This is a genomic window from Streptomyces sp. NPDC002870 (assembly GCF_042888505.1).
In the GTDB taxonomy this organism is placed as follows: Bacteria; Actinomycetota; Actinomycetes; order Streptomycetales; family Streptomycetaceae; genus Streptomyces.
Genome location: NZ_JBIAPW010000010.1, coordinates 165,340 through 223,010, shown reverse-complemented (window position 1 = coordinate 223,010; position 57,671 = coordinate 165,340). Strand labels below are relative to the sequence as shown.

The window sequence follows — 57,671 nt, the reverse complement described above, 5'->3', positions numbered from 1 at the left end:
CCAGACAGTATTGAGTGGCCTCGGGGGCGGGTCTTAGTGCGAAAATGACCGCACTATGGCTAAGGAAACAGGGCGCAAGCTGATCGCGCAGAACAAGAAGGCGCGGCACGACTACCAGATCCTCGACACCTATGAGTGCGGTCTCGTGCTGACGGGCACCGAGGTGAAGTCGCTGCGTCAGGGACGGGCCTCGCTGGTGGACGGCTTCGTCCAGATCGACGACCACGAAGCGTGGCTGCACAACGTCCACGTGCCGGAGTACACCCAGGGGACGTGGACCAACCACAGCGCGCGGCGCAAGCGGAAGCTGCTGATGCACCGCGCGGAGATCGACAAGCTCGAGTCGAAGTCGCAGGAGACGGGGCACACGATCGTGCCCCTGGTGCTGTACTTCAAGGACGGCCGGGCGAAGGTCGAGATCGCGCTGGCGAAGGGCAAGAAGGAGTACGACAAGCGACAGACGCTGCGGGAGAAGCAGGACCGGCGGGAGACGGACCGCGTGATCTCGGCGGCGAAGCGGCGGCAGCGGGCCTGAAGCCCGACGCCTGAAGCCCGACGCCTGACACCTGACCCGACGCCTGACACCTGGCCGGACGGAATATGGTGGCACCGTCGTGCGTCGGTCACGTACGATGGCATCTGCACCTCACAGCGGGTGCATGCATTGAAAACTCAACATGGGGATGATCGGTTTCGACAGCGGATGTCGAAGCAGGGGAAGCGAGCCGAGGAAGCGGCAATGATCTCGTTAACCATATGTCGCAACCAATAATCGCCACTTCCAAGAGCGATTCCCGCGCCTTCGCGCTCGCTGCCTAATTAGCAGCTAGCGAAGGCCTTCGGGTGTCAGCCCGGGGCTGTTCCCGACCCGGATCCTGGCATCAGCTAGGGAACTAAACCTCTAAGCCCGGTCACGGGGCATAGAGGGAAACCAAACAGTGACTGAGCCCGTCGGAGACTTGTTCGCGTGATCTCCGGGGCTGAGAAAATCGCAGCGAACTGCGCTCGGAGAAGCCCTGATTCCGCACCGTTGGACGCGGGTTCGATTCCCGCCATCTCCACTCATCCCATGTGAGGCGAAGGCCCGGCTGTCACGACAGCCGGGCCTTTGTCGTGCCTGCCACCGCGAGGGCCACGACCAGGGCCAGCGCCGCCGCCACCACCGGGACGGCGTAGCCGTGCGCCGCGCCCAGGTGCTCCACCGTCCAGCCGGCGGTCGCCGAGCCGGCCGCGATGCCGCCGAGGATCGCGGTGACGGCGAGTGTCATGCCCTCGTTCAGGCTGCTCTGCGGGGTCAGCCGCTGGACCAGGGTCATCCCGGTCACCATCGTCGGTGCGGTCGCCGCGCCCGCCAGCAGCAGGGCGGCGGCGAGGAGGGCCGCCGAGCCCGTGCCGGCGGCGAGCAGCGGCAGGGTCATCAGGGCCGTCATGGCGGCGAGACAGGCGGCCAGCCGGCCGGACAGGCCGCGGGCGGGCCGCATCGCCCCGTACAGCAGGCCCGCTGTGCCCGACCCGGCGGCCTGCAGCGCGAGCAGCAGCCCCGCCCCGGGGCCGGTCAGATACGCGAGCGTTGTGACCTCCAGCGCGCCGAAGACCGCGCCGGTGGCGAGGAAGACGGCGAGCAGCGGCGCCATCCCGGCCGTACGCAGCGGGGAGCGTGTCCCGGCCGGGCGGGGCGTGACCGGCGGCTCGGTGGAGCGCTGGGCTGCGAAGATCAGTACGCCGGTCACCATCAGGACCGCGCCCGTGAGCGTGCCCGCCTCCGGGAAGAGCGCGGCGCACAGGAACGCCGCGAGCACCGGCCCGAGCATGAAGCACAGCTCGTCGGCGGCCTGCTCGAAGGAGTTCGCGGTGTGCAGCGTTGCCTGGTCCCCGCGGTGGATGTGGGCCCAGCGGGCGCGGGACATGCCGCCGGTGTTGGGGGTGGTGGCGGTCGCGGCGTACGCGGCGAAGAGCGTCCAGTCGGGCGCGTCGTAATGCACGCAGAGCAGGAGGGCCAGCGAGCCGAGCGCGGCGAGCGCGGTGGCGGGCACGGCGATACGGGCCTGCCCGTGCCGGTCCACCAGCCGCGCGGTCCATGGCGCGACCAGCGCGGTGACGGCGAGCCCGGTCGCGGTGACGGCTCCGGCGAGGGCATACGAGCCGCGTGATCCGGCGATCATGATGACGGCGCTGACGCTGAACATTCCCATGGGGAGGCGGGCGAGGAGATTGCCCGCGGTGAAGGCGGGGGCGCCGGGGGGCGCGAAGAGTTGCCGGTAGGGGGCGAGGGGTCCGGCCTTGCGGGTCATTCCCCCGCCCCTGGGGCTCCGCCCCAGAACCGGCTCCTCAATCTCCCCCAGGCTTCGCCCGGGGGGACCCCCGGGCTTGATTTCCGCTTCAAGCCTCGCCGGCGATTGAGGCGTGGGGGTCCCCCCACGCCCGCAGGCGTAGGGGGTGGGGGCACCTCCCATGCCCGAAGGGCTATGGGGGAGGTCCGGGGCGGGGCCCCGGTTACGGGATGGGGCGGGGTGGGGAACAGACCCGCCGCAGGCGTCGGCGGGAGGGCTGGCTGAATGCGGCATGGACCAACCCTCGCCACGGGGCCCTCAGGCGGTCCAACACCTGCTCGGACACCATTGACGCACTCGTGTTGTAAGTTCGGCGGCGTGCCCCGAGACATGGACCCCCGGCTCCTCCGCGCCTTCGTCGCCGTCGCCGGCGAGCTGCACTTCACCCGTGCCGCCGCCCGCCTGTACATCGCGCAGCAGGCCCTCAGCCGCGATATCCGGCGCCTCGAGCGCGAGTTGGGCGCCGACCTGTTCGTACGGACCACCCGGCAGGTGACGCTCACGGCCGACGGCGAGCGGCTGCTGCCTTACGCCCGGCGGGTGCTGGCGGCCCAGGACGATCTGCTGGCGGCCGCCGCGGGGGCCTCACGGCCGCTGCTCGTCGATCTCAACAGCGAGGGCATGGCATCGGGCCGGGTACTGGCGCGGGCGCGGGAGCTCGCCCCCGAGTGCGAGCTGATGGCCCGCTTCGAGAGCGGGCTGACCGGCGCCGCCGCCGAGATCGTCGCCGGGCGGCTCGACGTCTCCTTCGGGCGCTTCGCCGGGCTCGAGCCCTCCGTACGGGCGCTCCTGTCCCATCAGCCCGTACGGTACGAGCCGATGGCCGTCCTGCTGCCGCACGACCACCCGCTCGCCGGACGGGCGCGCATCCCGCTGGACGCGCTCGCGGGTGAGAGCGTGTACGCGGGGGCGGGCAATCCGCGGACCCTGGAGTGGACGGATCTGGCGCGTCGGCTCTTCGCCGGGCGGGGGATTCACATCGCGCCGCCCGCGCCGGTGGCCATCGGCGTCGAGGAGTTCCGGCGGGTGATGGCGAAGACCCGCAACCCGGTCCTGGCGGTCGTCGATTTTCCGGCTATGCCCGACACCGTGCTGCGCCCGGTCATCGATCCCGTACCGCTGTCGCCGCTGTCGATGGTGTGGCGCAAGGGGCTCCGTCACCCGGGCGTCGACGCGCTGCGGACGGCCGCCGCGCGACTGGCCGCGGAGGAGGGCTGGCTGGACCGTGATCCCGCCCACTGGCTGCCTGAGGACGACATGGCGCTGATGAGCGACCCCCGCCCGCCGACGGGTGACGCCCGGCCCGTGGCGGGTGACCCCCGGCCCGTGGCGGGTGACCCCCGGCCCCTGGCGGGTGACCCCCGGCTGCTGACGGGTGACGCCCAGCCCCTGACGGGTGACGCCCAGCGGCTCACAGACGCATCGGCCGCCGGGTGAGAGCAAGGTTTCGCGCCGGTCACCTCGGGCCACCGGGGGCGAAACGCGCCGCTCCTAGCGTCACTCCCACGACCCGACACCCGTGGAGGCTTGTGATGGCTGGCCGATGGATCGAACATTGGGACCCTGAGGACGAGGCTTTCTGGGAGGCCCGGGGAGAGCGGATTGCGCGACGCAATCTGGTCTTCTCCATCCTCTCCGAGCACATCGGGTTCTCGATCTGGACCTTGTGGTCCGTCCTGGTCCTGTTCATGGGACCGGAGTACGGGATCGACCCGGCCGGGAAGTTCTTCCTGGTGGCCATGGCGACGCTGGTCGGCGCCTTCATCCGGGTCCCGTACACCTTCGCCGTCGCCCGCTTCGGCGGCCGCAACTGGACGATAGTCGCGGCGTCGATGCTGCTCCTGCCGACGACCGCCGCCTTCGTGGTGATGGAGCCCGGGACCTCGTACACCACCTTCATGCTGGTCGCGATGCTCACCGGCGTGGGCGGCGGCAACTTCGCCTCCTCGATGACCAACATCAACTCCTTCTTCCCGCTGCGTAAGAAGGGCTGGGCGCTCGGACTGAACGCGGGCGGCGGCAACATCGGAGTGCCCGTCGTGCAGCTGGTCGGGCTCGCGGTCATCGGCGCGGCCGGCGGACCGCGCATGCTGCTCGGGATCTACCTCCCCTTCATCGCCGTCTCCGCGATCTGCGCCGCGCTCTTCATGGACAACCTCGCCCCGGTCAAGAACGACACCGGGGCCTCGAAGGACGCCGTGCGCGATCCGCACACCTGGATCATGTCCTTCCTCTACATCGGCACCTTCGGGTCGTTCATCGGCTACAGCTTCGCCTTCGGTCTGGTCCTCCAGACGCAGTTCGGGCGTACGCCGCTGCAGGCCGCGTCCATCACCTTCATCGGCCCGCTGCTCGGCTCGCTGATCCGGCCGGTCGGCGGACGGCTCGCCGACCGCTACGGCGGCGCGCGCATCACCCTGTGGAACTTCCTCGGGATGGGGGCGGCCACCGGGATCGTCGTCATCGCCTCGGTCCAGGAGTCGCTGGCGCTCTTCACCACGGCGTTCATCGTGCTCTTCGTGCTGACCGGGGTCGGCAACGGTTCCACGTACAAGATGATCCCGGGCATCTTCCAGGCGAAAGCGGTCGCAAAGGGCATGACCGGCGATGCGGCGGCCGCGTACGGGCGGCGGCTGTCCGGCGCGTCCATGGGGCTGATCGGCGCAGTGGGCGCGCTCGGCGGACTCGGCATCAACCTCGCCTTCCGCCAGTCCTTCCTGACCGCGGGCACCGGCACCTCCGCCTTCGTCGCCTTCCTCGCCTTCTACGCGGCCTGTTTCACGGTCACTTGGGCGGTATACCTTCGCCGGCCCGCCACCGCGGCAACGCCGGTTGCGGAGGCGAAGCCGCAACTCAGCTACGCAGAGGTGTAACACCGGCGAAATCCAGGCGAACCGAGCCTGTCACGCTTGCTTGACAGGCTCGGTCGTCCCATCCGCATACGTGGGGACGACAGCCATGCACGACCAACAGCTGCCCGGGCCGCTCGCCGGATTCACCGTCGGCGTCACCGCGGCACGGCGCGCCGACGAGCTCGGCGCGCTGCTCGGCCGACGCGGCGCCGCCGTGGTCCACGCTCCCGCACTGCGTATCGTCCCGCTCGCAGACGACGCCGAACTCCTCGCCGCCACCAAGGAGTTGATCGACCACCGGCCCGATGTGGTGGTCGCCACCACCGCGATCGGCTTCCGCGGCTGGGTGGAGGCCGCCGACGGCTGGGGGTACGGCGAGGAGCTGCTGGCCCGGCTGCGCGGCGTGGAGCTGCTGGCCCGCGGGCCGAAGGTGAAGGGCGCGATCCGCGCCGCCGGGCTGACCGAGGAGTGGTCCCCGCCGTCCGAATCGATGGCCGAAGTGCTCGACCGGCTGCTCACCCAGGGTGTCGCGGGCCGCCGGATCGCGCTTCAGCTGCACGGTGAGCCGCTGCCCGGTTTCGTCGAGTCGCTACGGGCCGGCGGGGCCGATGTCGTCGTCGTACCCGTCTACCGGTGGATGCCGCCGCAGGACCTTTCACCGCTCGACCGCATGCTTGACGCGACGGTCGCGCGCGCCCTGGACGCCCTCACCTTCACCAGCGCCCCGGCCGCCGCCTCTCTGCTCTCCCGCGCCGAGACCCGCGGACTCCTCCCCGAGCTGCTGCACGCCCTCGACCACGATGTGCTGGCCGCCTGCGTGGGTCCCGTCACCGCGCTGCCGCTGCAGGCCCACGGCATCTCCACGGTTCAGCCGGAGCGCTTCCGGCTCGGTCCGCTGGTGCAGCTGATCGGCCTTGAGCTGCCGTCCCGTGCCCGTACGCTGCCGATTGCCGGCCGCCGCGTCGAGATCCGCGGCCACGCGGTCCTGGTCGACGACGACCTGCGGCCCGTGCCGCCCGCCGGAATGGCCTTGCTGCGCGCGCTGTCCCGGCGCCCCGGCTGGGTCGTTTCCCGCTCCGACCTGCTGCGGACGCTGCCGGGCGCGGGCCGCGACGAGCACGCCGTCGAGACGGCGATGGCCCGGCTGCGCACGGCACTCGGCGCGCCCAAGCTGATCCAGACGGTCGTCAAGCGGGGCTACCGGCTGGCGCTGGACCCGGCCGCCGACACCAAGTACGCGGACGAGTGACGTATGAGTGCCGTGTGACGTACGAGAACGGCCGCGCAAGCGTCTGTCCAGGCGTCTACGGTACGCAGGATGAGCACTGATCCCGTACGTCTGGAGCCCGACGGGCCGGACGCCGCCGCCAGCCTCGCGGAGGAAGTCGCCCGGGCCCTGGTCCGCAATCGCGACCACATGCGTCCCTGGGATCCCGACCGCCCCGAGGCGTTCTTCACCCCCGAGGGGCAGGCCGCCCGGCTCGCCCCCCATCCGGCCACCAGGCGCTGGCACTTCACCGAAGGCTCGCGCGTCATCGGCGAGATCACTCTCTCCGGAATCGCCCTCGGACCGTTCTGCAGCGGGAATCTCGGCTACTGGATCGACGCCGCGTACACCGGCCGAGGGCTCGCCACGCGTGCGGTCGAGGAGGTCTGCCGGTCCGCCCGCCGGGACTTGGGCCTGCACCGCGTCCAGGCGGGCACCCTGATCGCCAACACCGCCTCCCAACGCGTTCTCGCCAAGTGCTCCTTCGAGCTGATCGGCACGGCCGCGCGCTATCTGCACATCGACGGCGCCTGGCGCGACCACCGCCTCTTCCAGCGGATCCTGCACGACGACCCCCCGACTCCCTGAAGTCCGGCGGAAGTTCACTCCTGGGGGCAAGCAACCTGGCGGGCCCCCTCTGCGGCAAGCAGTGGCCCGCGCCGAGCGCCCGGATGATGCCATTCCCGCATTACGAGGACATCGCGCCGGGCATCGCCCGCGACCAGAGCGCACGGGATGCGGCCGGACCTGGCAGGAGGGGTTCCGGCCGCACGCCCGGACAGGCACTCTGGTGGGGAGACCCGGCAGAGACCCAAGGCGGTGACATGCGCATGGCGGCAGGCGCGACGGGTGCGGCCGCGTACGACTGGAGGTTCGACTCCGGGCGGATCTGCCTCGACCTGGTGGCGACCGCGGAGGCGGCCCCCGGCGGGCCCGAGTCGCTGGACGGGCCAGGGCGGCTCGGCCTGTGGCTGGTCGGCGCAGGTCTGGTGCCCGCGGGTACCGGGCTCGCGGCCGTCGAGAGCCAGTGGGTGGGGCGCTTCGTCGAACTGCGGGACTGCGTGAGCCAGTTGGTGCGGGCTCAGATCGAAGGCCGCGGCGCCGAGTCCGCGCTGGAGCGGGTCAACGCCCTCGCCGCGGGAGCGCCGCCGGGCATCCGGGCCGTACCCGACGCGCAGGGCTCGCTCGTCCGGGCACTGAGCGCCGCGCCCGAGTGCGGGGCGCTGCTCGCCGCCGTCGCCCGCGACGCCGTGGAGCTGCTGACCGACCCGCCGGCCAGGGCGAGGCTGCGGCAGTGCGAGGGGGACAACTGCCGCCGCATCTATCTGGACACCTCCCGCGGACGGAGGCGGCGCTGGTGCTCCAGCGAGGTGTGCGGGAACCGCGAGCGGGTCGCCAGACACCGGCGCAGGGCCGCCGTGGCGAGGGCCTGAGACCGGCGCGGACCCTTCCTCGAAAGATCTTGAAACTTTTTCGGCGGGACGTTGAGTGATGCGTCTGCGGCCCCCGTAGTGATGGGGGAGAAGCAGTCAGCCAAAATCAGGGTCTCGACCGGGAGGTTCAGGTGCGCAAGGATGCCGCCGTGGCCGATGACCGTCCGCAAAGGGCCCGCCATCGAAGCGAGAAGCCACGCAACGACTCCTCAGCACCTGACGAGGAGCTCATGCGCGCGCTGTATCGCGAACATGCGGGACCTTTGCTTGCCTATGTACTCCGCCTCGTCGCCGGCGACCGCCAGCGAGCCGAGGACGTGGTGCAGGAGACGCTCATCCGTGCCTGGAAGAACGCCGGTCAGCTCAACCGAGCCACCGGCTCTGTCCGACCCTGGCTGGTGACGGTTGCACGCCGCATCGTCATCGACGGTCACCGCAGCCGGCAGGCCCGGCCGCAGGAGGTCGACCCGTCGCCGCTGGAGGTCATGCCCGCGGAGGACGAGATCGACAAGGCGTTGTGGCTGATGACGCTCTCAGATGCGCTCGATGATTTGACGCCCGCGCACCGGGAAGTCCTAGTCGAGACGTATTTCAAGGGGCGCACGGTCAATGAGGCGGCCGAGACGCTCGGCATACCCAGTGGGACGGTGCGGTCCCGGGTGTTCTACGCACTCCGTTCCATGAAGCTCGCTCTGGAGGAGAGGGGGGTCACGGCATGACCATGTATGAGCAGGAGTCCGTACACGATGCTGTCGGCGCGTATGTGCTCGGCATTCTGGACGACGCAGACGCCTCCGCCTTCGAGGCGCATCTGGCGGGCTGCGACATTTGCGCCGCCCACCTCGAGGAGTTCTCCGGGATGGAGCCGATGCTGGCCATGCTGGCGGAGGCCCCGATGCCGGCGCAGCAGCCGAATGTGCTGAACATGCCCGGCATGCGGTTCACGCCCGACGTCCCGCCGCCGCGCTCGGTCCCCGTGGTGCCCACCGCGCCCAGCCCGAAGCTGCTGGGCGGACTGCTCGACGAGGTCGCCGTCAAGCGCGCGGCCAAGCGCCGGCGCGGCATGTACATGATCGCGGCCGCCGCGGCCCTGATCATCGGCGGTCCCGCCGTCGCGGTCGTGGTCACGGCGGACGACTCCGGCACCAACGAGGCGATCGCCGATCCGCACCCGACCAGTCCCGCCGAGGACGCCTTCTTCAACCACATGGAGGAGAAGGTGCAGGCCACGGACGCGACCACCAAGGTCAGCGCCACCGTCGGCCTGGAGAAGAAGGGCTGGGGCACCCACACCGTTCTCGAACTGAAGAACGTCAAGGGCCCGCTCAAGTGCAATCTGATCGCCGTCTCCAAGAGCGGCGAGGAAGAGGTCGTGACCTCCTGGGCCGTCCCGAAGTGGGGCTACGGCATCGTGGACGGCCCGACCAAGGCGTCCAAGAACCCGCTCTACGTCCACGGCGGAGCGGCGATGGACCGGAACGATATCGACCACTTCGAGGTCCGCACCTTCGATGGCGACCGACTGGTGGAGGTCGAAGCCTGACAGATTCGCCCCCTTCGCGTACGGTTGACGGCTGCCCAGTGCACGTCAGAAGGGGGCCTCGGTGGCCGCGCAGGATGCCGCTGTCGAAACCGCTGATCCCGGTCTCGATTCCGTACGAGACCGCGAGATCGGTATCGAGCAGGAACATCTGAACCAGGTGTACCGCCGCCTCGAGGAGAAGATCCACGAGGCGGAGTTCCTCATGCACGATGCCGCCAAACGCGGGCAGGTCGGCACGCCGGGCGCCCTCGCCGAGCGGGACGCCCAGGTCTTCCGGGCGGGCGTGCACCTCAACCGGCTGAACAACGAGTTCGAGGACTTCCTGTTCGGGCGGATCGACCTGCTGCACGGCAAGGACGGCAAGAGGGGCCCGGACGGCGCGTACACCTCGGTCGAGCCCGCCGACGGCGCCGTACGGGCGGACAACACGGCCGACATCGGGGAGACCCTGCACATCGGCCGTATCGGAGTCCTCGACGCCGACTACTCGCCCCTGGTCATCGACTGGCGCGCCCCGGCCGCCGCGCCCTTCTACCGCTCGACCCCGGTCGATCCGGGCCGGGTGGTACGCCGCCGGGTGATCCGCTCCAAGGGCCGCAAGGTCCTCGGCGTCGAGGACGACCTGATGCGCCCGGAGCTGGTCGCCACGCTGGACGGGGCCGAGCTCCCGGTCATCGGGGACGGCGCGCTGATGGCGGCGCTCGGGCAGGCCCGCAGCCACACCATGCGGGACATCGTCGCCTCCATCCAGGCGGAGCAGGACCTGGTGATCCGGGCCCCCGCCGCGTCCGTCACCTATGTGGAGGGCGGGCCGGGCACCGGCAAGACCGCGGTGGCCCTGCACCGGGCGGCGTATCTGCTCTACCAGGACCGCCGGCGGTACGCGGGCGGCATCCTGATCGTCTCGCCGACCCCGCTGCTCGTCTCGTACACCGAGGGCGTGCTGCCCTCGCTGGGCGAGGAGGGGCAGGTCGCGATCCGCGCGGTCGGCAATCTGGTGGACGGCGTGGAGGCCACGGCGTACGACGAGCCTGCCGTGGCCCGCGTCAAGGGCTCTTCGCGCATGCTGAAGGTGCTCCGCAAGGTCGCGCGGGGCGCGCTGGAGCTGGGGGACAGCCCGGACCGGCTGCGCGTCGTCGCGTTCGGGCGGCGCATCGAGTTGGAGGCCGACGAGCTCCAGCGCATCCGCCACAACGTTCTCGGCGGCACCGCGCCGGTCAATCTGATGCGCCCGCGCGCCCGCAGGCTGCTGCTCGACGCCCTGTACGCCAAGTCGGGCGCAGGGACCAGGCACACGGACCCGGAGCTCGCCGCCGAGCTGCGGTCCTCCTTCGACGAGGACGTGGCCACCGAGGACGCCTTCATCGGCTTCCTGGACGCCTGGTGGCCCGAGCTCACCCCCCGACGGGTGCTCACCGCGATGGCCGACGAGAGGCAGCTCGGCCGCTGGGCCCGCCGGATCCTCAATCCCGGCGAGGTGCGCCGCCTGGCCCGCTCACTGCGCCGCGAGGCCCTGTCCGTACACGATGTGGCGCTCCTCGACGAACTGCAGACGCTGCTCGGCACCCCGGCCCGCCCCAGGCGCAGACGCGAACTCGATCCGCTGGACCAGCTCACCGGTCTGGAGGAGCTGATGCCGCAGCGCGAGGAGACCCAGCGAGAACGGGCCGAGCGGCTGGCGCAGGAACGTACCGAGTACGCGCATGTCATCGTCGACGAGGCGCAGGACCTGACCCCCATGCAGTGGCGGATGGTCGGCCGCCGCGGCCGGCACGCCACCTGGACGGTCGTCGGCGACCCGGCGCAGTCGTCCTGGTCGTCCCCGGACGAGGCGGCCGAGGCCCGCGACGAGGCACTCGGCTCCCGCCCGCGCCGTCGTTTCCGGCTCACAGTCAACTACCGGAACCCGGCTGAGATCGCCGAGCTCGCGGCCAAGGTGCTGGCGCTCGCCATGCCGGGCATGGAGTCCCCGTCCGCGGTCCGCTCCACGGGCGTGCAGCCGCACTTCGCGGTCGTACGGGACGGGAATCCGGCCCAGACCGTACGAGCTGAGGCCCAGCGCCTGCTTGACCGGGTCGACGGCACGGTCGGCGTGGTCGTCGCGATGAACCGGCGCGAGCAGGCGGCGCGTTGGCTGGCCGGGCTCGGTGATCGCGTGGTCGCGCTCGGCTCGCTCGAGGCGAAGGGCCTGGAGTACGACGCGACGGTCGTCGTCTCGCCCGCGGAGATCGCGGACGAGTCCCCGGCCGGGCTGCGGGTGCTGTACGTGGCGCTGACCCGGGCGACCCAGCAGTTGACGGTGATCTCGGACCGCCGCGACGAGCCGGACACGAAGGGTGTGCCGGACCTGCTGCGGGACTGATGGGGAGTCACCCGCGTTGCGTGAATCACTTACCGGGGTTGGGGGTCCGGGGGCGTCCCAAGGGAAAAGCACAGTGTTAGCCTGGTTGTGGCACCGGCTCGATCCAAGCCCCCGGGCCCAACCTTCGTCGCTACGAGCGACCACTTGCCGCGAGGCGAGCATGGCGGGTCGGTGCCACCTATTCGTCAGAGGCAGGTCCGTGTCACCGCGAGGTGACGCGGACCTGTTTCGTTGGGTGCTTCCGCCGGAACGACCGCCTCTCGTATGGTGGAAAATGCTTTCCGAAAACAAAACGACCACTATTACCTGCTACCCGCAGGTAGGTGCGAACATCGGAGAGCGTCGCCGGGCACCAGCCGCGGCCGCATGGCAATGAAGCTAGCGAAAGCAGAGGAACCCGGTCATGGCAACGGCGCCCAGCGTCTCGTACTCGATGACGGTCCGGCTGGAGGTCCCCGCGAGCGGTACCGCGGTCTCCGAGCTCACCACGGCCGTGGAGTCCTCCGGCGGCTCTGTGATCGGCCTGGACGTGACCGCTTCCGGCCACGAGAAGCTGCGGATCGACGTCACCATCGCAGCGACCTCCACCACCCACGCCGACGAGATCGTCGAGGAACTGCGCAAGATCGAGGGCGTCGTCCTCGGCAAGGTCTCCGACCGTACGTTCCTGATGCACCTCGGCGGCAAGATCGAGATGCAGTCCAAGCACCCCATCCGCAACCGTGACGATCTCTCGATGATCTACACCCCGGGCGTCGCGCGGGTCTGCATGGCCATCGCCGAGAACCCCGAGGACGCCCGCCGCCTCACCATCAAGCGCAACTCCGTCGCGGTGGTGACCGACGGCTCCGCCGTGCTCGGCCTCGGCAACATCGGCCCGATGGCCGCGCTCCCGGTGATGGAGGGCAAGGCGGCCCTCTTCAAGCGGTTCGCCGGCATCGACGCCTGGCCGCTGTGCCTGGACACCCAGGACACCGACGAGATCGTCGCGATCGTCAAGGCGATCGCCCCCGGCTTCGCGGGCATCAACCTCGAGGACATCTCGGCGCCCCGCTGCTTCGAGATCGAGGCGCGGCTGCGCGAGGCGCTGGACATCCCGGTCTTCCACGACGACCAGCACGGCACCGCGATCGTCGTCCTCGCCTCGCTGACCAACGCGCTGCGTGTGGTCGGCAAGGCGATCGGTGACGTACGGGTCGTCATGTCCGGCGCGGGCGCCGCCGGTACCGCCATCCTGAAACTGCTGATCGCAGCGGGTGTCAAGCACGCTGTCGTGGCCGACATCCACGGCGTGGTGCACGCCGTCCGCGCGGACCTGGTGGACGCGGAGCCCGAGTCGCCGCTGCGCTGGATCGCCGACAACACCAACCCCGAGGGCGTCACCGGCACGCTCAGGGAAGCGGTCGTCGGCGCGGATGTATTCATCGGAGTTTCCGCCCCGAACGTGCTGGGGGCGGCGGACGTCGCGGCTATGGCCGACGGCGCAATCGTGTTCGCGCTCGCGAACCCCGACCCGGAGGTCGACCCGGCAATCGCCCGTCAGACGGCGGCAGTTGTGGCTACGGGTCGCTCCGACTTCCCCAACCAGATCAACAATGTGCTGGTCTTCCCGGGCGTCTTCCGCGGCCTGCTGGACGCACAGTCCCGCACGGTCAACACGGAGATGATGCTCGCGGCGGCGGCCGCGCTCGCGGACGTCGTCACCGAGGACGAACTCAACCCGAACTACATCATCCCGTCCGTCTTCAACGACAAGGTCGCCGGAGCGGTCGCGGGAGCTGTCCGCACCGCCGCGAAGGCGGCCGGAGCGGCTGTGACGGGCCACACGTCGGCGTGACGCCCGGCGCGTCGCGAGTCGCGGCTCCGCGACTGCCGCTCTAGGGTGGCGGACCATGAGCCCCGCGGCTCGCGGCTCCAAGGAGTCTCCACCGAGTGGACGGAACGTCACCACGACGAGGCCGTGGCGCTTTTCGTGTGACTCCGGAGGGTGCCGGATTGGCTTTCCCGCCGCTGGTGGGGGCAGGATGCGTATTCGGGCGCGAGGGTCTGACAGCAGACCCGGGTCCGGGGACTGTCCGAGGGCCCTGGCAGCATCGGCTTCGATCTCACGCCTCACAGGCAAGAAGAACACGGGAGTAACAACATGAACCGCAGTGAGCTGGTGGCCGCGCTGGCCGACCGCGCCGAGGTGACCCGCAAGGACGCCGACGCCGTGCTGGCCGCTCTCGCCGAGACCGTCGGCGAGGTCGTCGCCAAGGGCGACGAGAAGGTCACGATCCCCGGCTTCCTGACTTTCGAGCGCACCCACCGTGCCGCTCGCACCGCTCGTAACCCGCAGACCGGCGACCCGATCCAGATCCCGGCCGGCTACAGCGTGAAGGTCTCCGCGGGCTCCAAGCTCAAGGAAGCCGCCAAGGGCAAGTAAGCAGCCCAGGGCAAGCAAGCAGCCCAGGCAAGCCAGAGGGCGGCCATCCCTGCCGGGGTGGCCGCCCTTCGGCGTGTGTGGCCGGGGCCGTGCCCCGGCCGAGTGTGGCCGGGGCTGCGCCCCCGGGGGTCAGACGAGCCTGCCGCCCGGCAGCTCCACCTTCGCGCCCAGCTTCTCGAGCTTCTCCATGAAGTTCTCGTAGCCGCGGTTGATCAGGTCGATGCCGTGCACCCTGGACGTCCCCTGCGCCGCGAGCGCCGCGATCAGGTACGAGAAGCCGCCGCGCAGGTCCGGGATGACCAGATCCGCGCCCTGGAGCTTCGTCGGGCCCGACACGACGGCCGAGTGCAGGAAGTTGCGCTGGCCGAAGCGGCAGTCCGAGCCGCCCAGGCACTCGCGGTACAGCTGGATGTGCGCGCCCATCTGGTTGAGCGCGGACGTGAAGCCGAGCCGCGACTCGTACACCGTCTCGTGGACGATGGACAGGCCGGCCGCCTGGGTCAGGGCCACCACCAGCGGCTGCTGCCAGTCGGTCTGGAAACCGGGGTGCACGTCCGTCTCCAGGGCGATCGCGTTGAGCGAGCCACCCGGGTGCCAGAAGCGGATGCCCTCGTCGTCGATCTCGAACGCGCCACCCACCTTCCGGTAGGTGTTGAGGAACGTCATCATCGAGCGCTGCTGCGCGCCGCGCACATAGATGTTGCCCTCGGTCGCCAGCGCCGCCGACGCCCAGGACGCCGCCTCCAGGCGGTCCGGGATCGCCCGGTGGGTGTAGCCGCCGAGCTTGTCGACACCGGTGATCCGGATCGTCCGGTCGGTGTCCATGGAGATGATCGCGCCCATCTTCTGCAGTACGCAGATGAGGTCCTCGATCTCCGGCTCCACCGCCGCGTTCGACAGCTCGGTGACGCCCTCCGCCAGCACCGCCGTCAGCAGCACCTGCTCGGTCGAGCCGACCGACGGGTACGGCAGCCGGATCTTGCAGCCGCGCAGCCGCTGCGGGGCCTCCAGATACTGGCCGTCGGCCCGCTTCTCGATCGTCGCGCCGAACTGGCGCAGCACCTCGAAGTGGAAGTCGATGGGCCGGCCGCCGATGTCGCAGCCGCCCAGACCCGGAATGAAGGCGTGGCCGAGCCGGTGCAGCAGCGGGCCGCAGAAGAGGATCGGGATGCGCGAAGAGCCAGCGTGCGCATCGATGTCCGCGACGTTCGCGCTCTCGACGTGCGACGGGTCGAGTACCAGCTCACCCGGCTCGTCACCGGGCCGGACCGTCACACCGTGCAGCTGCAGCAATCCGCGTACGACGCGCACATCACGGATGTCGGGCACGTTGCGCAGTCGGCTCGGCTCGCTGCCCAGAAGAGCTGCGACCATCGCTTTTGGCACGAGGTTCTTCGCGCCGCGGACGCGGATCTCGCCCTCCAGCGGGGTTCCGCCGTGGACAAGCAGTACATCGTCTGTGCCGGTCATGAATCTCGCGTTCCGGAGGGTCCCCCCAGCGGAGCGAGGGGGAGGCGGGCAGGGGGCCAGTGCAAAGGGTAAGGGGCGTCCACCCCTGTCCCGTAAGGCCAAGGACCCTCCATGGGCGTAATGAATTGGGCACAACACGCTGGGTTGCCGCGATCTCGCGGAGAGTGACCGCCCCAGGCCTGCGCACCGCCCGCTCCTGTCGCGTCCTGAGCTGCGCTCGCTCACACTCAGCCGCCCGCTCCCCGCAGAGGGCGAAGATGCGAGATCATGTCTCGCATGACCGAGGTGTCCTCGCTCACAGGGCGGCTGCTCGTCGCCTCCCCCGCCCTTGCGGACCCGAACTTCGACCGGGCGGTGGTTCTGCTGCTCGACCACGACGACGAGGGCTCGCTCGGCGTGGTCCTCAACCGGCCCACCCCGGTGGTCGTCGGCGACATCCTGGAGTCCTGGGCCGCGCTGACGGGCGAGCCGGGCGTGGTGTTCCAGGGCGGCCCGGTCTCCCTCGACTCGGCGCTGGGCGTCGCCGTCATACCGGGCGACGAGGGGCCGCTCGGCTGGCGGCGGGTGTACGGCGCGATCGGTCTGGTCGATCTGGAGGCCCCGCCGGAGCTGCTCGGCGCGGCGCTCGGATCGCTGCGGATCTTCGCGGGGTACGCCGGATGGGGCCCAGGTCAGCTGGAGGACGAACTGAACGAGGGCGCGTGGTACGTCGTCGAGTCCGAGCCGGGCGACGTGTCGTCGCCGCGTCCGGAGAGCCTGTGGCGGGCGGTGCTGCGACGGCAGCGCAACGAGCTCGCCATGTTCGCGACGTACCCGGACGACCCTTCGCTGAACTGAGCGGCGCGGCCTTCAGTACCCTTGGCAGTTATGAGCACTCTTGAGCCCGAGCGCGGGACAGGCACGGGGACCCTCGTAGAGCCGACACCACAGACGTCGCACGGCGACGGCGACCACGAGCGCTTCGCCCATTACGTCCAGAAGGACAAGATCATGGCGAGTGCCCTCGACGGCACTCCCGTGGTGGCACTGTGCGGGAAGGTCTGGGTACCGGGGCGCGACCCCAAGAAGTACCCGGTCTGTCCGATGTGCAAGGAGATCTACGAGTCCATGAGCACCGGCGGCGACAAGGACAAGAGCGGCAAGGACAAGAAGTAGTCCTTCCGCGGGGGACGGCCCCCGGGACGCGCATTCACGCGCGCCCCGGGGGCCGTTTGCGTTGCACGGGGTGCGTCTGCCGGTCACAGAGTGGTTGAGACCTCTTGTCCGGATGTTGGCGCGCCCTTAGCCTCCTGCGTGTTGTGCAGAACGAAACGCCCGTTGCGCATGCTGCAACGCCTATTCGTAGGGGAACCACGCATGAAGCTCATCGCCCGAATTGCCGCCCCGTCCGCGGCACTTGTGCTGGCGGGCCTCACCGCCACCGCCTGCGCCCCCCAGACCTCCGACAACAGCGCCAAAGGGGACGACAAGAGCGGCACCCTGCGCGTCTGGCTCTTCCAGGAGGTCAACAACAAGCCCAAGGAGCAGGTCGTCGACGCCGCAGTCGCCGCGTTCCGCAAGGCGAACAAGGGCGCCGAGGTCGAGGTCGAGTACATACCGGTCGAGACCCGCGCACAGCGGATCAAGGCCGCCTTCAACGACCCGAAGAGCGCGCCGGATCTGATCGAGTACGGCAACACCGACACCGCCGGCTACGTCAAGGACGGCGGACTCGCCGACGTCGGTGAGGAGTTCACCGCCTGGGCCGAGGCCAAGGACACCGACCCGACGGCCAGGCAGTCGGTCACGGTCGACGGCAAGATCTACGGCGCCCCGCTCTTCGTCGGCGTACGCGCGCTGTACTACCGCACCGACGTCTTCAAGGAGCTGGGGATCGCGGCCCCCAAGAGCCAGGACGAGCTGATCGCCACCGCCAAGAAGATCCACAAGGCGAAGCCGGAGCTGTACGGGCTCGCGGTCGGCGGCGCGTACACCTACGGCGCGATGCCTTTCATCTGGGCGCAGGGCGGCGAACTGGCGCAGGAGAGCGGCGGTTCGTACAAGGCGGCCATCGACAGCCCGGCCGCGCAGAAGGGCATCACGGCGTACACCTCGCTCTTCGGCGACGACAACTGCCCGGCCGCGAAGTGCGCGTCGATGGGCGGCAACGCGACGGTGACGGCCTTCGCCTCCGGCAAGGCGGCGATGGCGATCGGCGGCGACTTCAGCCACCAGGCGGTGGAGGCGGGCGCGGTGAAGGGCAAGTACGCGGTGGTGCCGCTGCCGGGCAGCAAGGCGGGCTCGATCGCGCCGGCCTTCGCGGGCGGCAACAACATCGGCGTACTGAAGAGCAGTTCGCACCGCACGCTGGCGGTTGACCTGATGAAGCAGTTCACCGGCAAGGAGACACAGCGCAAGCTCTTCGACGCGATGGGGTTCCTACCGACGTACACGGATGTGCGGGCGGAGGTCGCGAAGAAGGAGCCGTTCGTCGAGCCGTTCGTACGGACGCTGGGCGCGGGCGCGAAGTTCGTGCCGGCCTCGCCGGGCTGGGGCCAGATCGACGCGTCGCTGGTGCTGCCGACGATGTTCCAGGAGATCGTCAGCGGCAAGAAGGACGTGGCGGCGGCGTCGGGTGACGCGGCGAAGAAGATGGACACGGCGTTCGCCGCGGCGGGCTGAGCACGATGACGAACGGTACGGAACCGGGGCCGACCGCCCCGGACACCCCAAGCCCGCGCGAACCCGCGGCCCCGCCGCGGGGACCACGGCCAACCGACGGCGCGCCCGCGTCGGCTGGGACCGCGGCGGCTGACACGGCAGGACCGTCGGCCGGGGCCGCTGCGTCTCCCGGTGGTGCGGGATCGGCGGCTGCCCATGACGTGGGCGCGTCCGGCGGGACCGGGCCGGTGGCCGGCGCTTCGGCGGCTGCCCGTGACGTGGGCGCGTCCGGCGGGACCGGACCGGTGGCCGGCGCTTCGGCGGCTGCCCGTGACGTGGGCGCGTCCGGCGGGACCGGACCGGTGGCCGGCGCTTCGGCGGCTGCCCGTGACGCGGGCGCGTCCGGCGGGACGGTCGCGGCCTCCACCGCGCCGGGCGCGTCCCTCGGCGGCTCCTCCGTCGTCGGCACCGTCGGCACCGTCGGCACCGCCGGCACCGTCGGGCGGGCCGAGGGGCGGCCCGGGCGCGTGCCCACCGCCCGGAAGGCGGGCGGGCGTTCGTCCTCCGGCGATGGGGGCGCGCGGCGCGGGCGGCGGCGGACCGGCTCCGGGACCCCGTGGCTGTACCTCGCCCCCGCACTCGTCGTCATCGCCGGGCTCCTCGTCTACCCGATCTACCAACTCGGCCTGATCTCCTTCCTCGAGTACACCCAGGCACAAGTCAGCGGCGGCGAGCCGACCACCTTCCAAGGCCTCGGCAACTACCGCACGCTCCTCGCCGACAGCCAGTTCTGGCAGGTCCTGCTGGCCACCGTCGTCTTCGCCGCCGCCTGCGTGCTCGCCACCCTCACCGCCGGCTGTGCCCTCGCCGTCCTGCTGACGCGCGTACGCGCCCTCCCGCGCCTCGCCCTCATGCTCGCCGCCCTCGGCGCCTGGGCGACCCCCGCCATCACCGGCTCCACCGTCTGGGTCTTCCTCTTCGACCCCGACTACGGACCGGCCAACCGTCTCCTCGGCCTCGGCGACTTCTCCTGGACGTACGGGCGCTACAGCGCCTTCGCGCTCGTACTCCTCGAAGTCGTCTGGTGCTCGTTCCCGTTCGTGATGGTGACGGTGTACGCGGGCATCAAGGCGATCCCCTCGGAAGTCCTGGAGGCGGCCTCGCTGGACGGCGCATCCCAGTGGCGGATCTGGCGCTCCGTCACCGCCCCGATGCTCCGCCCCATTCTCGTCGTCGTCACGATTCAGTCGATCATCTGGGACTTCAAGGTCTTCACCCAGATTTACGTGATGACGAACGGCGGCGGCATCGCCGGCCAGAATCTCGTGCTCAATGTGTACGCCTATCAGAAGGCCTTCGCGTCCTCCCAGTACAGCCTGGGCTCGGCCATCGGCGTCGTGATGCTGCTGATTCTGCTGGCGGTCACCCTCGTGTATCTGCGACTGCTGCGACGCCAGGGAGAAGAACTGTGAGCCTGCCCAGCATTCGCCGCCCCTGGCGGCTCGCCGCCGAGGCGTCGGCGCTCGTCATCGCGGTCGTCGTGGCCTTCCCGCTGTACTGGATGGTGCTCTCGGCGTTCAAGCCGGCGGGCGAGATCCAGTCCACCGAGGCACGCCCCTGGACGCTTTCCCCCTCGCTCGACTCCTTCCGCCGCGTCTTCGAACAGCAGGAATTCGGCCGGTATTTCCTCAACAGCCTGTTCGTGGCCGGCGTGGTGGTGATCGCGTCCGCCATGATCGCCTTCCTGGCGGCGACTGCGGTGACCCGGTTCCGCTTCAAGTTCAGGACGACCCTGCTGATCATGTTCCTGGTCGCTCAGATGGTGCCGATCGAGGCGCTGACCATCCCGCTGTTCTTCCTGATGCGGGACTTCGGCCAGCTGAACACCCTCGGCTCGCTGATCCTGCCGCACATCGCCTTCTCGTTGCCGTTCGCGATCTGGATGCTGCGGGGCTTCGTGAAGGCGGTCCCGGAGGCGCTGGAAGAGGCGGCGTACATCGACGGCGCGAGCCGGACCCGCTTCCTGTGGCAGATCCTTTTCCCGCTGGTCTTCCCGGGGCTCGTGGCGACGAGCGTGTTCTCGTTCATCTCGACGTGGAACGACTTCCTGTTCGCCAAGTCCTTCATCATCAGCGACACCTCACAGTCGACGCTGCCGATGGCGCTGCTGGTCTTCTTCAAGCCGGACGAGAACGACTGGGGCGGGATCATGGCGGCGTCCACCGTGATGACCGTGCCGGTGCTCGTCTTCTTCGTACTCGTACAGCGACGCCTGGTCTCCGGCCTGGGCGGCGCGGTGAAGGACTGACGCAATGAGCCTTACGGATCTGATCCCCGCGCCGCGCGCCGTCGAGGGCCCGTACCGCACCCCCTTCGTGCTCGGTACCGGTACGGCACTCGCGGCGGCGCCCGGCACCGAGGGCGTCGCCCGCTGGCTCCGCAGCACCCTCGGCAGCGCCCTGGGGCGCGAACTCCCCCCGGGGGTGGCGGGAGCCGGCCACACCATCACGCTGCGGATCGATCCGTCCCTGGAGCCCGAGGCGTACCGGCTGTCGGTGGCATCCGGCGTCGAGATCGTGGGCGGCACCGCGGCCGGGGTGTTCTGGGGAGCCCAGACGCTCCGTCAGCTCCTCGGCCCCGACGCCCACCGCCGGGCCTGCGTCGATCCGGAAGCCTGGCGCGGCATTGCGCACCAGGTCATCGAGGACGCACCCCGCTTCCCCTGGCGCGGCCTGATGCTCGACGTATCACGGCACTTCCTGCCCAAGGACGACGTCCTGCGCTATCTGGACCTCCTCGCCGCCCACAAGCTCAACGTCTTCCACTTCCACCTCACCGACGACCAGGGCTGGCGCATCGAGATCAAGCGCTATCCCAGGCTCACGGACGTCGGCGCGTGGCGGACACGCACCAAATACGGTCACCGCGCCTCCGAGCTCTGGGACGAGAGGCCGCACGGCGGCTACTACAGCCAGGACGACATCCGCGAGATCGTCGCGTACGCCGCCGAGCGGCATATCACCGTCGTCCCCGAGATCGACATCCCCGGCCACTCGCAGGCCGCCATCGCCGCGTATCCAGAACTGGGCAACACCGACGTCATCGACACGACAACCCTCTCCGTCTGGGACAACTGGGGCATCAACCCGAACGTACTCGCCCCCACTGACAACACCCTCCGCTTCTACGAGGGCGTCTTCGAGGAGCTCCTCGGCCTCTTCCCCGCCGCCGTTTCGCCCTTCGTCCACGTCGGGGGCGACGAATGCCCCAAGGATCAGTGGAAGGCGTCCCCGGCCGCCCAGGCCCGTATCAGGGAACTCGGCCTGGCCGACGAGGACGAGCTCCAGTCGTGGTTCATCCGCCACTTCGACACCTGGCTCGCCGACCGCGGCCGCCGCCTCATCGGCTGGGACGAGATCCTGGAGGGCGGCCTGGCGCCCGGCGCCGCCGTCTCTTCCTGGCGGGGATACGGCGGTGGCATCGCCGCCGCCGAGGCCGGTCACGACGTCGTCATGTGCCCCGAGCAGCAGGTGTACTTGGACCACCGTCAGCACGGCGGCGCACAGGAGCCGATGCCCATCGGATACGTACGCACCCTCGAGGACGTCTACCGCTTCGAGCCCGTCCCCCCGGCCCTCTCGCCCGAGGCCGCCGCGCACATCCTCGGCACCCAGGCCAATGTCTGGACGGAGGTGATGCAGGACCGTTCCCGCGTCGACTACCAGGTCTTCCCGCGGCTCGCCGCCTTCGCCGAGGTCGCCTGGTCCGCCCTGCCCGCCCCCGCCGAGCGCGACTTCGCGGATTTCGAGCGGCGAATGACCGCCCACTACAAGCGCCTTGACGCGCTCGGGGTCGACTACCGGCCCCCCGGTGGCCCGTTGCCGTGGCAGAAGCGACCGGGGGTGATCGGACGCCCGATCGAGGGTGCGCCCCCAAACGTGTGAGCCCGGCTCAAAGACGCATCTCCCGCGCCCGGGATCCTGGGAGCGTGGAAAGCCGTAAGGAATAAGTCGCACGAGGGTCGACGAAGAGTGGCAATCCGCACGTGGCGGCGAGGATGTTGCAAACCGGACCATCGGCGCGAGCCGGTACATCCGGTACGGATCTGCCCTTCGCGGACCCTCTCGCCGGTCGGCGCGGAAGATGTGCCAGAGTTGCCACGTCCGGGCTGTGAGCACGTACGGTACGGCAACACAGGCGGGACAGCCGGGACACCGGGAAGGGGCAGCTGGGTGACCACGCACGCACCGCAGACGGGGCAGTCGGTGACGCTGCCGGCTTCGCTCGACGAGGCCGTGGCGGCGCTGACCGCCATGCCCGCCGCCGTGCCTGTCGCGGGCGGCACGGACCTCATGGCCGCAGTCAACAAGGGCCAGCTCCGTCCGGCCGGCCTCGTCGGCCTCGGCCGCATCAGCGAAATCCGCGGCTGGCGCTACCAGGACGGACACGCGCTGCTCGGCGCCGGACTGACCCACGCCCGGATGGGACGGCCCGACTTCGCGGCCCTCATCCCCGCGCTGGCCGCGTCCGCGCGCGCCGCGGGTCCGCCCCAGATCCGTAATGCGGGCACGCTCGGCGGCAATATCGCCACGGCCGCCCCGACGGGCGACACGCTGCCCGTGCTGGCCGCCCTGGACGCCGACCTGGTGATCGCGGGGCCCGGCGGCGCACGCCGCGAGATCCCCGTCTCCCATCTGCTGGCGGGCCGGGAGATGCTCGCCCCCGCCGAACTCATCGGCTTCGTACGCATCCCCCTCCTGCACGCCCCGCAGGTCTTCCTGAAGGCCACCGGCCGCACCGGCCCCGGCCGTGCCACCGCATCCGTCGCCGTCGTCCTCGACCCGGCGCGGCGCGGCGTGCGCTGCGCGGTGGGCGCGATCGCGCCGATGCCGCTGCGGCCGCTGGAGGCGGAGCGGTGGATCGCGTCACTGATCGACTGGGACGGCGAGCGCGGCCTCGCGAGCGAGGCGCTGGCGGCCTTCGGTGAGTACGTCGCGGCGGCGTGCATCCCGGATCCGGCCCCGGCCGCGCAGGGCGAGGAGCAGCCCGTGCTGCCGCCCGCCGTACTGCATGTGCGGCGCACTGTCGCCGCGCTGGCCCGACGTGCACTGGGGAGGGCGCTGTCGTGAGCAATGAGGAGAACCCGCAGGGACGCCCGCCGGAGCAGGGACGCCCGCCGGAGCAGGGAGGCTGGGAGCCCACGCCTCAAGGCGGCGAGTACGACGCCGAGGCCACCGCCTTTCTGCAGCTGCCGCCCGAGAGCGCGCTGGACGCGGCGCCGCTCGAAGCGCCCGGACACGGCTACGTACCGCCGATGATCATGCCCCTGACCCCGCTCTCCGCGGCCGATCCGGCGGCGACGGACGGCTGGGCCGGGCAGCAGGCGACGGGGGAGCCGGCGGTGCAGTGGCCGGAGCCCGCGGGCGCCGAGCAGCATGTGGACCCGCACGCCACGGGCCAGTGGACCTTCACGGGCGCCGAGCCGGCCGGTCAGCCGGTCGAGCCCGCGTCCGCCTCCGAGTTGACCGGTCAGTGGACGATTCCGGTGGCGGACGGCGATCTGCCCGATGAGTCCGGCGAGTTCACGACGTCTTCGCTGGCGTCCCACTGGGGTACGACGAGCCCGCCCGCGACTCTGCCGGGCGGGGCGGCGGCCCCGTGGGCGACCGGACAGGAGCCCCCGGCGACGCTGCCGGGCGGAGCGGCCGCGCCCTGGGCGACGGCTCCGGAGCCGGAGCCCGCCGCGGTGGCCGAGCAGCCGGAGCCCGTACAGGAGCCGGAAGCGGTCGAGGCCGAGGCCGAGGCCGAGGCGCCGACGAGCCCCGACGAGGCCGCAGAACCTCCAGAGGCGCCCGCCCCCACCTCCTCCACGGGCAGCGACGAACACCCGCCGACCTCCTTCGTCCTGCGGGTCAACGGCACCGACCGCCCCGTCACCGACGCCTGGATCGGCGAATCCCTCCTCTACGTACTGCGCGAGCGCCTCGGCCTCGCCGGCGCCAAGGACGGCTGCTCACAGGGCGAGTGCGGCGCGTGCAACGTCCAGGTCGACGGCCGTCTCGTCGCCTCCTGCCTGGTCCCGGCGGCGACCGCCGCCGGCTCCGAGGTCCGTACGGTCGAGGGCCTCGCCAGCGACGGCGAACCCTCCGACGTCCAGCGAGCCCTGGCGGGCTGCGGCGCGGTCCAGTGCGGCTTCTGCATCCCCGGCATGGCCATGACCATCCACGACCTGCTCGAGGGCAACCACGCCCCCACCGAGCTCGAGACCCGCCAGGCCCTCTGCGGCAACCTCTGCCGCTGCTCCGGCTACCGGGGCGTCCTCGACGCCGTACGCGAAGTGGCCGCCGAGCGCGCGGCGAGTGCCGCGACCGCCGCAGAGGCGAGTGAGGAAGCCCGCATTCCGCACCAGGCGCCCCCTGGCGCAGGTAGTGTGCAGCCCCACCCGCACGACGGAGGCATGGCGTGAGCAACGACGCGGCCACCACCACGACGACGACGCCCCGGACGGTCGACGGCCCCCAGACGGAGCCTCCCGCCCACGGCCTCGGCGCGTCCCTGCCGCCGGCCGACGCCCGCGCCAAGACCGAGGGCACGTTTCCGTACGCCGCCGACCTGTGGGCCGAGGGCCTGCTGTGGGCGGCGATCCTGCGCTCCCCGCACCCGCACGCGCGTATCGGCTCGATCGACACCTCGGCGGCGCTGGAGATGCCGGGCGTGCGGGCGGTGGTGACGCACGAGGACATTCCGGGTGATACGGCGTACGGAAGACGTATCGCCGACCGTCCCGTCTTCGCCTCCGAACTCGTACGTCACCACGGCGAGGCGATCGCGGCGGTCGCCGCGGACCACCCCGACACGGCCCGCCTCGCGGCGGCGGCGATCGCCGTCGAGTACGAGGTGCTCGACCCGGTCACCGACCCCGAGAAGGCCTTCGCCGCAGAGCCCCTGCACCCCGACGGCAATCTGATCCGCCACATCCCCCTCCGCTACGGCGACCCCGATGTGACGGGCGAGGTGATCGTCGAGGGCCTCTACCGCATCGGCCGCCAGGACCCGGCCCCGATCGGCGCCGAGGCCGGCCTGGCCGTCCCGCGCCCCGACGGCGGCGTGGAGCTGTACGTCGCCTCGACCGACCCGCACACCGACCGCGATCTGGCGGCCGCGTGCTTCGGCCTGGAGCCGGACAGGGTGAAGGTCGTGGTCACGGGCGTCCCGGGCGCGACCGGCGACCGCGAAGACCCCGGCTTCCAACTCCCGCTCGGCCTGCTGGCGTTGAAGACCGGCTGCCCGGTCAAACTGACGGCGACCCGCGAGGAGTCCTTCCTCGGCCACGCCCACCGCCATCCGACGCTGCTGCGCTACCGCCACCACGCGGACGCCGAGGGCCACCTGGTCAAGGTCGAGGCCCAACTGCTGCTCGACGCGGGCGCGTACGCCGACGCGTCCTCCGAGTCGCTCGCGGCCGCGGTCGCGTTCGCCTGCGGTCCGTACGTCGTCCCGCACGCCTTCATCGAGGGCTGGGCGGTCCGTACGAACAACCCTCCCTCGGGCCATGTGCGTGGCGAGGGAGCGATGCAGGTGTGCGCGGCGTACGAAGCCCAAATGGACAAACTCGCCGGGAAATTGGGCGTCGACCCCACCGAACTGCGGCTGCGCAACGCGCTCGCGACCGGTGACATCCTCCCCACGGGCCAGACAGTCACCTGCCCTGCGCCCGTCGCGGAACTCCTCAGCTCGGTCCGGGACTTCCCGCTCCCCTCCCTCCCCAAGGACAGCCCCGAGAACGACTGGCTGCTCCCCGGCGGCCCGGAGGGCGCGGGCGAACCCGGCGCCATCCGCCGCGGAGTCGGCTACGCGCTGGGCATGGTCCACATGCTGGGTGCGGAAGGCGCCGACGAAGTCTCCACGGCAACGGTCAAGGTCCACGACGGCATCGCGACGGTGATCTGCGCGGCGGTGGAGACCGGCCAGGGCTTCTCCACCCTCGCCCGCCAGATCGTCCAGGAGACGCTGGGCATCGAGGAGGTCCACGTGGCCTCGGTCGACACGGACCAGCCCCCGGCGGGCCCGGCGGCCCACGGCCGCCACACCTGGGTCTCGGGCGGCGCGGTCGAACGCGCCGCGAAGATGGTACGTACGCAACTGCTCCAGCCCCTGGCCCACAAGTTCGGCATGTCCACCGAACTCCTCCAGATCACCGACGGCAAGATCACGTCGTACGACGGCGTGCTGTCGACGACGGTGACGGAGGCGATGGACGGCAAGGAACTCTGGGCAACGGCCCAGTGCCGCCCCCACCCGACGGAGCCCCTCGACGAGTCGGGCCAGGGCGACGCTTTCGTGGGCCTCGCCTTCTGCGCGATCCGCGCGGTGGTGGACGTGGACATCGAGTTGGGCTCGATCCGCGTGGTCGAGATGGCGGTGGCCCAGGACGTCGGCCGTGTCCTGAACCCGGCCCAACTGACCGCCCGCATCGAGGCCGGCGTCACCCAGGGCGTGGGAACGGCCCTCACAGAAAACCTCCGCACGGCCCGCGGCCTGGTCCGCCACCCGGACCTGACGGGCTACGCACTCCCGACATCCTTGGACGCCCCGGACATTCGCATCGTCAAACTGGTCGAGGAACGCGACGTGGTGGCCCCCTTCGGAGCAAAGCCGGCAAGCGCGGCCCCGGTGGTGACGTCCCCGGCGGCGGTCGCCTCCGCGGTACGGGCGGCAACGGGCCGCCCGATCAACCGCCTCCCGATCAGGCCTCAGGCGGCGGTGGCGGTCCCCAACTCGTAGCGGTGTGACGCGCATTGCATGTGCGGGTGCAATGTGTAGATGCGTCGTGTCACTGGTGCTCGCTACAGTGGTCACTGAAGCTTTGGGTTAAACGGGGAGGATGCTTTGCTGCCGAGCGAGGGTGGGTCAGGGGGCACGTCGTCTGGGTTCTTCAACCCATTTGAGGTCGTTCAGGACGCCGTGAGCGACATGGTCACTGAACTTTCGTCAACGCCGCCGCGCGCAAATGTCGCCGCCGATCTGTGCTGCCAGAACGTCCGCTTGGTCGACGGGGTGCCCAAGCTTGCACCCTGAGCCAGCTCAGAACACCGCTAGGGCTACCGCCTCGTGGGTGGGGCCTCGTGGAGCCGAACCGCGCGGGGCCGCCCAGCAGGTGCTGAGACCTCGGTCGGTGGGGGGGCATTTTCTGCACCGGCCGGGCTCTGGAGCGCGGAAGGCGCGGTCGCAGAGGTCGCAGTTCTGGAGGGGGTCCGGGCGCTCATGTTGCGGCGTTGCTGCGAGCGGCGGTGGCAGAAGTTCGGTGAGGCGGTGGGTGAGCAGCGCCGCCGGGTGGTGTATCGGGCCTGGGTAGCGAGGCGGCGTAGACCGAGTCCTCGTCGGTGGCGAGGCCTCGGCCCGCCGCTTCAGAAGACCGGGAGCGCGGAGAGCGAGTTGCCGTCCAGGAGGAAGACGCGATTAGCGTCGGCCACGAGCCAATAGGCGTCGGTGTTCTTGATGATGGGGAACACCCAGGAGGAGAGGTGGAGTTCGTTGGTCTGGTCGAGGACGTTTATTCCCCCTCCTGTTTTATTGACGGCAACTGACCAGAACCCATTGCCTTGAACGACAAGTGGGCTGGGGGGGTCGCATTCAAACAGGCCTTCATACACCCAGCCACCCCGGCTCCCGTCGCGGATGCCGAAGCGCAGAGGAAGTCCGAGCATGGCTGCGTACAGGTACGAGCCATGGATGGTCGGAGGGCCCCAGGAGACCGGGACGCCGCCCGGTGGACGTGGGTTCTTGGCGGCCCAGCGTTCCTTTCCATCAGTGATGTCGAGAGCGTAGAGGCGCTTTCCGGTCACGAAGAGGGAGCGCCCTGAGGTGGCAACGCCTACTCGGTGGTCGGATTGTTTGCGTAGGTCCCATACCTTGCGACCGCTGCTGGTGTCGACGGTGACGATGTCTCCGTCCGCCGTGGTGATGACCAGGCGGCCATGTGCCGTGATGCCGCGTGACGTGGCCTTCGTGCCGAGATCAGCCTCGATCCGGACTGTCCAGCGGATCTTGGCATCGGACCGGCCGATGCTGCGCAGACGACTGTCCTTGGTGACTACATACACCGCTTCGTCGTCCGCGGCGAGGATGGAGGAGGCGTCCGCGGGAGCCGTCCACTTGGGCTCGCCCGTCGACGCGACGAAGGTCAGTAGGGTGCCGCTCTGATCGATGGCTGCTACCAGTTCATCGGAGAGTGACAGGTATCGGTGAGCGGCCACAGCCTCGGGCGCAGACCACCGGAGTTTGCCATCGACGACGCTGTGCGCTGCGATGCCGCCTTTTGGGGCCCCGACGATGATGACGTCGCGCACGGGCAGGGGCGCAGGCGAGTCATCGCCGAGAGCTGATGTGAGGCTCCAGAGTGGATCGGGAGTCTCGCCCAGGACGTAGTCACCTTTCTTCGCGGACAGGACGTGGGCTTTCGGGGTCTTCACGGCCGGAGGGATGTCGAAGGGATCCCTCCGGGTACCGCCCGCCTTCCAGCTCCACCATGCGGCTGTGCCGCCGCCGGCGGCGCCGAGCGCGAGGGTCGTCAACAGACGGCGTCGTGACACGGAACGCGGTGCACTTGACCCCGGCGGCGTGGTCATCCGGTGGAGGCTGCGCTCGCGCGTCGTGATGTCCTGTGCGAGTGGGCCCCGCAGCCAGGCACGTTCGGAGCCTCGGGGCGGGGCGAAGAACCGGGCAATCTGGTCCGGGGTCGGCCGCAACGAGGGGTCTTTGGCGAGGCACGGACCGATCAACGGTTGAAGAGTGGGCGGTACGCGGTCCAGGCGCGGCTCACTGTGGACGACCTCGTACTGCACGGCAGCGACGTGTGAACCCTCATACGCACGTTGTCCACTCGCCGCATAAACCAGTACAGCACCCAAGGAGAAGACATCGGCGGGCGGTCCTACGCGTTGGCCGAGCACCTGCTCGGGGGCTCCGTAGCCGGGCGTCACCGGGACCTGGCCGGTGGTGGTGAGCGTGAGACCGTGCTCGGGGCGGGCGATGCCGAAGTCGATGATGCGGGGACCTGCCGCAGTGAGCACGATGTTGGCGGGCTTCAGGTCGCGGTGGACGAGGCCGGCGGTGTGGATGTCCTGGAGTGCGTGGGCCAGCGCCGCCGCGAGCTCTCGTACCAACGGCTCGTCGAGCGGCCCGTGCGAGCGGACGGCATCGTCGAGGGTCGGGCCCGCCAGGAACTCGGTGGCGATCCAAGGGCGCCCGCTCTCGGTCTGAACTTCAAGGACGCGGGCCACGCCCTCGCTGGTGACAGCCTGGGCCATCTGGGCTTCGCGAACGAATCGTTGCCCGAGGTTCTGGTCGTGCATCAGGTGGGAATGCAGGACTTTCACAGCGGCAGGGCGCCCCTCGCCGTCCTGCCCGACGTAGACCTTGCCCATACCTCCCTCGCCCAGTATGCCGAGGAGGCGGTACGGGCCGAGTCGGATCGGGTCTCCGGTTTGCAGGGGCTTCATGGCCGCGGTGCTTTCTGTGTGTTCACTGGAGGGGGTAACCGGCGGCGTATTCGTCGCCCAGAGCGATGAGTCGCTTGGTGGATTCATGCGTGAAGTACCGGGCACCGGCAGCTTTGAAAGGACGGGATGCGACGCCGCTGCGGATATCTGCGGCCATGAGTCCCGAGGAAGACTTGCTGTACACGTACTTGATTCCCACGACGGGAGGAGCGTCGAGCTTCGTCGTCGTGTCCTTGCGGTCCTTCTCGGCCCAGCGCAACTTCCCGGTGTCGGCACGGACCGAGATGACGCCCCGGACTTGCTCAACTGCGTACACAACGCCGTCCTTGACGCTCGGCGGGCTGTAGGCGGCTCCGGAGCGTCCCTCTTCGAAACGCCACGCCACCTTGCCGTCACGCAGGTTGAGAGCGATGAGTTCACCCGCGGCCGGGTACACGTGATTCTCGTCCACCGCCAGACTCGCTCGACTGAAAGCCGGCCCCTTGCCGTCAAGCGCCCTGTTCCACAGGGACTTGCCGGTGCGGGCGTTGCGGACGACAAGGCGAAGCCTGCCGTCCGCGGACTGCTGGACGAGTACAAGATGCTCCCCCTGGACCTGGGCGGACAGGAAGTGCAGGCGTTCGGACTTGTCCGGTCTTGCGGGGAGCGGCTGAGTCCAGAGCTCCTTGCCCGTGCGGCTGTCGAGGGAGAGCAGGAACCAGGACTGGTCGCCCCGGAATCCGTCGGTCGATACGCGTCCTCGGCCTCCCACCACGTAGACAGCGCTGTCCGTGGCGCAGAGCAACTGATTCTCGAAGAGGCGTCCCCTCAGGTCCTTCAGCCGGATGAAGGGTTCCTTGAGCTCTCCGGTGGCCAGATCGACCGTGCCGATGGCGAGCGGATCGGTTTCTTCGAAGGGGTACTCGATGGCATAGATCTGCCGGCCGTCCGTGGCGACTTGATGGAAGCGGTACACATCCGGGTCCGACCACTTCGTCTTGCCTGTCTTGGGATCCAGGGCCTGCAGGGAGCTGGCGCTCTCCGCCACAGCGACCACGTTGTCCAGGAGGAGCGGAGCAGACGGAATTCGAGGGCTGATTCCATAGTCGGTCTTCATCTGCCAGATCAAGTCCCACTTGGGGCTGCTCGGAGCGGTGGGTGCTGCCTTTGGATCGGTGCTGTCCTGCCTGAGCCATGACCAGGTTCCTGCTCCGACTGCGGCCAGGCCGAGTACGGAACTGCCGCCCACGGCCAGGAGTTTGCGGCGCGACATGGCGCGTGGGCTGCCGTTCTGGATGCCCTCGGCGAGGGCGTGGTCCGGCGGAGTCGGGAGGCGGTACGGGTGGTACTGCCAGACCTCTGCCGCGCGGCGGGCGATCTCTGCGAGGAGGGTGTCGGGCAGATGGTCGGCGAATTGGCCCTGACCGTCGTGGAGTTGGATGGCCAGTTCGCTTGTGGTGGGCCGCTGGCCGGGGTCCTTGGAGAGGCAGCGCGTCAGGATGGGGAGCAGCGACTCTGGTACGCCGGTGAGGTCGGGGTCTGCGTAGCGCACCCGGTACAGCAGGTCCGCGGGGGCGCCCGAGCCGAAGGGGCCGTGGCCTGTCAGGGCGAAGACCAGTACGCCCGCCAGAGCGAAGACGTCTCCCGCCGGGGTGTGCTCCTGGCCCGTGGCCTGCTCGGGCGACATGAAGGCGGGGGTGCCCGCTGCCGCTCCCGTACGAGTGAGGCGGTCGTCTCCTGCCGCCCGTGCGATGCCGAAGTCGATGATCTTGGGGCCGTATGCCGTGATCATGACATTGGAGGGCTTGAGGTCGCGGTGGACCACGTCGGAGCCGTGGAGCTGGGCGAGTGCTCCGGCCAGGGCTGCGCCCAGCGCCCGGACTGACGCCTCGGGGAGTGGGCCGGAGAGCGAGACCGCGTCGTCGAGTGGCGGGCCCAGGACGTACTCCGTTGCCAGCCAGGGGGTTTCGGCCAGCGGATCCGCGTCGACGACCGTCGCTCCGTGGTGGCCGCCGATGATGCGGGCCGCGTCCGTCTCCAGGCGGAAGCGCGTACGGAAGTCGGCGTCGGCGGCGATGCCCGCGTGCATCGTCTTCAGCGCGACGGTACGGCCGCCGTCGGAGCGCGCCAGGTACACCGTGCCCATGCCGCCGCTGCCCAGGCGGGCGATCAGGCGGTACCCACCGAGCTGGGCAGGATCGTTGTGGGTGAGAGGGGACAGCATCGCGTCAGTTCCTGGGGGAGATGCGGAGTTCGGCAGCGAGCACATGGGAGGACTGGCGGGCGATCGCCGCGACGATACGGCCCGGCAGCCAGCCCGCGGTCAGCATGGAGCCCGCCGAGCTCACGACTGTGGCGTGCGGGGGCGCGGGCGCCAGTTCGGCGAGGAGCGCGCCGGCAGAGGGGCGGTCCGCGGGGTCCCTGGTCAGGCAGGCCGAAATCAACCCCCGCAGCGATTCCGGGAGTTCGGAACGCTCCGGGACCGTGTGGCCCGTCGCCGCGTACGCCAGGACGGCGCCCAGCGCATAGACGTCGCCCGGCGGGCGCGGGCGGCCGCCCGAGGCCTGTTCCGGGGCCAGGCTGCCAGGTTCCAGTCCCGGGACGCCGGTGCGCTGTTCGCCGTCCGGGGCTGCCGCGCGTACCGCGCCGAAGCCCGTCAGGCGCGGGCCGTCGCCGGCCAGGAGTACCGCCGCGGGGGACAGACCCGCGTGTGTGATGCCCGTGGCGTGTGCGCCCGCAAGCGTCTCGGCCAGAGCCGCGCCCAGTGCCCGTACCGTCCGCTCGGGCAGCGGCCCGCCGTGGACGGTCAGGGCCACGGGAAGCGGCAGCGCGGGGAGGTAGGGGCAGGCGTACCAGGGGGCGGCGGACGGGGGCGAGACCTCGGAGACGGGGGAGACCCAAGGGCCGAACAGACGGCGGGCCGCGTCCGCTTCGACGAGGAAGCGTCCCGGGTCGGTGCCTTCGAGGGGGACGCTCACGAGCACCGTACGGTCGCCGTCCGCGCTGCGCGCGATGAAGCGGCGCGTGGGTACGGGCGGGAAGCCGGGGCCGGTCGGATCGAGACGGGTGATCAGGTGGTACGGGCCGATCTGGCGCGGAGCGTCAAGGCGCGCTCGTTCCATGTGTGAATCCCCCGGGCTGGTCTCGAATAGCAGGAGCCTACTCAAGTGGCGGATCCCGTCCGGCGGGTGGTCGGCCGATCGTCGCGATGCTGAAGGTCAGGTCGGGCGCGGGGGAGTGCTCATGCCGGGACGCGGCGGGAGCAGTTCCCCGCGCCGGGATGCAGCGGGAGCCGTGCTCATGCCGGGACGGACAGCACAGTCAGCGCCTCGTGGGCGAGGATGAACAGGCGGTTGCCTTCCGCTGCCATGGAGTCAATTGGCCAGTCCTGCGGGTGGAACCATGCCCGCTCGCCGCTGTCCTTGCGGACTGCTGCGACCCCCAGGGCGGGGTCCTCGAGGGCACGCGCATAGACGTATCGGCCGTGGAGCAGCGGACTTGCCTCGGACGATGTGCGGAACTTCAGCTCGTGCGTCCAGACCTTCGCGCCGTCGCTCACGCGCCGGCAGTGGAGGACGTTGCCGTCGATCGCGTAGACAAAGGCTCCGGAAACGGTCGCCGGGCTCCAGCGGTTTTTGTTGAGAAGTCCCTGCATGGAGATGGACCACACCTCCTTGCCGTCGCTCAGCCTCACCGTCTTCAAGGTGTCGTTGCCCAGCAGGACCAGGTCCTTGTGGATCGCCGGTTTCGTGGGCAGGAGAGCCAGGTCGTTGCGGGCCCATATCTTCTTGCCCGTACGGGTGTCGAGCACGGCCGCGTCACCCTCCGCGCTGCAGAGGGCCAGCCGGTTCCCGGCAACGGCGCCCTGGGCTTTGGCGTCGATGTTGGCGCGGATCGGTGAGGGGACGATCCACCGCTGTTCGCGTGTTGCCAGGTTGTAGCAGCGGATCTCTTCGCCGTAGTGGACGTACAGGGATTCATCGTCCATCGCGAGCAGCGTGTCCCACCCCGCGTAATCCGACCATCTCTCCGTTCCAGTGGACGGGTCGAGACCGATTGCTTCGCCGTTGCTGCTCGCAAGGACCAGCCCGCCGGGCAGAGCGAGGAAGCCCGCATCCGCGTCGAAGTCGGGCTTCGCCCAGCTCTGCTTCCCGGTACCGGCGTCGTACGCAGCGATGCCCTCGTCTGGCATGCCGACGACCACGACTCCGCCCACCGGCAACGGCGCCGGGCTCAACACGTCCGCTGCCGCGAGTGGTCCCCACAGCACCACCGGTGCCGAACCGGTCTTCAGGGCGTTCTTGTCCGCACCGTCCTTGCCGTCCTCCTTGCCGCTTCCTATCAGCCAGGCGGTCGTTCCGCCGGCTGCCAGCACTGCCGCCCCCGTCGCCAGGCCTGCCAGCAGCCGCCGACGGCTCGGCGCGGCCGTTACGACCGTCCCGGGGAGGGTGGCCTGTGCTTTGGCGTCCGCCTCGCGGTGCTGGATGTCGGCGGCCATGGGCCCCTGCCGCCAGATCCGTTCGGCGCCTCGCGGTGGTGCGAAGGCCGTACGGATCTGCGGAGGGAGGGGACGGTGGGCCGGATCCTTCGCAAGGCACGGTCCGATCAGTACGCGCAAGTGCTCCGGGATGTGGCCGAGGTACGGCTGCCCGTGCACGACTTCGTACTGCACCGCGGCCACATGCGCGCCTTCGTACGCCTGGCGCCCGCTCGCCGCGTACACCAGCACGGCTCCCAGCGAGAAGACGTCCGCCGCCGTTCCGACGCGCTGTCCCAGCACTTGCTCGGGAGCACCGTAGCCAGGTGTCACCGGGGTCTGGCCCGTGGTGGTCAGAGTGAGTCCGTGCTCGGGCCGAGCGATGCCGAAGTCGATGATGCGAGGGCCCCGCGAGGTCAGCACGATGTTCGACGGCTTGAGGTCGCGGTGGATCAGCCCGGTGGCGTGGATGTCCTGGAGCGTGCCGGCGAGCGAGGCGGCGAGCGCGCGGAGAGCCGGTTCGGCGAAGGGGCCGTACGCCTGCACGGCCTGGTCCAGGGTCGGTCCCGCCAGGAACTCCGATGCGATCCAGGGACGCCCGCCCTCGGTCTGTGCCGCGAGGACTCGCGCCACCCCCTTGCCCGTCACCGCTCTGGCGGCTTCTGCCTCGCGCAGGAAGCGCTGCACCAGATGCTGGTCATGGGCGAGTTGAGGCAGCAGGACCTTGATGGCCGCAGGCCTGCCCTGGCTGTCGTGGCCGAAGTACACCTGGCCCATGCCGCCTGCGCCGAGTACGCCGACGAGACGGTACGGGCCGAGGCGAAGGGGGTCGCCGGGGCCGAGGGGGATCATCGTGGTTGCCTTTCCGGATCGGTCAGTCCTGGTTTGTCAGTCCCGGTTGGTCAGTCCTGGTCGGTCAGTCCTGGTCCAGGCGGACGGCCACGACCAGATCGTCGCCCGCCCCGACGAGCCGCGCGGCGCGTTCGTGGAGGACGAAGGACGAGGGACTGGGGCTGAAGGTCCAGTCCTTCTTGTACGAAGCGAGATTGACGGCGCCCAGCTGCGTGCCGTCCGAGCTGAAGACGTGGGCGCCGCGGATGACGGGCGGGATGCGGAGCGCGGGGAACTGATTCCGCGGCTGCTCCTCCCAGCGCAGATTCCCGTCCGACGCGTCAAGGCCCACGAGCCCGCCCTGGTACTCCGCCACGTACACCACGCCGTCCTTCACCGCCGGTGTGCCGTACGAACGGGCTTCCGCGGCGGCGACGCTGTCGCGCCCCTCGCCGAACCGCCAGGCGACGGAGCCGTCGGTGAGACGCAGAGCCAGGGCCTCGGTGGTCCCGAAGTAGACGTGCCGGGCGTCCACCGCGAGCTCGCCCGGCAGGAGAACACTCGTGTCGGTCTCGCCCCTGACCACGTTCGCCTTCCACAGCTCCGCACCCGTACGGACATCCCTGGCGCCGACTTCAAGGGCGTTACCGGTGGCGGCCTTCCGGCACAGTACGAGCCGGCTGCCGCTGCGGGCGGAGACGATGGTCTCCTCGAGCACGCCGATCCGGTACGAACGCAGGGGCGTACTCCACAGCTCCTTGCCCGTACTCAGGCTCACGGCCATCACGTGCCAGCTCTTCTCCTGCGCCGGGCCGGGGTCGTCGGGGCTGCCCTTCCTGGCGGCGAGGTAGAGCGTGCCGTTGGCGACGTCCAGCAGGTGCGCCTGCTGGACGGGCTTGTCGAACTTCCCGAACGCGGTGAGCGGCGTGGTGCGGCCATTGGTGAGGTTCACGTTGTACGGCGACAGCTGGTGGCCGTGCGAACCGCCGGGGAGCAGCGCGTAGATCCGGGCTCCGTCCGAGTGCAGCTGCCAGGGCTGCTTGAGGTCCTTGTTGAGCCAGCGCTGCTTTCCGCTCGTGGCGTCCAGGCTCAGGAGCCCCTCGTCGGTAGGCAGTACGACGCTGTCGCCCACTGCCATCGGCGGGACCCTCGTCACCTCGCTCTTGATCGTCCGGCGCCAGGCCTCGCGTGGGTTGATTGCCTGCGGAGGCGGCGTGTTGGACGGGGTGTCCGAGGCTGTGGGGCTAGTGTCCGGGGCGTTGCTGTTGAGCCAGGCCCAGGCGCCGAAGGCTGCGGTGGCTGTGCCGAGGACCGACCCGCCGCCGACACTGAGGAGTTTGCGGCGGGAGAGGGGGCGGTGGGCCGGGGTGAGGGCGTGGTCGGCGGGGGCGGGGAGGCGGGAGGGCTGGTGCACCCAGACTTCCGCTGCGCGGCGGGCGATCTCCGCGAGGAAGGTGTCGGGGAGGTGGTCGGCGAATTGGCCCTGACCGTCGTGGAGTTGGGCGGAGAGTTCCAGCGTGGTGGGGCGTTGCGCGGGGTCTTTGGTGAGGCAGCGCGTGAGGGTGGGGAGCAGGGGCTCTGGTACGCCCGTGAGGTCGGGGTCGGCGTAGCGGACGCGGTAGAGGAGGTCGGCGGGCTGGCCCGAGCCGAAGGGGCCGTGGCCTGTAGCTGCGAAGACCAGGACTCCTGCCAGTGCGAAGACGTCGCCCGCCGGTGTGTGTTCCTGGCCGGTCGCCTGTTCCGGGGACATGAAAGCCGGGGTGCCCGCCGCCGCTCCCGTACGAGTAAGGCGGTCGTCGCCCGCCGCCCGCGCGATCCCGAAGTCGATGATCTTCGGGCCGTACGCCGTGACCATGACGTTGGAGGGCTTGAGATCGCGGTGGACGACGTCGCAGGAGTGGAGCTGGGCGAGGGCTCCGGCGAGGGCTGCGCCGAGTGCGCGGACCGAGGCCTCCGGGAGTGGTCCGGTGAGCGTTACAGCGTCGTCGAGGGGTGGGCCCAGGACGTATTCCGTTGCGAGCCAGGGTGTTTCGGCGAGCGGGTCCGCGTCGACGACCGTCGCTCCGTGGTGGCCGCCGATGATGCGGGCAGCGTCGGTTTCGAGTCGGAAGCGGGTACGCGAGGCCGGATCCGATGCGATGCCTGCGTGCATGGTCTTGAGCGCGACGGTACGACCGCCGGCGGAACGCGCCAGATAGACGGTTCCCATGCCGCCACTGCCCAGACGGGCGATCAGACGGTACGTGGCGATCGCGACGGGGTCATCGTGCGTCAGCGGGGAGAGCACCGGTCAGACTCCGGGGTGGCCGGCGTGCGCGGCAGCACATTGTGGCAGGGCTGTGCGCAGTCGTCCCATGTGTGAATCCCCCTCGGTGTCCCCAGCAGCATCAGGAGCTTACTCAGCGGCTCGAAAGACGTTTGACCGGGTTGCCTGCCTCTCGGAAGGAGTTGAGGTTCACATTTTCCGCCCGGGCGGGCTCGGCACTGAGGGCAGATGTACTCAATTGCGTACGGAAACACGGGCGTTGGATGGATGGTGGCTGGGTGGCGCTGCCGAGGAGCTGAATAAGTGCGGGTGCTCAGTGCAGGTAGTGATCCATACTCATCCGGGCCCGTGCCGGAACCGGCAGGGTTCCTAGGAGATCCCCCCACGTGCGGGTGGCAGGCCCGCGGAACGAGGTGCACACCGATGACTCAGCCGCCGTATCAGGGTCCTCAGGACTGGCCGGGGCAGTACGGTCAGCCAGGTCCGCAGGATGCGCGCCCTGGGATGCCATCGGTTCCGCCGCCGCCGCCCTCTCATCCGCCCTCTCATCCGCCGGCTCATCCGCCCTCTCAGCCGCCGCTGTATCCGCCGAACCAGCCTGCGCAGTACGGCGCGCCCTACGGTTCGTACGGTCAGCAGCCCTCGCCGTACGGGACCTATCCGCCTCCTCCGCCTCCGCCCCCCGGCGGCCGCAAGACCCCTTTGATCATCGCCGCGACAGTCGCGGCGGTCGCCGTCATCGGTGGTGCCGTGTGGTTTGCCATGTCGGGCGGCGATGACGACGACAAGCCTTCGGCCAACGGGAGTTCACAGGTCGGCGTGAGCCCGTCCGTAAGCGTGCCCGAGAGCGAGCAGCCGACGGCCGAGGCCAGCGCGACTCCGAGCGAGGAGGAGTCCGGCGGCATCGGTGCAGAGCCCACCGGGACCGGCATGGCGGGTATGTGGAGGTCGGACTCCGGCGGCGGGGTTCTCGGGCTGAAGGAGAGCGCGGACACCGAAGAACCGACCAAGATCTCGGTCATCCTCGTCTCCGGCGGACTCGAGTGCCGGGGGATCCGGAAGGTCGAAGAGCCCAACAGGAAGTACAGGATCGCGCTGATCTGTGAGCGGGGCGGCAAGCCGGTCAAGGAAGAGGACCGTGGCGGGGACCTCACGTACGGCGGCGGGGACACTGTCACCGTCAAGTGGTACAAGGGCAAGACCGGTTCGGAGACGTTCACTCGCTACGGCGACTGGCCGGAGAGCTCGGGCTGAGGAGCGAGTGCCGGAACGGGCGTACGGACTCCCAGGGCCCGTGCCGCTCAGACCGCAGTGCGCTCCGGGGCCCGCGGCCTAGCAGGGGCTGAACGGCGTACGCAAGAGCATCCGCGCGCGGAAGGTTGAGTGGGAGCCCTCTCGCCCCGGGAGTCCCCGGCTCCGTAGCGTCACGGCCATGATGGCGATGCTCGGACGCAAGACGCTGGCACTGGCCGGGGCACTTCTGGGCGTCTGGGCGCTCAGTGGTTGCCAGGTGATGGGGGACGGAGGAGGCTCCGACCCGGATCCCGTCGCCTATCTCGCGGAGGCACGGCAGCGGCTCGATGCGCGTTCGCAGAGCGTGTACGACGGACTCGGCCTGGCGGGCGTGGTCCAGGCCAATGACATCCAGTCCACCGGCTGTTACACCACGACCTTGAGTCTCAAGGAGGAGCTGAACGGCCTCGGCATGGAGCACTGGTGGCAGATCAAGGACGTCGCCGAGGCTGACGCCAGGTCCGCGGACCGGCGGATGCGGGAGCGGATGCGCGCGGACGGCTGGGAGGTCGTCCACGACAGATCCAGCAGCAAGGACGGGGTCGCAGGGGTGAACGTGCGGTTCAAGGATCCGGAGACCAAGGACTCGTTCGATCTCACCTGGTGGCCCACGGCCAAGAGCCTCTCCGTGACGCAGTACGTGAGCTGCACCCCGGTCGACGGCGACACAGCGGGTGCGCAGGATCTCGTCACCACGTGGGACACGGACTTCCAGGGGGTACGCGCCTGACCGGCGTCCTGAGCCTGCCGCGTGGGCGGACGAGAAGTGCGAGGACCGGACAGGGCAGCGGCCGCCCCCGCAGCATGGGGGCGGCCGCCGCCGTACGTATGCAGAGGCCGTAACCGGAATCGAACCGGCGTGACTCGCTGTGCAGGTTTGCTCGGGCTGGTCAGGGTGTGATCCAAGGGCGTTCACAGGCGTTCAACGAGAGCGGCGGTGGCCGCAGGCGCCTCAGGCCGTCCGGTGGTTCCTCGCGATCCCTGTGCCGCTTGCGTGGAGCCCGTGCGCCACCAGAGAACGGCCTACACCCGACCGTGACCAACATCCAGCAAACGGCACGTCGGGCGCGGTGAGTGGGCAGACTTGGATGATGTCGCTACCCGTCATCGCGATCATCGTCTCCTGCGCGAGCGCGCTCTTCACCGCCAGCAACATGACGGTTTCCTACTTGACCTACAGGCGTGTCAGGCCTCTTGTTGCCATCGAGATTCTGAGTGTTGGACGGCGCTACGACGGCGAGCGGTGCTCGGGAGTCGACGTTGGCGTGCGCCTTGTCAACCGAAGCCCTAGTTCAGCAACCGTCGAGCGTCTCGTCATGAAGGGGAAGATCAAGTCCGTGAGACGGCAAAGGCTGCGCAGGCTCCGCACCATAGGGGTACACCGACTCGGGGGTCCCCTCACGCTTGAACCCATGGCCGGCGTCAAGCACGACCTGAAGTTCAACGTGCACGAGATGAGGCTCGGCCATGCCGACGCTGGGCAGGTTCGTGTGTACGCAGAGCTCAGCACCGGTCGAGTGGCGCGCAGTCCTCGGATGCTGTCCTTCCTGCTTGAAGCGCTCAATGATGTGCGGAGGGAGAACGCCCTCGGCAAAGCACAGGAGTAGGGCGACGGGGCTGACGCACTGGATCGAGAACGTCACGCCCCGGACGGCACCATGCCGATTTTGGCGGACAAGGGCTATATCGGTGCGGGTATCGGTATCCGGGTCCCCGTCCGCCGTCGCTGACCGGCCCGTTCTTCCCAGGGCTCGGCGGACGAGCCGGCTAACGCGCCACGCGGTAGCGGAGGTAGACGACTCTCGAGCTGTAGGTGCGGGTCTCGACGAGTTCGAGATCCACCCGGCGCTCGCGTTGGGGAAAGAACGGAATGCCACCGCCAACCAGCACCGGGTAGACCATGGCCCGGTACTCGTCGATCAGGCCCAATGCGGCCGCCTCGGCGGCGAGGGTCGCGCCGCCGATCGCGATGTCGCCCTCCCCCGGCTCGGCTCGCAATCGCTCGATCTCCTCCGCCAGGCCGCCGGAGGCCAGGCGGGCATTGCCCTGCACCGCCGACAGCGTGGTGGAGAACACCACCTTGGGGAGCGGCTTCCAGAGCGCGGTCCACTCGAGCTGTGAGTCGTCGAGCGATGGATCCTGGTCGGCGGTCTCCCAGTACAGCATCGTCTCGTACAGCCGTCGTCCCAACAGGTGGACGCCGACCTGTCGAATCTCGTCGATCCAGAAGCGAAAGACCTCCTCGTCGGGCCCCGTCCAGTCGAAGTCGCCGTCCGGCCCGACGATGTAGCCGTCAAGTGAGACGTTCATCGAATAGGTCACGCTGCGCATCAGAAGTCCTCCTCGGTAACGGGTTCGACAGTACGACCGCCGGACGCCGCAGGACTCATCGCGGCTCGCGGGATCGCTGGGCCGAGTCACCTCACGAGATCATTTCGTTGAGAAAACCTCAGTCACCTACGTAGCAATGTCGGACTGTTGGCGCCCACGGCAAGCTGTCTTCGACGCGGAAGGGGGTCGCCCTCCCAACAGGGCGACCCCCTCGTACTTCGCGCATCGCCCAAGCGACAAAGAACAGCTCGAGGTATTCATCGTGTCAGAGCGTTCCAACTTTGAGGAGCCGGCCTTTCTGATGATTGGCAAGCGCACGTCGCGGTGGGCGCGCTCGCGCTTCAACTGAGACGGCAACTGAGACGGCAACTGAGACGGACGACCAAAAGGGCGGCACCCCGAGGGGTGCCGCCCTTACTTTTTGCCTGGTCAAGAAGTGGAGGCCGTGACCGGAATCGAACCGGCGTAACTCGCTTTGCAGGCGAGTCCCTCAACCACTCGGGCACACGGCCGTGTGACTCCAATACGTCGACCGTAGGCGGGGCCAAGTCGCCGCTCAAGGCTTCGGCCCGGGACGCAATGCGACTGCCATACGGCGTTCACGGTTCGCGGTCGTACGACCAAGGGACCAGTGGGCGCCCGTCCAGCGACAGGCCCCATCCCGGGCCATGCCTCTTACGCTGAGGCCCATGACCGCCCTTGAACCCCGTGACGCCGAGGTCACGCCGCCGACCGATCACAGAGACGCGGTGCCCGACGGCCAGGGCGGTGTCCTCGGCAAGGCGCATCGCGCGCTCAGTGTCGGCATCGTCTCCGTCGTCGTGCTGATCGCCTTCGAGGCGACCGCCGTAGGCACCGCGATGCCGGTCGCGGCGCGCGAGCTGCACGGCATTGAGCTGTACGCCTTCGCCTTCTCCGCGTATTTCACCACCAGCCTCTTCGCGATGGTGCTCTCCGGGCAGTGGGCCGACCGGGACGGGCCGCTCCGGCCGCTCGCCACCGGGATCTCGGCCTTCGGCGCGGGGCTGCTGATGTCCGGGACCGCGGGCACGATGTGGCTGTTCATCCTCGGGCGGGCCGTCCAGGGACTCGGCGGCGGGCTCGTGATCGTGGCGCTGTACGTGGTCGTCAGCCGTGCGTACTCGGAGCGGCTGCGGCCCGCGATCATGGCGGCCTTCGCCGCGAGCTGGGTGATTCCGTCGGTCGTGGGGCCGCTCGCCGCGGGCACGGTCACCGAACATCTCGGCTGGCGCTGGGTGTTCATCGGCATACCGGCGCTGGTCGTCTTCCCGCTGGCGCTCGCGCTGCCGGCGATCCGGCGGATGGCGTCCGGGCCCGCGGATCCCGGCGCGCCGCCGCGGCCGTTCGACGGGCGCCGGATCCGGCTGGCGCTGGGCATCTCGCTGGGCGCGGGTCTGCTGCAGTATGCGGGCCAGGACCTGAACTGGTTCTCGCTGGTTCCGGCGGCGGCGGGCGCGGCACTGCTGGTGCCGGCCGTGCTCGGGCTGCTGCCGCGGGGGACGTACCGGGCGGTGCGGGGGCTGCCGTCCGTCGTACTGCTGCGGGGCATCGCGGCCGGGTCCTTCATCGCCGCGGAGTCGTTCGTACCGCTGATGCTGGTGACCCAGCGCGGGCTTTCGCCGACGCTGGCCGGGCTTTCGCTGGCGGTGGGCGGGGCGACGTGGACGCTGGGCTCGTACGTACAGTCCCGGCCGCGCGTCGAGCCGTACCGGGAACGGCTGATGGCGCTGGGGATGGTGCTGGTCGCGGCCTCGATCGCGACGGCGCCGAGCGTGCTGATCGCATGGGTTCCAGTGTGGATCGTCGGAGTCGCGTGGGGCGTGGGCTGCTTCGGCATGGGGATGGTGATCGCGTCGACGAGCGTCCTGCTGCTGAAGCTGTCGGCGGCGGGGGAGGCAGGCGCGAATTCGGCGGCGCTGCAGATCTCGGACGGGCTGTCGAATGTGCTGCTGCTCACCTCGGGCGGCGCGGCGTTCGCTGCTCTGGGCGGGGGAGCGGTGGGGGCCGCGCACGTCGCGTCGGGGGCGTCGGGCTCGCACCCGGCGGCGTTCGCTGCGGTGTTTCTGCCGATGGCGGGGGTGGCGCTGGTGGGGGCGTGGGTGGGGACGAGGCTGCGGACGCGGTGAGGCCGCCCAAGGCCCCCGCCCTGTGAGGCGGGTCTCAACGGGGCCCGCCTCGCCTCGTCTGCCGCGGGGTGCGACAGTCCCACCGGTAGGGTGGCCCGGTTGTCGTACCGACCGACGTGTACCCGAGCCCGTGAACCGGAGACCGTGACTACTACAGCCTCCCACCACCTCTCACCCGCCTTCCCCGGGCGTGCCCCCTGGGGTACCGCCAACAAGCTGCGTGCCTGGCAGCAAGGCGCCATGGAGCGGTATCTCCAGGAGCAGCCACGCGACTTCCTCGCCGTCGCCACCCCCGGCGCCGGCAAGACCACCTTCGCGCTCACCCTCGCCTCCTGGCTGCTGCACCATCACGTCATCCAGCAGGTCACCGTCGTCGCGCCCACCGAGCACCTCAAGAAGCAGTGGGCCGCCGCGGCCGCGCGGATCGGGATCAAGCTCGATCCGGAGTACAGCGCCGGGCCGCTGAGCAAGGAGTACCAGGGCGTCGCCGTCACCTACGCGGGCGTCGGCGTACGGCCCATGCTGCACCGCAATCGCTGCGAGCAGCGCAAGACCCTCGTCATCCTCGACGAGATCCACCACGCCGGTGACTCCAAGTCCTGGGGCGAGGCCTGCCTGGAAGCCTTCGACCCGGCGACCCGTCGACTCGCGCTCACCGGTACGCCCTTTCGTTCCGACACCAACCCGATCCCCTTCGTCCAGTACGAAGAGGGCAACGACGGGATCCGGCGGTCCGCCGCCGACTACACGTACGGATACGGGAATGCGCTGGGCGACGGGGTCGTCCGCCCGGTGATTTTCCTCAGCTACAGCGGCAACATGCGCTGGCGCACCAAGGCCGGGGACGAGATCGCCGCCCGACTCGGCGAGCCGATGACCAAGGACGCCGTCTCGCAGGCCTGGCGCACCGCGCTCGACCCGAGCGGCGACTGGATGCCGAACGTGCTGCGCGCCGCCGACAAGCGGCTGACCGAGGTCAGGAAGGGCATCCCGGACGCCGGCGGGCTCGTCATCGCGTCCGACCAGGACTCCGCCCGTGCGTACGCCAAGCTCATCCGCGAGATCACCGGCACCAAGGCGACCGTCGTGCTCTCCGACGAGACCGCCTCCTCCAAGCGGATCGAGGAGTTCAGCGAGAACGAGGACCGCTGGATGGTCGCGGTCCGCATGGTGTCGGAGGGCGTCGACGTGCCGCGCCTCGCCGTGGGTGTGTACGCCACCACCATCTCGACGCCCCTCTTCTTCGCGCAGGCGGTGGGCCGTTTCGTACGGTCCCGGCGCCGTGGCGAGACCGCGTCCGTGTTCCTCCCCACCATCCCCAACCTCCTCGGTTTCGCAGGCGAGATGGAGGTCGAGCGCGACCACGTGCTCGATAAGCCGAAGAAGGACGGGGACGAAGACCCGTACGCCGAGTCCGAGAAGGAGCTCGCGGAGGCGGAGAAGCAGCAGGACGAGGACACGGGCGAGCAGGACATGCTGCCCTTCGAGGCCCTCGAGTCCGACGCGGTCTTCGACCGGGTGCTGTACGACGGCGCCGAGTTCGGCATGCAGGCGCACCCCGGCAGCGAGGAGGAGCAGGACTACCTCGGCATCCCAGGGCTCCTCGAACCCGACCAGGTGCAACTGCTCCTGCAGAAGCGGCAGGCACGACAGATCGCGCACAGCCGCAAGAAACCGGACGACGAGGCGGATCTGCTGGAGCTGCCCGCCGAGCGGCGGCCGGTCGTCTCCCACAAGGATCTGCTGGAGCTGCGCAAGCAGCTGAACACGATGGTCGGGGCGTACGTCCACCAGAGTGGCAAGCCGCACGGGGTGATCCACACCGAACTTCGGCGGGTGTGCGGCGGGCCGCCGAGCGCGGAGGCGACGGCCGGGCAGATCCGGGAGCGGATCAAGAAGGTTCAGGAGTGGGCGACCCGGATGCGGTGAGCTGGAGGGGTGTTGAGCGGGGCCCGGGTGCGACTGCGCGCCCGGGCCCCGCTCGTACCGAGGACCCGCCCCCTCGGGCGCCGTCGCGAATGATTGCGGATGTATCGGGCAGTTGGGGAGCTTTTGATATCTGAAGTCCGCTTTCATCCGGACTTACGTCTCCGCCGCGCCCGGATTCTGGACGAGGTCTTCCGCTGAGCGAACCAGGTCGCTACTGTCCCCGCATTGCACACGCCCCGTGGCAGCGCCGCCGCGGAGCGCAGCCGGTGCGCCATGGCCTGCCGGCGGCCTCTCGGTGCGTCGCCGACGGGACCGGTGTCGCCACTCCGGTGAGAGGACCGTCGTCACTCACTCCGAAGGAGAGGGCGTCGTGACCGCGGAGACCTCCCAGACGCTCGACCGGGGACTACGTGTTCTCAAACTGCTCGCCGACACGGACCACGGGCTGACCGTGACCGAGTTGTCCAACAAGCTCGGTGTCAACCGCACCGTCGTCTACCGTCTGCTCGCCACCCTGGAGCAGCACGCCCTCGTCCGCCGCGACCTCGGCGGCCGCGCCAGGGTGGGCCTTGGCGTACTCCGCCTCGGCCGACAGGTGCACCCGCTGGTGCGGGAGGCCGCGATGCCGGCCTTGCGCTCGCTCGCGGAGGACATAGGGGCTACGGCCCATCTCACCCTGGTCGACGGCGCGGAGGCCCTCGCGGTCGCTGTCGTCGAGCCGACCTGGACGGACTACCACGTCGCGTACCGGGCGGGCTTCCGTCACCCGCTTGACCGGGGCGCGGCCGGCAAGGCGATCCTCGCGGCCCGCCAGAGCAAGTCGAACGAGCCCGGGTACACGCTCACCCACGGCGAACTCGAGGCGGGCGCGAGCGGCGCGGCCGCGGCGCTGGTCGGGGTGACGGGGATAGAGGGGAGCGTGGGCGTGGTGATGCTCGCAGACTCGGTCCCGGAGAGGGTGGGGCCGAGGGTGGTCGACGCGGCCCGCGAGGTGTCGGACGCGCTGCGCTGACGCGGCGCGGGGTTCTGTCCGGGGGCGTGGTGTCTGTCCGGGGCGTCGGGTCCGCGGGGTCCGGGTCTGTCCGGAGTGGGCGGTGTCCGCGGGCAGCGGTGTCTGTCCGGGGCGCGGGGCGTCCGGTGTCCCCGTAGGGCGCGCCCCCGCGCCCGCTAGATTGACACCGTGCTCTCCAGTCTCACGCGCCCCCGCGCCATCTCCCTCTGCGCCCTCCCCGTCGTCGCGCTCCTCGCCGTCGCCGGGCTTGCGCCGCTGCCTTACGCCGTGGCGCAGCCCGGCTCGACCGCGAACGTCCTGGGCGACGTCAAGGGCACTCCCGTCATCACCATCACCGGCGCGCCCACCCGTACGACCAACGGCGAGCTGCTGATGACGACGATCATCGCGACCGGGCCGTCCGCCGATGTCGACCTCGGAGATGTGGCCGACGCGTGGTTCAGGGCCGACCGCGCGGTCCTCCCGCGCGACTCGGTCTATCCGGCGGGCAAGTCCGACAAGGAAGTCGCAGAGCACAACCTCAAGGACATGCGGAAGTCACAGGACGTGGCGACCCGCGCCGCGCTCTCCTACCTCGGCGAGGACCCGGCGAAGGTGAAGGTAACCCTGCGCCTCGCCGACGTCGGCGGGCCCAGCGCCGGGCTGCTCTTCTCGCTCGGCATCGTCGACAAGCTCGACGGGGACGGTGCGGGCGGGGATCTCACCGGTGGCCGCAGTGTCGCCGGTACGGGAACGATCAACGCCGACGGCAAGGTCGGCGCGGTCGGCGGAGTGTCCCTGAAGACTCAGGCCGCGAAGCGAGATGGCGCGAGCGTCTTCCTCGTGCCCAAGGACGAGTGCTCCGACGCGCAGGCCGAACTCCCCGACGGGTTGAGGCTGATCCCGGTCACGGCCCTGAAGGACGCGGTGGACTCCCTTCGGGCGCTGGAGAAGGGCGGCAAGGTCCCGAGCTGCTGACCCCCGTCACTCATGCGATGCGCGCCGCCCCGGCTGCTGCTGCACCAGTCGCAGACGTAGATTCGCAAAGAGCGTTGCAAGAGGTTCTTTGCAACCAGTTCTTTGTAACTAGCCGTTCTTGATGAAGCCCTGCTCGATCAGCCAGTCCTTCGCCACCGTGTGCGGGTCCTCCCCCTCCACGTCCACCTTCGCGTTCAGGTCCTGCGCGATCTGCGTCGTCAGCCGCGCGCTCAGCGGGTTCAGCAGGCCCGCGATCGCCGGCCACTTCAGAATCGTCGCGCTGTGGATCTCCGGCGCCGCGTTGTAGTTGGGGAAGAAGTGCTTGTCGTCCGCGAGCGTGTCCAGATCCATCGCCTTGATCCGGCCGTCGGTGGTGTACGCCTCGCCCAGCAGGCACGAATCGGACTTCAACACCTGCGTGTAGATGATCCCGGCGTCCATCTTCTTGATGTTCCCGGCCGGGATCTTCATCCCGTACGCCTTCTCCAGGCCCGGCAGCCCGTCCTCGCGCGAGGCGAACTCGTTCTCCACGCAGAGCGTCACCGCCGACGGGTCCTTCTGCGACAGGGCCGCCAGGTCCGACATGGTCTTGAGCTTGTACTTCGCGTTGTTCCGCTTGCTGATAGCCAGCGTGTACGTGTTGTCCAGCGTGGACTGCGGCAGCCACGTCACGCCGTTCTTCAGATCCGCGTTGTGCACCGCCTGCCACTGCTCCTGCGGGTTGACGATCGGTTTCTGGTTCCCCTGGTAGGTGATCCAGGCGGTTCCCGTGTAGTCGTACATGGCGTCGGCGTCGCCGCCCACGATCGCCTGGCGCGCGCTGATCGAGCCGGGCAGGTTCGTACGGTCGAGCACCTCCGCGCCCGCCGCTTTGAAGATCAGGCCGATCATGTGGCCCAGGATGATGTTCTCGCTGAAGTTCTTCGAAGCGACCGTCAGCGACGCGCCCTTGAGCGGCTCGCCCCTGCCGACCGAGCCCGGCGCCACATCGTCCACCATCGGCGAGCCGCTCTTGAGCCCGCAGCCGGTCAGGCCCGTCAGGCCCGTCAGCGTCAGTGTGAGGACGACCGCCCCGCTCAGCGCCGTACGCACGTACCGCATCACGCCTCCAGTCCGCGCGGCGTCAGTGCCAGCTCTGCCAGCGAGGCCAGCCAGTCCACCAGCAGCGCCAGCACCACCGTCAGCACCGAGCCGAGCACCAGGACCGGCATTCGCTGGGTCTGGATGCCGGAGGTGATCAGGTCGCCCAGGCCCCCGCCGCCGCCGAAGGTGGCCAGCGTCGACGTGCCGACGTTCAGCACCAGCGCGGTCCGCACGCCCGCGAGGATCAGCGGTACGGCGAGCGGCAGTTCGACCTTCCTCAGGATGCCCATCGCGGACATGCCGATCCCGCGCGAGGCCTCCAGCAGCTGCGGGTCGATCGCCTTCAGACCGGCCACCGTGTTGGCGAGCACCGGCAGCACCGCGTAGATCACCATGCCGATGATCGCGGTGGACGGGCCGATGCCCAGCCAGATCACCAGCAGCGCCAGCAGGCCGATCGCCGGGGTCGCCTGGCCGACGTTGGCGGTCGCGGTGACCAGGGGGGCCGCGCGGCTGAGCCCCGGCCGGGTGAGGGCGATGCCCAGCGGGATCGCGATGATCAGCACCCAGAACGTGGAGATCGCGGTGAGTTGGATGCTCTGCCACAGCCGCAGCTGCACGTTGCCGCCCGACAGGGAGTTCTCCGCGATCGCGTCGAGGTCCGCGTTCGAGATCCACAGGAAGGTCACCAGCAGCACGACGGCGAGCACGGCGGGCATCACCACCAGCTTCTGCCAGGTGAACCGTGGCGGGGGCGGTGGTGGCGGCGCCGCCTCCCGTTCCTCATCGGCCAGCAGGTCCACCTCGGCCGAAGATGGCTCGCTCGTCCGCGCCTGAGACGGCTCGCTCATCCGCCCGCACCGCCCTCCAGCTCCACCTCGGTCCGGTGGTGGCGCAGCTCCTCCAGATCGTGCTGGTGCTCCATCGCGGCGAGCCGGTCGGCCTCCAGCATCTCCTGCACGGAGTTCATCAGCGTCTCCATGTCGACGACGCCGATGAACTCGCCGCGCCGCCCGGTCACCGCGACCCGGCCGCTGGAGTCGATGAGCACCGCCTCCAGCGCGTCGTGGAGCGTCGCGTCCCGGGTCACTGTGTCCTGCACCAGCTGCCCGGCCCGGGCAAGCGACCCCTTGGCGCGGATCAGATCGCCGCGCCGCAGCCATTTGTACGGGCGGTTCCTGCGGTCCAGCATCAGCAGCTCGTTGTACGGGCCCTCACGTAGCTTGTCGAAGATCGACTGGATCGGGTCGTCCACGGTCACCGTCGGGAACTCGGCGATCTCCACGTCTCGTACGCGCGTGAGGTTCAGCCGCTTCAGGGCCGCGCCCGCGCCCACGAATCCGGAGACGAAGTCGTCCGTCGGATTGGTGAGGATCGCCTCCGGGGTGTCGAACTGCGCGATGTGCGAACGCTCCCGCAGCACCGCGATCCGGTCCCCGAGCTTGATCGCCTCGTCGAAGTCGTGGGTGACGAAGACGATCGTCTTGTGCAACTCGTGCTGGAGCCGGATCAGTTCGTCCTGCAGATGATCGCGGGTGATCGGGTCGACCGCCCCGAACGGCTCGTCCATCAGCAGTACGGGAGGGTCCGCCGCCAGCGCCCGCGCGACGCCCACCCGCTGCTGCTGGCCGCCCGACAGCTGCCGTGGATAGCGCCCGTGGAACTCCCGCGGGTCGAGCCCCACCAGATCGAGCATCTCCTCGACCCGGTCCTTCACTCTCGACTTCGACCAGCCGACCATCTTCGGTACGAGGGAGATGTTCTCCGCGACCGTCATGTGCGGGAAGAGCCCGGACGACTGGATCGCGTATCCGATCTTCCGGCGCAGCTTCACCGGGTCGATGCCGGTGACGTCCTCGTCGCCGATCCTGATCCGTCCGGACGTCGGCTCGATCAGCCGGTTGATCATCCTCAGCGTGGTCGACTTCCCGCAGCCGGAGGGACCCACGAGGATCACCGTCTCGCCGGGCTTGATCTCCAGCGAGACGTTGTCCACGGCCGGGCTCGGACTGCCCGGATAGCGCTTGGTGAGGTTCTCCAGCTGGATGCGGGCGCCGGAGGCGGCGGAAGCGTCAGCGCTCCCGGTCTCCGTTCCCGTCCGGCTCTCGGTCTCAGTCACGGATCCCCTTGGAAATGGTCAGCCGTCCGAGCAGGACGTACGCGGCGTCGAAGAGCAGGGCGAGGATGACGATGCCGACCGTGCCGGCGAGGACCTGGTTGATCGCGTTGGCGCTGCCCAGCGAGGCGATGCCGCGGAAGATCTCATTGCCGAGCCCGGGCCCGGAGGCGTACGCGGCGATCGCGGCGATGCCCATCAGCATCTGGGTGGCGACCCGGATGCCGGTGAGGATCGGCGGCCAGGCGAGCGGCAGCTCCACCCGGAACAGCCGGGCGGTCCGGGACATCCCGATGCCCATGGCGGCATCCACCAGGGAGGGGTCCACGCCGCGCAGTCCCACGATGGCGTTACGGACGATGGGTAGCAGCCCGTACAGCGTCAGCGCGATCACCGTGGGCGGCACGCCCAGGCCCACCAGCGGGATCAGCAGACCGATCAGGGCGAGGGAGGGAATGGTGAGGATGGTGGCCGTGGAGGTGATGGCCAGATTCCCGCCCCAGGTGCTGCGATAGGTGAGCAGAGCGATCGCGATGCCCAGCACAGTGGCGATGACCATGCACTGGAAGACGGCGCTGGCCTGCTGGAAGGCGTCGGTGAGCAGCTGCTGGTGATGGCCCGCGAGATAGTCCCAGAAGCTCAACCCGTGTCACCTCAGACCTCTTCGTCCTCCGCAGCCTGCTCCACCAGCGGAATGATCCGCAAGGGGACCGGATTCTCCATGACGATCGCCGTGGACGCCCGCACGATGCCATCAAAACCGACAACCCGGTCGATCACACGTTGGAGATCGGCGTTGGAACGGGCGACGAGTCGGCAGAGCATGTCGCCGTGACCTGTGGTGGTGTGCAGCTCCAGCACCTCGGGGACGCCGTCCAAATGGGCGCGTACGTCCGCACCTTGTCCCTGCTTGATCTCCAGGGTCGCGAAGGCGGTGACGGGGTAGCCGAGCGCGGCCGGATCGACCTCCGGGCCGAAACCGCGGATGACGCCATTTGACTGAAGGCGGTCCAGGCGGGCCTGCACGGTGCCGCGGGCCACACCGAGGCGGCGGGACGCCTCGAGCACCCCTATCCGCGGCTCGCGCGCGAGGAGGACGATGAGCCAGCCGTCCAGATGATCGATCGCCATGGTGTCTCCCGAATGGTCATCCTGTACAGATAGCCCTCCCATAGTGCTCGCGAGCTATGCAGATTGCCCAGTGGAAACTCAAACTATTGCGCACCTTGTGGATCGGAGGGAGTCTGCCGTCATGACTGAGACCACCCATCGCACCCCGGACACCGCGCGCAAGGCAGACCCCTTCCCGGTGAAGGGAATGGACGCGGTCGTCTTCGCCGTCGGCAACGCCAAGCAGGCTGCGCACTACTACTCCACCGCCTTCGGCATGAAGCTGGTCGCCTATGCCGGACCGGAGAACGGCAGCCGCGAGACCGCGAGTTACGTGCTGACCAACGGCGCCGCGCGCTTCGTCTTCGCCTCCGTCATCAAGCAGTCCACCGACTGGGGCCGTTTCCTCGCCGAGCATGTCGCCGAGCACGGCGACGGCGTCGTCGACCTGGCCATCGAGGTGCCGGACGCACGGGCCGCGTACGCGTACGCCACCGAGCACGGCGCCCGCGGCATCACCGAGCCGTACGAGATCAAGGACGAGCACGGCACGGTGGTGCTGGCCGCGATCGCGACGTACGGCAAGACCCGGCACACGCTGGTCGACCGCTCCGGCTACGACGGTCCCTACCTGCCGGGCTTCGTTGCCGCCGCCCCGATCGTCGAGCCGCCCGCCAAGCGCACCTTCCAGGCCATCGACCACTGCGTCGGCAATGTCGAGCTCGGCAGGATGAACGACTGGGTGGCCTTCTACAACAAGGTCATGGGCTTCACCAACATGAAGGAGTTCGTGGGCGACGACATCGCCACCGAGTACTCCGCCCTGATGTCGAAGGTCGTCGCCGACGGCACGCTGAAGGTGAAGTTCCCGATCAACGAGCCGGCGATCGCGAAGAAGAAGTCGCAGATCGACGAGTACCTCGAGTTCTACGGCGGCGCCGGCGTCCAGCACATCGCGCTCGCCACGAACGACATCGTCGCGACGGTCCGGAGCATGCGCGCGGGGGGAGTTCAGTTCCTGGACACGCCCGACTCGTACTACGACACGCTCGGCGAGTGGGCCGGCGAGACGCGGGTGCCGGTCGAGACGCTGCGCGAGCTGAAGATCCTGGTCGACCGCGACGAGGACGGCTATCTGCTGCAGATCTTCACCAAGCCGGTGCAGGACCGGCCGACGGTCTTCTTCGAAATGATCGAGCGGCACGGTTCGATGGGCTTCGGAAAGGGCAACTTCAAGGCGCTCTTCGAGGCGATCGAGCGCGAGCAGGAGAAGCGCGGAAACCTGTAGCGCCCAGTCCCTGAGTTCGGCGGCCCCACGGATCCTGACCCGTGGGGCCGCCGAACTGCCCGCGATCGGCGGCTGGACCTCGGCGCGGAGACTGTCGCCGCGCAGCGGCTGGGTCCGTGGCCGGGGCCCTCACTCGCTCCGCTGCGACGGCGTCGGGCTCGCCGAAGGCTCTGCCGCCTCCGCGCTCTGCTCCGGCGACGGCTGCGTCTCCTGGGCGGCGTCCGAGCTGCTCCGGTCCGACGAGGGCGAAGCCTCCTCGTTCTCCGAAGCCGCGTCCGACGGCCTGCCTTCCGAGGGCGGCGACGCCTCCTCGTCCGCCGGGGTCGCACTTTCACCCGATGCCGATGCCGAGTCCGAAGCCGAGTCCGAAGCGGAGTCCGACCCCGAACCCGAGTCCGGCTCGGCCTCTGCCTCCGCCTCCATCTCTTCGGGGTCGTAGCCCAGCACGTCGTTCGGCCCGCCCGGCGGCGGCTCCCCCAGCTCCTCCAGCGCCTCCTCCGCCGCCGGGGCCAGCAGGGGCGAGAAGTACGGGTTGATCCGCAGCGCCTCGCCGAGGTGGCGCCGGGCCGGGCCGGACAGGCCAAGCGCGCGTTCGATCTCGCCGCGGTGGTACGCGAAGAGCGGGCTCCGCAGCCCCTGTTCCGTCGCCGACTTCGCGTAGGTCAGCGCCTCCGTCGCCCTGCCGGCGCGGTACAGCGCCCAGCCCAGCGCGTCCTCCACGTACATGCTCCGGTGCCCTCGGTCCCACTCGGCCTGCATGCGTTGCACCGCCGACTGTGGATCGCCGTGGTCCGCCTCGAAGAGGCCGAGCACGAGCTCCTCGTTCACCCCGTCGATCCCCGCCCGCTCCGACCTCTTGCGCAGCTTCTCGTACTGGGAGGCCGCATCCCCGTTCAGCTCCAGCGACGAGTACAACTCGCCCGCCTCCAGGGCGTATTCGGGCAGCTCGGCATGGTCGAGCGCCGACTGGTAGTCGTGGAAGGCCTCATCCGTACGGCCCAGCGCCGCCAGCGCACGCCCTCGTGACGCCAGTGACGGATGGTGGTCCGGCGCCAGCTTCAGCGCCCTGTCGTACTCCTCGATCGCCTCCTCGGGCTCGCCCCGATCCCACGCCAGGTCGCCCAGACGGTGCAGCGCGGCCGCCTTCTCCGCGGGCGCCTCGGCGCTGCCCACAGCGTCGTACGCCTTCGCCGCCGCGTCCTCGCGCCAGCCGCGGTCGCGGTAGACCTGGGCCATCCGGCCGAGCGTCTGCCCGCCCGGGTGCAGTTTCGTGAGCTTGTCCATCGCCTTGCCCACGGCCTTGTAGTCGCCGAGCCCGCTGTAGGCGTCGATCAGCACCTGATACGCCGTCCACCGCTTCGGCTTCTGCTCCACCGCGCGCTCGCCCAGTCTGCGCGCCTTGGTGAAGTCGTGCCGGGCGTTGGCCAGTGCCGCGAGCCCCACCAGCGCGTCGGCGTTGCCCTCATCGCCCGGCAGCACGTCCAGCGAGCGCTGCAGCGCTTCCTCCGCCTTCGGGTAGTACGCCGTGTCCGCCACCCGGGAGCCCCGCTCCACGTACGCCGACCCCAGCACCGCCCACGACTCCTCGTCCCGCGGGTGGGCCCGTACCCACCGCTCGCGGTCCTCGATGAGCGCCTTCAGATCCAGCAGACTGGCAGGCGCCCCCGCCCCCACCGCCGCCATCGCGCGCCCGGCCGCACCCGGCGTGGGCCGCGGCCCCTCGTTGCCCCACCCGGGCGCGAGCGTGATCACCCCGACAACCAGCGTCGCCCCGACCAGCGTGCTGATCGCGGCGTTCTTCACGTGTTCGCTCTTCATGGCGCTCACTGTGCGCCAGCGCACAGTCAATACGAAGAACACACCCCGCCCCGCGAGGCTGAAGGCGGACGGGTTCACACCGATGGCCCCCCGGTGCGAGGCTTGCACCATGGACGATCTTCTCGCGCGGCTGCGCGCCGGGCTGCCTGCCGAAGCCCTGATCACCGACCGGGACGTCACGGTCTCGTACGCCAACGACATGGCGAGCTTCTGCGCTGCGGGCACCCCGGCAGTCGTCGTCCTGCCACGCACCGTCGAGCAGGTCCAGCACGTCATGCGCACCGCGACCGCGCTGCGCGTCCCGGTCGTGCCGCAGGGCGCCCGCACCGGCCTGTCCGGCGGCGCCAACGCCTCCGAGGGCTGCATCGTGCTGTCCCTGACCAAGATGGACCGGATCCTGGAGATCAGCCCGGTCGACCGGATCGCCGTCGTCGAGCCGGGTGTGGTCAACGCCGTGCTGTCCCGCGCGGTCAACGAACACGGCCTGTACTACCCGCCGGACCCCTCCAGCTGGGAGACGTGCACCATCGGGGGCAACATCGGCACCGCGTCCGGCGGCCTGTGCTGCGTCAAGTACGGAGTGACCGCGGAGTACGTGCTGGGACTGGACGTCGTCCTCGCCGACGGCCGCCTGATGACCACCGGCCGCCGCACCGCCAAGGGCGTCGCCGGCTACGACCTCACCCGCCTCTTCGTCGGCTCAGAAGGCAGCCTCGGCATCGTTGTCAAGGCCGTCCTCGCGCTCCGCCCGCAGCCCCCCGCCCAGCTCGTGCTCGCGGCCGAGTTCGACTCCGCTGCCGCCGCCTGCGAGGCCGTCTGCGCGATCATGGAGCGCGGCCACACCCCCTCGCTGCTCGAGCTCATGGACCGGACGACCGTGCACGCCGTCAACGCCATGGCGAACATGGGCCTGCCCGACTCCACGGAGGCACTCCTCCTCGCCGCCTTCGACACCCCGGACCCCGCCGCCGATCTGGCCGCCGTCGGCGCGTTGTGCGGCGCGGCGGGCGCCACCGAGGTCGTCCCGGCCGACACCGTCGCCGAGTCCGAACTCCTCCTTCAGGCACGGAGGTTGTCCCTCACCGCCCTGGAGACCGTCAAATCGGCCACGATGATCGACGATGTCTGCGTGCCGCGCTCGAAGCTCGGCGCGATGATCGAGGGCACGGCCGTCATCGCCGAGAAGTACGACCTCACCATCGGCGTCTGCGCGCACGCGGGCGACGGCAACACCCACCCCGTCGTCTGCTTCGACCACACCGACGCGGACGAATCCCGGCGCGCCCGCGAGTCCTTCGACGAGATCATGGCTCTCGGCCTGGAGCTCGGCGGCACCATCACGGGCGAACACGGCGTCGGTGTACTGAAGAAGGAGTGGCTGGCGCGCGAACTCGGCCCGGTAGGCGTGGAGATGCAGCGCGGCATCAAGCAGACCTTCGACCCGCTCGGCATCCTCAATCCGGGCAAGCTCTTCTGAGTCCGCAGCCCTACGACCCATGCCCGATGGTCCGGACGCCGCTCTCCGCATAGCGTGAAGAGAGAGGTCAAACCGCCTCACACCACAGAGGAGGAGCCGTGCCCGCACGCCTTGACCACACCATCGTCCACAGCCGCGACCGGTTCGCCGGCGCCCGCTTTCTCGCCGAGCTGATCGCGGAGCCGGAGCCCAAGCCTTTCGGCCCGTTCGCCAGCCTGCCGCTGGAGGGCGGCGTCACTCTCGACTATCTCGATGAACGAGGCCCCATAACCTCCCAGCATCTGGCCTTTCTGGTCTCGGAGGACGAGTTCGACGAGATCTTCGGCCGGATCACCGAGCGTGAACTGCCGTACTGGGCCGACCCCGGACACGACAAGCCGCAGCAGATCAACTACCTCTTCGGCGGCCGCGGGGTGTACATCGACGACCCCGACGGCCACTCCATCGAATTCATCACGCATACGTACGTCACCGACTGACCGCGACTAGCCGTCGCTCTGCGACGACTCGTCCGAAGGCCAGGCGTTGCGCAGCCACAGATCGTCGGCCGCGGTGGGGGCGAGCAGCTTGGCGAGGCCGTCGTCGATGTCGATGTGCTCGGACTCGGAGCCCTGGGGAACCGCCCGCAGGGTCCTCTCCAGCCAGCCGGAGACCACGGCGGGGGGTGCTTCGAGCAGTGCGTCGCCGTCGGGGGAGCTCAGGGCGATGAGCACCACGCTGTCGGCGTCGGCGTCGGCGTCGTCCCGGTCCTCGACCTTGGCCGGCCGGATCCGGACGTCTCCGTAGCCGGACGGCCTGAAGACCCCCTCGACCAGCAACTCGCGGGCGAAGGCCCACTTGACGGGGTTGTCGGAGCCGATGTGAAAGGTGATGTGCACGGCGTACGGGTCGTCCGTGCGGTAGGTCAGCCGGGCCGGGACGGGGATGCCGAGATCGGGCGACAGCACCAGTTGGAGATCCAGCTCGCGTTCCACCACGGTGTGCATGACGGTGCCCTTCCTTCCGCTACGAGGCCTTGTGAGCGTGCCTTGCAGGGAGGGAGCGCGCTCCTGCGCGGCTATGACGCGCCTTTCTGCAACAACTTTCTGTGATGTCGCGGTGACTGGAAAGTGGTCGTTAGGGCAGGACCGGCCCGGGGATGCGCGAGCGTCTGATAGATGTGGTGCCTTGAATTGAGGCTCTCAAGGAGATACAGGACCACGGTGATGAGCGCCCCCACCCCGGCCACCGGCGACGGCAGCCCCACGCCCGGCTACTACCCGGATCCATCCATTCCTGGATATGTCAGGTACTGGAACGGTGCGGCCTGGGTGCCCGGCACAAGCCGGCCCGCGCCCGGGACGGACGAGGCGATGCCTGCCGCGCCCGGCCCGGCGGCAGCCGGGGCCGACGTGCCTGCGGCCCAACGCCAGGCCCCGGCCGCGATGGAGGAGACCGGTCCGGTCTTCTTCGACGAGGAGCCGAACGACGAACCGTCACGCCCGGAGCCGGCCACCGCCTGGCAGGCCGACGCCGCGCGCCAGAGCGGATTCGGCGGCGAACGCGACAACCGCGTCGCGTGGGGCGGCGGCCAGGACCCGCGCACGCCTGACCGGGCCGGCGCGTCCGCCGACCCGCGTCTGCCCGCCTCGTCGGGCGCGCCCGCGGACCCGACGGGCGGCGCCCTGCCGGGCGTACGTTCGCTGGGCCCGGCCGCCGGGGGCGAGCCCACCACGGACGGCACGGTCTCGATCC

General features: G+C 69.9%; 46 protein-coding genes, 1 tRNA gene, 1 other RNA gene and 1 pseudogene (2 of these 49 only partly in view). 33 read left to right on the top strand and 16 right to left on the bottom strand.

All coding sequences use genetic code 11. The features are described from left to right. From ACFYWY_RS15755 to ssrA, 3 genes are all read left to right on the top strand, one after another. On the top strand, positions 1 to 37 hold the 3' portion of the coding sequence (locus ACFYWY_RS15755) for a S41 family peptidase (protein ID WP_389185692.1). The gene continues 1,115 nt to the left of window position 1, outside the view; only the last 37 of its 1,152 coding nucleotides appear in the window; its start codon lies beyond the left edge, outside the window; the stop codon is at positions 35 to 37. Positions 38 to 55: 18 nt separating this feature from the next. Beyond that, a complete protein-coding gene (gene smpB / locus ACFYWY_RS15750) occupies positions 56 to 535 on the top strand; it encodes an SsrA-binding protein SmpB (protein ID WP_389185690.1) in 480 nt (159 codons plus the stop codon). A 144-nt stretch (positions 536 to 679) separates the two neighbouring features. Then, positions 680 to 1,064: a transfer-messenger RNA gene (gene ssrA, locus ACFYWY_RS15745) on the top strand. A 27-nt stretch (positions 1,065 to 1,091) separates the two neighbouring features. Here the strand turns inward: ssrA and ACFYWY_RS15740 are convergent. Continuing rightward, complete coding sequence (locus ACFYWY_RS15740; RefSeq protein ID WP_389185687.1) at positions 1,092 to 2,291, bottom strand: MFS transporter; 1,200 nt, start codon at positions 2,289 to 2,291, stop codon at positions 1,092 to 1,094. 369 nt (positions 2,292 to 2,660) lie between these two features. Here ACFYWY_RS15740 and ACFYWY_RS15735 point away from each other — a divergent pair. The 10 genes and pseudogenes from ACFYWY_RS15735 to ACFYWY_RS15690 form a co-directional block, all read left to right on the top strand. Further along, positions 2,661 to 3,599: pseudogene (locus tag ACFYWY_RS15735) on the top strand (LysR family transcriptional regulator); the annotation flags it as partial. A 263-nt stretch (positions 3,600 to 3,862) separates the two neighbouring features. Then, positions 3,863 to 5,203 carry a nitrate/nitrite transporter gene (locus tag ACFYWY_RS15730; protein WP_389185683.1) on the top strand — a complete coding sequence of 447 codons (1,341 nt, stop codon included), beginning with the start codon at positions 3,863 to 3,865 and terminating at the stop codon, positions 5,201 to 5,203. 85 nt (positions 5,204 to 5,288) lie between these two features. Beyond that, entirely contained in the window at positions 5,289 to 6,431 is a 1,143-nt protein-coding gene (locus tag ACFYWY_RS15725; protein WP_389185681.1) for a uroporphyrinogen-III synthase, read from the top strand. Positions 6,432 to 6,500: 69 nt separating this feature from the next. Then, on the top strand, positions 6,501 to 7,037 hold the full coding sequence (locus ACFYWY_RS15720) for a GNAT family N-acetyltransferase (RefSeq protein WP_389185678.1): 537 nt from the start codon (positions 6,501 to 6,503) through the stop codon (positions 7,035 to 7,037). Between the two features lie 236 nt (positions 7,038 to 7,273). Continuing rightward, positions 7,274 to 7,882 carry a CGNR zinc finger domain-containing protein gene (locus tag ACFYWY_RS15715; protein ID WP_389185676.1) on the top strand — a complete coding sequence of 203 codons (609 nt, stop codon included), beginning with the start codon at positions 7,274 to 7,276 and terminating at the stop codon, positions 7,880 to 7,882. 131 nt (positions 7,883 to 8,013) lie between these two features. Continuing rightward, the gene (locus tag ACFYWY_RS15710; RefSeq protein ID WP_142217417.1) at positions 8,014 to 8,601 is read left to right on the top strand and encodes a sigma-70 family RNA polymerase sigma factor; all 588 of its coding nucleotides are present in this window, start codon (positions 8,014 to 8,016) and stop codon (positions 8,599 to 8,601) included. Then, entirely contained in the window at positions 8,598 to 9,425 is an 828-nt protein-coding gene (locus ACFYWY_RS15705; RefSeq protein ID WP_389185673.1) for an anti-sigma factor family protein, read from the top strand. The genes ACFYWY_RS15710 and ACFYWY_RS15705 overlap by 4 nt, the downstream gene beginning before the upstream one ends. A 61-nt stretch (positions 9,426 to 9,486) precedes the next feature. After that, positions 9,487 to 11,787, top strand: a complete 2,301-nt coding sequence (locus tag ACFYWY_RS15700) for a HelD family protein (protein WP_389185670.1) — start codon at positions 9,487 to 9,489, stop codon at positions 11,785 to 11,787. 403 nt (positions 11,788 to 12,190) lie between these two features. After that, positions 12,191 to 13,624: an NAD-dependent malic enzyme gene (locus ACFYWY_RS15695; RefSeq protein ID WP_389185667.1), complete on the top strand. Its 1,434-nt coding sequence runs from the start codon at positions 12,191 to 12,193 to the stop codon at positions 13,622 to 13,624. A 306-nt stretch (positions 13,625 to 13,930) separates the two neighbouring features. Next, a complete protein-coding gene (locus tag ACFYWY_RS15690; protein ID WP_004571953.1) occupies positions 13,931 to 14,212 on the top strand; it encodes an HU family DNA-binding protein in 282 nt (93 codons plus the stop codon). Between the two features lie 129 nt (positions 14,213 to 14,341). On the opposite strand, the gene murA is transcribed toward ACFYWY_RS15690, so the two are convergent. Further along, entirely contained in the window at positions 14,342 to 15,682 is a 1,341-nt protein-coding gene (gene murA, locus ACFYWY_RS15685) for a UDP-N-acetylglucosamine 1-carboxyvinyltransferase (protein ID WP_389185664.1), read from the bottom strand. Between the two features lie 276 nt (positions 15,683 to 15,958). On the opposite strand from murA, the gene ACFYWY_RS15680 reads away from it, so the two are divergent. The 9 genes from ACFYWY_RS15680 (at position 15,959) to ACFYWY_RS15640 (ending at position 27,106) form a co-directional block, all read left to right on the top strand. Then, positions 15,959 to 16,519, top strand: coding sequence for a YqgE/AlgH family protein (locus tag ACFYWY_RS15680; RefSeq protein ID WP_389185661.1), 561 nt, complete (start codon positions 15,959 to 15,961; stop codon positions 16,517 to 16,519). Positions 16,520 to 16,549: 30 nt separating this feature from the next. After that, the gene (locus tag ACFYWY_RS15675; protein WP_215092098.1) at positions 16,550 to 16,837 is read left to right on the top strand and encodes a DUF3039 domain-containing protein; all 288 of its coding nucleotides are present in this window, start codon (positions 16,550 to 16,552) and stop codon (positions 16,835 to 16,837) included. A gap of 201 nt (positions 16,838 to 17,038) precedes the next feature. Next, the gene (locus ACFYWY_RS15670) at positions 17,039 to 18,343 is read left to right on the top strand and encodes an extracellular solute-binding protein (RefSeq protein WP_389185658.1); all 1,305 of its coding nucleotides are present in this window, start codon (positions 17,039 to 17,041) and stop codon (positions 18,341 to 18,343) included. Positions 18,344 to 18,849: 506 nt separating this feature from the next. Beyond that, the gene (locus ACFYWY_RS15665) at positions 18,850 to 19,794 is read left to right on the top strand and encodes a carbohydrate ABC transporter permease (RefSeq protein ID WP_389185781.1); all 945 of its coding nucleotides are present in this window, start codon (positions 18,850 to 18,852) and stop codon (positions 19,792 to 19,794) included. Beyond that, positions 19,791 to 20,630 (top strand): carbohydrate ABC transporter permease, encoded by an 840-nt coding sequence (locus tag ACFYWY_RS15660; RefSeq protein ID WP_389185654.1) that lies wholly within the window; start codon positions 19,791 to 19,793, stop codon positions 20,628 to 20,630. Before ACFYWY_RS15665 ends, ACFYWY_RS15660 begins: the two co-directional genes overlap by 4 nt. Before the next feature lie 4 nt (positions 20,631 to 20,634). Next, the gene (locus tag ACFYWY_RS15655) at positions 20,635 to 22,266 is read left to right on the top strand and encodes a beta-N-acetylhexosaminidase (protein WP_389185651.1); all 1,632 of its coding nucleotides are present in this window, start codon (positions 20,635 to 20,637) and stop codon (positions 22,264 to 22,266) included. A gap of 288 nt (positions 22,267 to 22,554) precedes the next feature. Beyond that, positions 22,555 to 23,451, top strand: a complete 897-nt coding sequence (locus tag ACFYWY_RS15650; protein ID WP_389185648.1) for an FAD binding domain-containing protein — start codon at positions 22,555 to 22,557, stop codon at positions 23,449 to 23,451. After that, positions 23,448 to 24,788, top strand: coding sequence for a 2Fe-2S iron-sulfur cluster-binding protein (locus ACFYWY_RS15645; protein WP_389185645.1), 1,341 nt, complete (start codon positions 23,448 to 23,450; stop codon positions 24,786 to 24,788). Before ACFYWY_RS15650 ends, ACFYWY_RS15645 begins: the two co-directional genes overlap by 4 nt. Continuing rightward, on the top strand, positions 24,785 to 27,106 hold the full coding sequence (locus ACFYWY_RS15640) for a xanthine dehydrogenase family protein molybdopterin-binding subunit (protein WP_389185642.1): 2,322 nt from the start codon (positions 24,785 to 24,787) through the stop codon (positions 27,104 to 27,106). The genes ACFYWY_RS15645 and ACFYWY_RS15640 overlap by 4 nt, the downstream gene beginning before the upstream one ends. A 623-nt stretch (positions 27,107 to 27,729) precedes the next feature. Here the strand turns inward: ACFYWY_RS15640 and ACFYWY_RS15635 are convergent. From ACFYWY_RS15635 to ACFYWY_RS15615, 5 genes are all read right to left on the bottom strand, one after another. After that, positions 27,730 to 29,823, bottom strand: a complete 2,094-nt coding sequence (locus ACFYWY_RS15635; protein WP_389185639.1) for a protein kinase — start codon at positions 29,821 to 29,823, stop codon at positions 27,730 to 27,732. 22 nt (positions 29,824 to 29,845) lie between these two features. Beyond that, positions 29,846 to 32,026, bottom strand: a complete 2,181-nt coding sequence (locus ACFYWY_RS15630; RefSeq protein ID WP_389185636.1) for a PQQ-binding-like beta-propeller repeat protein — start codon at positions 32,024 to 32,026, stop codon at positions 29,846 to 29,848. Positions 32,027 to 32,030: 4 nt separating this feature from the next. Then, positions 32,031 to 32,924, bottom strand: coding sequence for a serine/threonine protein kinase (locus ACFYWY_RS15625; RefSeq protein WP_389185633.1), 894 nt, complete (start codon positions 32,922 to 32,924; stop codon positions 32,031 to 32,033). Positions 32,925 to 33,100: 176 nt separating this feature from the next. Continuing rightward, on the bottom strand, positions 33,101 to 35,131 hold the full coding sequence (locus tag ACFYWY_RS15620; RefSeq protein ID WP_389185630.1) for a protein kinase: 2,031 nt from the start codon (positions 35,129 to 35,131) through the stop codon (positions 33,101 to 33,103). 64 nt (positions 35,132 to 35,195) lie between these two features. Then, entirely contained in the window at positions 35,196 to 37,397 is a 2,202-nt protein-coding gene (locus tag ACFYWY_RS15615) for a PQQ-binding-like beta-propeller repeat protein (RefSeq protein ID WP_389185627.1), read from the bottom strand. 681 nt (positions 37,398 to 38,078) lie between these two features. Here ACFYWY_RS15615 and ACFYWY_RS15610 point away from each other — a divergent pair. The 3 genes from ACFYWY_RS15610 (at position 38,079) to ACFYWY_RS15600 (ending at position 40,276) form a co-directional block, all read left to right on the top strand. Next, entirely contained in the window at positions 38,079 to 38,630 is a 552-nt protein-coding gene (locus ACFYWY_RS15610; RefSeq protein ID WP_389185625.1) for a hypothetical protein, read from the top strand. A gap of 178 nt (positions 38,631 to 38,808) precedes the next feature. Then, positions 38,809 to 39,399 carry a hypothetical protein gene (locus ACFYWY_RS15605; protein WP_389185623.1) on the top strand — a complete coding sequence of 197 codons (591 nt, stop codon included), beginning with the start codon at positions 38,809 to 38,811 and terminating at the stop codon, positions 39,397 to 39,399. Positions 39,400 to 39,760: 361 nt separating this feature from the next. Next, the gene (locus ACFYWY_RS15600; RefSeq protein WP_389185620.1) at positions 39,761 to 40,276 is read left to right on the top strand and encodes a hypothetical protein; all 516 of its coding nucleotides are present in this window, start codon (positions 39,761 to 39,763) and stop codon (positions 40,274 to 40,276) included. Between the two features lie 160 nt (positions 40,277 to 40,436). On the opposite strand, the gene ACFYWY_RS15595 is transcribed toward ACFYWY_RS15600, so the two are convergent. Together ACFYWY_RS15595 and ACFYWY_RS15590 are read right to left on the bottom strand one after the other, a co-directional pair. After that, positions 40,437 to 41,000 carry a dihydrofolate reductase family protein gene (locus tag ACFYWY_RS15595; protein ID WP_389185618.1) on the bottom strand — a complete coding sequence of 188 codons (564 nt, stop codon included), beginning with the start codon at positions 40,998 to 41,000 and terminating at the stop codon, positions 40,437 to 40,439. 437 nt (positions 41,001 to 41,437) lie between these two features. After that, positions 41,438 to 41,512, bottom strand: a tRNA-Cys gene (locus tag ACFYWY_RS15590). A 177-nt stretch (positions 41,513 to 41,689) separates the two neighbouring features. Between ACFYWY_RS15590 and ACFYWY_RS15585 the strand changes: the two genes are divergently transcribed. From ACFYWY_RS15585 to ACFYWY_RS15570, 4 genes are all read left to right on the top strand, one after another. Further along, entirely contained in the window at positions 41,690 to 43,147 is a 1,458-nt protein-coding gene (locus ACFYWY_RS15585; RefSeq protein WP_389185615.1) for an MFS transporter, read from the top strand. Between the two features lie 144 nt (positions 43,148 to 43,291). Next, positions 43,292 to 45,076, top strand: coding sequence for a DEAD/DEAH box helicase (locus ACFYWY_RS15580; protein WP_389185612.1), 1,785 nt, complete (start codon positions 43,292 to 43,294; stop codon positions 45,074 to 45,076). A 370-nt stretch (positions 45,077 to 45,446) separates the two neighbouring features. Beyond that, on the top strand, positions 45,447 to 46,088 hold the full coding sequence (locus ACFYWY_RS15575) for an IclR family transcriptional regulator (RefSeq protein WP_389185610.1): 642 nt from the start codon (positions 45,447 to 45,449) through the stop codon (positions 46,086 to 46,088). A 168-nt stretch (positions 46,089 to 46,256) separates the two neighbouring features. After that, the gene (locus ACFYWY_RS15570) at positions 46,257 to 47,045 is read left to right on the top strand and encodes a S16 family serine protease (RefSeq protein ID WP_389185607.1); all 789 of its coding nucleotides are present in this window, start codon (positions 46,257 to 46,259) and stop codon (positions 47,043 to 47,045) included. A 108-nt stretch (positions 47,046 to 47,153) separates the two neighbouring features. Here the strand turns inward: ACFYWY_RS15570 and ACFYWY_RS15565 are convergent, their stop codons facing one another. The 5 genes from ACFYWY_RS15565 to ACFYWY_RS15545 are packed head-to-tail and all read right to left on the bottom strand — an operon-like array spanning position 47,154 to position 51,375. After that, positions 47,154 to 48,146, bottom strand: a complete 993-nt coding sequence (locus tag ACFYWY_RS15565) for a glycine betaine ABC transporter substrate-binding protein (RefSeq protein ID WP_389185604.1) — start codon at positions 48,144 to 48,146, stop codon at positions 47,154 to 47,156. After that, the gene (locus ACFYWY_RS15560; protein WP_389185601.1) at positions 48,146 to 48,979 is read right to left on the bottom strand and encodes an ABC transporter permease; all 834 of its coding nucleotides are present in this window, start codon (positions 48,977 to 48,979) and stop codon (positions 48,146 to 48,148) included. The genes ACFYWY_RS15565 and ACFYWY_RS15560 overlap by 1 nt, the downstream gene beginning before the upstream one ends. After that, entirely contained in the window at positions 48,976 to 50,247 is a 1,272-nt protein-coding gene (locus tag ACFYWY_RS15555; protein WP_389185598.1) for a betaine/proline/choline family ABC transporter ATP-binding protein, read from the bottom strand. Before ACFYWY_RS15555 ends, ACFYWY_RS15560 begins: the two co-directional genes overlap by 4 nt. Further along, positions 50,240 to 50,887: an ABC transporter permease gene (locus tag ACFYWY_RS15550; RefSeq protein ID WP_389185595.1), complete on the bottom strand. Its 648-nt coding sequence runs from the start codon at positions 50,885 to 50,887 to the stop codon at positions 50,240 to 50,242. Before ACFYWY_RS15550 ends, ACFYWY_RS15555 begins: the two co-directional genes overlap by 8 nt. A gap of 11 nt (positions 50,888 to 50,898) precedes the next feature. Further along, the gene (locus tag ACFYWY_RS15545) at positions 50,899 to 51,375 is read right to left on the bottom strand and encodes an Lrp/AsnC family transcriptional regulator (protein WP_389185592.1); all 477 of its coding nucleotides are present in this window, start codon (positions 51,373 to 51,375) and stop codon (positions 50,899 to 50,901) included. A gap of 121 nt (positions 51,376 to 51,496) precedes the next feature. Between ACFYWY_RS15545 and hppD the strand changes: the two genes are divergently transcribed. Next, positions 51,497 to 52,642: a 4-hydroxyphenylpyruvate dioxygenase gene (gene hppD / locus ACFYWY_RS15540; protein ID WP_389185589.1), complete on the top strand. Its 1,146-nt coding sequence runs from the start codon at positions 51,497 to 51,499 to the stop codon at positions 52,640 to 52,642. Positions 52,643 to 52,771: 129 nt separating this feature from the next. Here the strand turns inward: hppD and ACFYWY_RS15535 are convergent, their stop codons facing one another. Continuing rightward, positions 52,772 to 54,460: a tetratricopeptide repeat protein gene (locus tag ACFYWY_RS15535; RefSeq protein ID WP_389185586.1), complete on the bottom strand. Its 1,689-nt coding sequence runs from the start codon at positions 54,458 to 54,460 to the stop codon at positions 52,772 to 52,774. 109 nt (positions 54,461 to 54,569) lie between these two features. On the opposite strand from ACFYWY_RS15535, the gene ACFYWY_RS15530 reads away from it, so the two are divergent. Both ACFYWY_RS15530 and ACFYWY_RS15525 read left to right on the top strand, forming a co-directional pair. Continuing rightward, positions 54,570 to 55,937 (top strand): FAD-binding oxidoreductase, encoded by a 1,368-nt coding sequence (locus ACFYWY_RS15530; RefSeq protein WP_389185583.1) that lies wholly within the window; start codon positions 54,570 to 54,572, stop codon positions 55,935 to 55,937. A gap of 98 nt (positions 55,938 to 56,035) precedes the next feature. After that, positions 56,036 to 56,416, top strand: coding sequence for a VOC family protein (locus ACFYWY_RS15525; RefSeq protein ID WP_389185580.1), 381 nt, complete (start codon positions 56,036 to 56,038; stop codon positions 56,414 to 56,416). Between the two features lie 6 nt (positions 56,417 to 56,422). Here ACFYWY_RS15525 and ACFYWY_RS15520 read toward each other — a convergent pair whose 3' ends face one another. Continuing rightward, positions 56,423 to 56,923, bottom strand: coding sequence for an SsgA family sporulation/cell division regulator (locus ACFYWY_RS15520; protein ID WP_389185577.1), 501 nt, complete (start codon positions 56,921 to 56,923; stop codon positions 56,423 to 56,425). 219 nt (positions 56,924 to 57,142) lie between these two features. Between ACFYWY_RS15520 and ACFYWY_RS15515 the strand changes: the two genes are divergently transcribed. Beyond that, positions 57,143 to 57,671, top strand: partial view of an RDD family protein gene (locus ACFYWY_RS15515; RefSeq protein ID WP_389185574.1) — the beginning only. 1,031 nt of this gene lie beyond the right edge of the window; only the first 529 of its 1,560 coding nucleotides appear in the window; the start codon lies at positions 57,143 to 57,145; its stop codon lies off the right edge, out of view.

What these genes read in the sequence shown, in the direction of transcription:
- smpB (WP_389185690.1), top strand. Translation starts at nt 56, where the DNA reads ATGGCTAAGGAAACAGGGCGCAAGCTGATCGCGCAGAACAAGAAGGCG.
- ACFYWY_RS15740 (WP_389185687.1), bottom strand. Translation starts at nt 2,291, where the DNA reads ATGACCCGCAAGGCCGGACCCCTCGCCCCCTACCGGCAACTCTTCGCG.
- ACFYWY_RS15730 (WP_389185683.1), top strand. Translation starts at nt 3,863, where the DNA reads ATGGCTGGCCGATGGATCGAACATTGGGACCCTGAGGACGAGGCTTTC.
- ACFYWY_RS15725 (WP_389185681.1), top strand. Translation starts at nt 5,289, where the DNA reads ATGCACGACCAACAGCTGCCCGGGCCGCTCGCCGGATTCACCGTCGGC.
- ACFYWY_RS15720 (WP_389185678.1), top strand. Translation starts at nt 6,501, where the DNA reads ATGAGCACTGATCCCGTACGTCTGGAGCCCGACGGGCCGGACGCCGCC.
- ACFYWY_RS15715 (WP_389185676.1), top strand. Translation starts at nt 7,274, where the DNA reads ATGCGCATGGCGGCAGGCGCGACGGGTGCGGCCGCGTACGACTGGAGG.
- ACFYWY_RS15705 (WP_389185673.1), top strand. Translation starts at nt 8,598, where the DNA reads ATGACCATGTATGAGCAGGAGTCCGTACACGATGCTGTCGGCGCGTAT.
- ACFYWY_RS15695 (WP_389185667.1), top strand. Translation starts at nt 12,191, where the DNA reads ATGGCAACGGCGCCCAGCGTCTCGTACTCGATGACGGTCCGGCTGGAG.
- ACFYWY_RS15690 (WP_004571953.1), top strand. Translation starts at nt 13,931, where the DNA reads ATGAACCGCAGTGAGCTGGTGGCCGCGCTGGCCGACCGCGCCGAGGTG.
- murA (WP_389185664.1), bottom strand. Translation starts at nt 15,682, where the DNA reads ATGACCGGCACAGACGATGTACTGCTTGTCCACGGCGGAACCCCGCTG.
- ACFYWY_RS15680 (WP_389185661.1), top strand. Translation starts at nt 15,959, where the DNA reads ATGACCGAGGTGTCCTCGCTCACAGGGCGGCTGCTCGTCGCCTCCCCC.
- ACFYWY_RS15675 (WP_215092098.1), top strand. Translation starts at nt 16,550, where the DNA reads ATGAGCACTCTTGAGCCCGAGCGCGGGACAGGCACGGGGACCCTCGTA.
- ACFYWY_RS15670 (WP_389185658.1), top strand. Translation starts at nt 17,039, where the DNA reads ATGAAGCTCATCGCCCGAATTGCCGCCCCGTCCGCGGCACTTGTGCTG.
- ACFYWY_RS15655 (WP_389185651.1), top strand. Translation starts at nt 20,635, where the DNA reads ATGAGCCTTACGGATCTGATCCCCGCGCCGCGCGCCGTCGAGGGCCCG.
- ACFYWY_RS15635 (WP_389185639.1), bottom strand. Translation starts at nt 29,823, where the DNA reads ATGAAGCCCCTGCAAACCGGAGACCCGATCCGACTCGGCCCGTACCGC.
- ACFYWY_RS15630 (WP_389185636.1), bottom strand. Translation starts at nt 32,026, where the DNA reads ATGCTGTCCCCTCTCACCCACAACGATCCTGCCCAGCTCGGTGGGTAC.
- ACFYWY_RS15625 (WP_389185633.1), bottom strand. Translation starts at nt 32,924, where the DNA reads ATGGAACGAGCGCGCCTTGACGCTCCGCGCCAGATCGGCCCGTACCAC.
- ACFYWY_RS15620 (WP_389185630.1), bottom strand. Translation starts at nt 35,131, where the DNA reads ATGATCCCCCTCGGCCCCGGCGACCCCCTTCGCCTCGGCCCGTACCGT.
- ACFYWY_RS15605 (WP_389185623.1), top strand. Translation starts at nt 38,809, where the DNA reads ATGATGGCGATGCTCGGACGCAAGACGCTGGCACTGGCCGGGGCACTT.
- ACFYWY_RS15600 (WP_389185620.1), top strand. Translation starts at nt 39,761, where the DNA reads ATGTCGCTACCCGTCATCGCGATCATCGTCTCCTGCGCGAGCGCGCTC.
- ACFYWY_RS15595 (WP_389185618.1), bottom strand. Translation starts at nt 41,000, where the DNA reads ATGCGCAGCGTGACCTATTCGATGAACGTCTCACTTGACGGCTACATC.
- ACFYWY_RS15585 (WP_389185615.1), top strand. Translation starts at nt 41,690, where the DNA reads ATGACCGCCCTTGAACCCCGTGACGCCGAGGTCACGCCGCCGACCGAT.
- ACFYWY_RS15565 (WP_389185604.1), bottom strand. Translation starts at nt 48,146, where the DNA reads ATGCGGTACGTGCGTACGGCGCTGAGCGGGGCGGTCGTCCTCACACTG.
- ACFYWY_RS15560 (WP_389185601.1), bottom strand. Translation starts at nt 48,979, where the DNA reads ATGAGCGAGCCGTCTCAGGCGCGGACGAGCGAGCCATCTTCGGCCGAG.
- ACFYWY_RS15545 (WP_389185592.1), bottom strand. Translation starts at nt 51,375, where the DNA reads ATGGCGATCGATCATCTGGACGGCTGGCTCATCGTCCTCCTCGCGCGC.
- hppD (WP_389185589.1), top strand. Translation starts at nt 51,497, where the DNA reads ATGACTGAGACCACCCATCGCACCCCGGACACCGCGCGCAAGGCAGAC.
- ACFYWY_RS15535 (WP_389185586.1), bottom strand. Translation starts at nt 54,460, where the DNA reads ATGAAGAGCGAACACGTGAAGAACGCCGCGATCAGCACGCTGGTCGGG.
- ACFYWY_RS15530 (WP_389185583.1), top strand. Translation starts at nt 54,570, where the DNA reads ATGGACGATCTTCTCGCGCGGCTGCGCGCCGGGCTGCCTGCCGAAGCC.
- ACFYWY_RS15520 (WP_389185577.1), bottom strand. Translation starts at nt 56,923, where the DNA reads ATGCACACCGTGGTGGAACGCGAGCTGGATCTCCAACTGGTGCTGTCG.